This window comes from Kribbella sp. NPDC002412 (genome assembly GCF_053592935.1).
Genome location: NZ_JBSFBL010000008.1, coordinates 1 through 56761 on the forward strand (window position 1 = coordinate 1; position 56761 = coordinate 56761).

Consider the following 56761-nt stretch of genomic DNA (forward strand, 5'->3'; position numbering starts at 1 on the left):
GCTGGTGCCGATGCTGTTCCTGCGCATCCCGATCAAACCGACGCTACGCCGCGACGTCCGGGTCCGCGCCCGCCCAGGTGTCGTTGATCAGGTCCGCGCCCGCCTCGGCGACCCGGCGGGCGACGCCGCTGCGGTACGTGTCGACGCTGATCACGAGCCCAGGGTGCCGGGACCGGATCCCGGCGACGAAGTCCACGGTCCGGCGCAGCTCCTCGGCCTCGCTCACGGGTTCGCCGTACCCCGCCTTGACGCCGCCGATGTCGACCAGGTCGGCGCCGTCGGCGACCGCGTTGTCGATCGCCTCGTACGCCGCCTCGGTCGCGTACGTCGCGCCGCGGTCGAAGAACGAGTCCGGGGTCCGGTTGACGATCGCCATCAGGGCGAACTCGCCCTCCCCGAACGACCGGTCGCCCAGTCGCAGTACGCCGCGGTGCGTCATGGGAGCGACTGTATAGGGCGGACCGCCAGGCCATCACAATCACTGTCCGCCAGCGGGCCCGAGCGCGACTGCCGCCGCGGGAGCACAGTTGTGATGGCGTGGCGATCCGGCCCAGCACTGCCCAAGTCGCCACATATCCTATAGGATTCCTCGCGACAGTCCCGCCCACCGCAGCAGATCGGGTCCTCATGCCACGATTCACCGAGTTAGAGACGTACGACGTCCGCTTCCCCACGTCGCTGGACCTGGACGGCTCCGACGCGATGAACACCGACCCGGACTACTCCGCGGCGTACCTGATCCTGCGGACCGACGCCGAGGACGGGCTCGAGGGGCACGGGTTCGCGTTCACCATCGGCCGCGGCAACGACGTCCAGACCGCGGCGATCGAGGCGCTCCGCGACCACGTCATCGGGCTCGACCTGGACGCGACCCTGAAGGACCTCGGCGGGTTCTGGCGGTCGCTCGTGCACGACTCGCAACTGCGCTGGCTCGGCCCGGAGAAGGGCGTCATGCACATGGCGATCGGCGCGGTCGTCAACGCCGTGTGGGACCTCGCCGCCAAGCGGGCCGGCGTGCCGCTGTGGAAGCTGCTGTCCGACCTGACCCCCGAGCAGATCGTCGACCTGGTCGACTTCCGGTATCTCACCGACGCGCTCACGCCCGAGGAGGCGCTGGAGATCCTGCGCGCCGGCGAGTCCGGGCGGGCCGAGCGGGAGGCGTTGCTCCGCGAGCGCGGTTACCCGGCGTACACGACGACTCCCGGCTGGCTCGGGTACGACGACGCCAAGTTGGTCCGGCTCTGCCACGAGGCGGTGGCCGAGGGCTTCACCCAGATCAAGCTGAAGGTCGGCGCCAACCTGGACGACGACGTACGGCGGATGCGGCTGGCCCGCGAGGCGGTCGGACCGGACATCCGGATCGCCATCGACGCCAACCAGCGCTGGGACGTGGCCGACGCGATCACGTGGGTCAAGGCGCTGGCGCCGTACGACGTCTGGTGGGTCGAGGAGCCGACCAGCCCGGACGACATCCTCGGGCACGCGGCCATCGCGGCGGGGATCGCCCCGATCCGGGTCGCGACCGGCGAGCACGTGCAGAACCGGGTGGTCTTCAAGCAGATGCTGCAGGCCGGCTCACTGTCGGTGCTGCAGCTCGACTCGGCCCGGGTCGCCGGGGTGAACGAGAACATCGCGATCCTGCTGCTGGCGGCGAAGTTCGGGGTGCCGGTGTGCCCGCACGCCGGCGGGGTCGGGCTGTGCGAGCTGGTGCAGCACCTGTCGATGTTCGACTACGTGGCGGTGAGCGGTTCGGCGCAGGACCGCGTGATCGAGTACGTCGACCACCTGCACGAGCACTTCCTGGACCCGGTGGTGATCAAGGACGGGCACTACGTCGCGCCGCTGAAGCCCGGGTTCGGGGCCGAGATGGATGCTGAGACGCTCTGTGACTACCGGTACCCGAGTGGCAAGATCTGGACCGACCTGACCAAGGAGGGCAAGTGACCGACTTCGCCGGCCTGAAGGCCGTGGTGACCGGAGGCGCTTCGGGGATCGGCCTCGCGGCCGCCTCGCTGCTGGCCTCGCGAGGCGCGCAGGTGGTCGTGTTCGACCTCAAGCCTGACGTCTCCGAGCCGCTGACCGGGATCGCCGCGGACGTCAGCGACGACAGCTCGGTCCGGGACGCGGTCGCCGCGGCCGCGCTGCAGCTCGGCGGGATCGACATCGTGGTGAACAACGCCGGCATCGGCGCGCAGGGCACGGTCGCGGCCAACGACGACGAGGAGTGGCACCGCGTCCTCGACGTCAACGTGGTCGGCATCGCCCGGGTGACACGAGCCGCGCTGCCGTACCTGCGCAAGTCCGCGGCCGCCGCGATCGTCAACACCTGCTCGATCGCCGCCACCGCGGGGCTGCCGAACCGGGCGCTGTACTCGGCGTCGAAGGGCGCCGTACTCGCTCTGACCATGGCGATGGCCGCGGACCACGTGCGCGAAGGCATCCGGGTGAACTGCGTGAACCCTGGTACGGCGGACACGCCCTGGGTCGGCCGCCTCCTCGAGGTGGCCGCGGACCCAGCGGCGGAACGGGCCGCGCTCGAGGCCCGGCAACCGATGGGCCGGCTGGTCTCGGCCGACGAAGTGGCTGCCGCGATCGCCTATCTCGCCAGCCCGCTGTCGGGTTCCACGACCGGTACGGCGCTTGCCGTCGACGGTGGCATGCAGAACCTCCGGCTTCCGGCGGCGCGGTCATGAAACTGTTTCCAGCCGACCAGCGGGTCGGACTCGGCGGGGCGCCGATCGGCAACCTGCTCGGTGAGGTCAGCGAAGCCGACGCGGTCGCCACGGTGAACGCGGCCTGGGACGAAGGCTGGCGGTACTTCGACACCGCGCCGCACTACGGTCTCGGGCTGGCCGAGGAGCGGCTCGGCCGGGGCCTGGCCGGGAAGCCGCGGGACTCGTTCGTCCTGTCGAGCAAGGTCGGGCGGATCATCTACACGGCCTCCGACGCGGCCACGGACGACGAAGGTTTCGCGATCGACTCGAATCGCCGCCGGCGCTGGGACTTCTCGCGCGACGGCGTACTGCAGAGCATCGAGGACTCGCTGCGCCGGATCGGCACCGACCGGCTGGACGTGGTCTTCGTCCACGACCCCGACGACCACTACGACGAGGCCGTCGCCACCGCCTTCCCGACCCTGATCGAGCTTCGCGACCAAGGCGTGATCGGCGCGATCGGCTCCGGCATGAACCAGACCGCGATGCTCACCCGGTTCGTCCAGGAGATCGACATCGACGTGATCATGCTGGCCGGCCGCTACACGCTGATCGACCCCGACGGCCTGGACGACGTCCTCCCCGCCTGTCTCGCCGACGACGTCCAGGTCGTTGCCGTAGGCATCTTCAACTCCGGCCTCCTCGCCCAGCCCCGGCCGGCCGCCGACGCCACCTTCAACTACGCCCCGGCGGCCGCGTCTCTGCTCGACAAGGCCAACAAACTGGCCGACGTCTGCGAGTCCCACGGCGTCACGCTTCCCGCCGCGGCCCTCGCCTTCCCACTAGCCCACCCCGCTGTAGCCGGTCTGGCCGTAGGCTGCCGCACCCCCGCCGAAGTCCACACGAACGCCGAGTTGGCCCGCACCCAGATCCCACCCGGCCTCTGGACCGACCTGAAGTCCACCGGCCTCCTCCGCGAAGACGCCCCCACACCCAGCTGATTGGCCCACGCGTCAAGCAGGTGAGCTTCCGAGGTGGCGGGGTAGGAAGTTGTTGTCGAGGCCGATCCAGCGGATGGTGCGGTGGTCGCCTGGGTTGGCGTGGAGTGTCTTCTGCTGGGTGGCGAAGGCGTCGAACAAGGTGATGCCGGAGTGCCGGTCCACGTGTTCGTCGTCCCAGGGCAGCAGGAACTGGATCGGGACGGTGATTCGGCGGGCCGCCTCGAGTTGTTCGTCGTACACGAAGAATCCGCCGCCGAAGATGGCGGCGGAGATGCGGGAATCGGCCGCCGTGAGCGGTACGCCGATCGCGGTGCCCAGCGAGATGCCGCCGCCGTACCCGATCGGCGCCTCGACCCCGATCTCGGGCAGCTCCTGGAGCGCGTCCAGAGTTGCCTGCCATTCAGGTACGGCGCGCGCCGCAAGCGAGATGGCGAAGCGGATGCTGACGGACTTGAAACGTTCGTGGTCGCCGTCCGTCAGCGCCTGCCGGAGGTCGAGGCGGGACTGCTCGTCGTCGGCAGTGCGCGGGCGTTCGCCGTGTCCGGGCGCGTCGATGGCGGCCACGTTGTAGCCCCAGTTGGTGACGGCTTCGTGGGCGCGGGCCACCTGCGCCGGCGTCTTCTTGTGCATGCCGCCGCCGTGCCCCATCAGCACCAGCGGCGCGTGCACAGGACCGGATGCAGGCGACCAGAGTACGCCGGGGACGTCGCCCACCATGAAGTCGCGCTCGACGACACCGTTCGACGATGTCTCGTTGGTGAAACGCAAAGAATGCATAGGTTTTACTGCCTTTCGGGAGTGCCAAGTTGTCCGGCGCTCCCGGCGACCCCTACGTCAATCGCCGACCGTGGCGACGAGGGGGAGCACCCACGTACGTACAGCCTCCATGGGTCTCACCTCCTCGCATTCACACGGTCGCCGTCACGCTACCAATCCCCATGCCAGCCCGCGCGCCATTTTCCGGGGACGCACCTGCTGTCAGTCGCGGGCGGTTCGGCAGGCCAGGTGCAGGGCCAGGCGTTCGTCGGGGTTGGTCAGGTCCACGCCAAGGAGTTGCTGGATCTTGGTGATCCGGGCGGAGACGGTGTTGCGGTGGACGCCCAGGACGGCGGCGGTTTCGGCGAGCGAGGACTCGGTGTCGAGGTAGGTGGCGAGGGTGCCGACCAGGTCGCCTGGTTGGTGTTCGATCGGGGCGAGAAGGGCGCGGGCGGCCGGTTGGAACGTGTCCGTGCGGGTCCAGGCCAGCAGCAGTTGAGCGAGGCCGAGCCGGTCGACGTGGAGGAAGCGGCCGGTCTCCGGGCGACCGCGGGCGAGCCCGGCAGCGTCGCCGGCCTCAGCAAGCGAGGTGGCGATCCCGGTCGGCCCGGGTTGGACGCGACCAACGCCGACATACGCATCAACGGTCTGCACCAACCGACGTTGAACGCGCCGGATGGCGGCAGCCTGCTCCTGTACCTCAGTGGCGGTCGGCTCGCGCGCAGCGGTGATCCAAGCGGACCACCCGTCCCCCTGCTCCACCACCACCGCATGCAACCCCTCAGCGTCAAACGCCTCGACCACGTCAGTACGGCGACCAGCCAAATCCACCTGCCCGTCAGCACCGATACGGATGCCGGTGTGCCACCCGTCGAGCTGCCACCCCAGGTCGACCGCACGTCGCCGCGTCGCCTCCGACGGCTCGCCGTGCAGCAGCTCGCCCAGCAACGACGTCCGCTGCCGGGCGTCCCGCTCCAGCTCCAGCCGCCGCAACGCCAACCGCTGCCCCACCGCCGGAGCAAGCACAGTCAGCACCTCAGGTACGGCGGCCACCTCGGCCGCCACCATCCCCGGCAACCGGGCCACCAGCCAACACGCCGGCCCAGCGCCCAACACAGAGACCGCAATCAGCACCGCACCACTCGACAGATCCACCCGGTACGGCGCCGCCCACGCCACCGGCACCGCAGGCAACGCAGTAACCAACTCCGGTCGCTCAGAAGGCTCCAACGGCTCCCCCGCCAGCGTGCCACCGTCAGACCCAGCCAGCGTGACGGGCCGCTCCAGTACGTCGGACGCCACACGCAGTACCGACTCCAGCTCACCGTCGGACCGCCGCAACGCAGTCACCGCCCGCTGCACCAAGTCCGCGCGCACCAGCCCCGGCTCGGCCGTCACGCGGTTGAGGTAGTCGTGGGCCGCCAACGGATCCGGACTCCCGAGCACCGGCAACTGCAATCGCTCGGACAGCAGCTGAGCCCCACGGCCCAACGGCTCCACACCAGCCAGCAACACCGCAGCAGCACCCGCTGCGGATGCCCTGCTGATCAGCGCATCTATCCGCCAGTCGGTGTGGTCCGACGACAGCAGCACGACCAGCAGCTCACCGCCCATCGGCGGCGGATGCCCAGCGACATCCATCAGCACCCGCGAGCCCTTCAGCAACGGCCCAGGCTCGAGCTGCCCACCACCGAGTACGACGACGTCCCGCCATCCCGGCGACGTCAGCATCGCAGCCAACGCGGTCACGACGCCTCCAGCAACAGTGGGTCGCAGGTGAGACCGAAGGCCCGCGGGCCGACGTGGGTGAGCCGCTCGCCGTGTCGCCACCAGTCAGGCCCCGGCAACGCGAGCACCAGCACCTCGTCCCCGGAGCGGATCGCATCGACCGCGATCGGCTGCAGCGTCCGGCGGTCCAGCACGCACACCAGGTCCGGTGTGGTCACCACCGGAACGCCGTCGACCATCGCCAGCAGGTACTCGTTCTCCGTCTCGATCCGGACCACCGCCCGACTCGGCTCGTCGACGACACAGACAGTCCCTCGCCCGAACGCACTACCCGGGCCGTGCGACCGAACGCCGTACCGGGCAACCTCGTCGACCCGACCGTCACCCAGCAGTCGCCCACCGAGGGACTCGGCCACCTCGGAGGGCGCAGCCGAGACCGGCAGTCCGGCGTGGATGCGCCCGAGCTCGAGTGCGCGCGCCAGGCTGCCGTTGACCGCGTCGGAGGTCGCGGCCGCGGCCGGTGTCGGTGCCAGCGCCAGCACGGCCCAGCCGCCGGTGTGTACGACGAAGCTGCGTACGGCGCGCTCCAGCCCGGCCGGATCGATGTTGTCGACGACAACGACCTGTCCGCCCGGTTCACTCAACGCACAGGGCGTCAACGGCCGCCCGGCCACCGCCCACGAGAACTGGTCGAGTCGTGGCAGCGCCCGCCCCATCAGGTCGGCGTCGACGAACGGCAGGCCCATGTCGACCGCAGCGACCAGCGCACTGAGACCGTTCAGACCGCCGGCCTCCAGCGACATCAGCCCGTCCACCGGGTCCCCAGTCCACCGGCTGACCGCCTGTACCGCGGTGGCGAACTCACGCCCGCTCGGCAGCTTCTCGGTGAGCACACTGGTCGCTCCGACAACACCGACCGGGCTCAGGTTGCCCTCGAGACCCGCTGCCGCGTCGAGCAGCGAGAGATCACCGGTCCCCAGCCGGCGCTGCAGGATCCGTCCGAAGGCCCGGCTGTCGCCGCCACCGCCGGACCCCAGCAGCGTGACGCCGACGACCAACGCCCCCAGATCCTGCTCCCGGATGACCGTCGCCATGCGCCGATGATGTCACCGCGAGCACGGCTGCGGGTGGAACCCCGGCCCACCGCGGAGGGGGTGCAACGGTGGGCCGAGGGATCAGGGGGTGGTGGAGACGAGGTCGGTCCGCAGCTCGACGGGTGCGAACTCCACGTCCAGTCCGAAGCATGACGGACCGAACACGGCCAGTGCCTCGGGTGTCCGCATCAGGTCAGGGGTGGAGATCCCGACCACCGTGACGCGTTGCCCGTAGCGGAGGCCCTCCGTGGTGATCGGCTCGGCGGTGTCACCCTCCAGCACGCAGATCAGGTCCGGCACGGTGCAGACAACCGTCCCGTCGACCTCCGCGACCAGGTTCTCGTTCTGGAACCGCAGCTCGAGCGCCGACTCTCCGTCGTACGACGTGAACCGCGCCCGGCCACGCGCGAAGCCCTCGACGGTACGGCGCTCCACGTCGACCACCTTGCCCCGGAACAGCACCCGCAGGTGGTTGTACAGCGTCGGCGCCAACGCCGTACGGATCGCCTCGATCGGATCGCTGTGCGACTCACGCGCCTCCCGGACGGCCCGCCCGAGCGCCAACCCGAGGGACAGCGTCCGCGGTACGGCGGTGCGCTTCACGTCGGCGCCCGTCATCGAGTACTCCGCGATGTGCGCCACGCCGCCCAGCCGGATGGTGATCCCGCGGGCCAGCCACTCCATCTGTCGATTGTCGACACCCGTATTGATGACAACCGTCTCGTCATGCTCACCCGCGATGGCCATCGGAGACCCCGGTACGCCGTACACCGAGAAGGTCTCCATCTGGAGCTCGGGGAATGCCCGGCCCATCCCGTCGGCATCGACGACCGGCAGACCGGTCCGGGCCGCGACCAGGAGCGGGATCATCGAGTTGATCCCGCCACACTCGATCGGCATGGTCGCGTCGGCGGTGCGGCCGAGGTGGCGTTCGAGGGCCCGCAGCGCGCCGACCGGCTCGCTGCCGCGCGGGATCTTCTCCACGATCACCGTCGGCGCGCCCATCTGCGCGGTCGGGATGACGAACGCGTCGTCGTCGAGCTCGTCCGGGTCCAGCACCGTGACCGGCCCGTGCTCCCGGATCGCCTGCTCCACCAGCAACCGCCCGATCAACGGATCGCCGCCACCGCCGGTGCCGAGGATCGCCGCTCCCCGGGCCAGATCGCGGAGATGCTCGATGCCCAGTTCCCAGCTCATACCGTCTCCAGCGCGCGGATCGGGTCGAGGTCGTAGCCGAAGTACCGCGGTCCGACGAGCTCGATGCCGGCCGGTGAGTGCCAGCGTTCGTCGGACGGCGCGGCCAGCACGCTCACGCGTTGCCCGTAGCGCAGGGCCTCGGTGGTGATCGGCTCGCCGGACTCGGTGTCCAGCACGATGATCAGGTCCGGTGTGGTTGCGACCGCGGCGCCGTCGATCTCCGCGACCAGGTGCTCGTTCTGGAACCGCAGTACCAGCAACCGTCCGAGCGACGCGTCGAGCCCGTCGACCGCCGCGTCGCCCCGCGCGAAGCCCGTCGTCGTACGGCGCTGAACGTCGACAACCTTGCCGACATGCAGCAACCGCCCGCCGAGCCGGTCCACGACCGCGGCAACCGGGTCGCTGAGTTCACGCCGCGCGAGCTCGATGGCATGACCGATCGCGAGGCACTGGCTGAGCGTGCCCGGCACGAAAGACTCGCGGGCCTCGGCGCCGGTCATCGCGTACAACGACACGATCGCGGAACACCCCATGTCCACGGTCGCGGACCGCGCCAACCGCTCGGCCCAGGTGTTGGAGATCGTGTCGAAAACCCCGCGGTTTCCTTTTTCGTCGACAATCGACATCGGCGTCGCCTCGATCCCGGCGAGGGTCGGCAGCACCATCTGCAGTTCGGGAAACGCGCGTCCCATCCCGTCGCCGTCGACCAGCGGCAGACCGAGCTGCGCGGCCGCGATCACCGGCACGGTCGAGTTGACCCCGCCCGCCTCGATGCAGGCGATGTGAGTCGGCGTCTTCCCGACGTACTTCGCCAGCGTCTCGACCGCGATCGCGATCTGGTCCGCCGACGGCAGCTTCTCGACCATCACGGTCGGCGCCCCCATCATTGCCACCGGCAACACACATGCATCGTCCGGCAACTCGTCCACACCGACGATCTCGACCGAGCCGTGCGTCCGCAACGCCTGCTCGGCCAGCAGCCGCCCGATGTGCGGATCCCCGCCACCACCCGTCCCGAGTACGGCGGCGCCGCGCGCGAGCGCCTTCAGATCAGCCGCAGTCAACGTCGTCATGACTGCCCCAGTCGCAGGTCGCCGACCGCCTTGCAGCGGATCCGGGTGGCGTTGCCCGGCAGGTAGGGAATCGGTACTTCGTCGAAGTCGACGATCCGGACCGCCGCCGGGTCCGCACCGGCCGCGACTGCCCGGTCCACCGCCTCCTGACGCGCCTCGTCGACCACCGCGTCGCGCCGCCCCGGATCGATCGCGTACACCCGATCCACCTCGCCGCCGACCTGGGCGATCGCCGCTCCGATCGCGTTCGCGACCGCGAAGTGATCCGGCCGATGGACGGCGAGACTGCCCGGCAGGTCGTCCGGCAGCAGGATCGACCCACCACCGACCGCCACCACCGGCAGCGGTTCGGGCGACGTGCGCATCCGCTCGACCGCGTCCGCGATGTCCGCCGCGACCCGGGCGAGCGCCTCCTTCACCAGACGCGGATCGAGGTCGGCGACCAGGGCCGAGTCCCCGACCTCGGCCCGTCCGGCCGCAACCGCGACGTCGGTCGCGGTCACCGTCGTACCGCCGAAGACCAAGGCCTCCTCGGTCAACCGGTAGCCCACCGAACGAGGACCAACCGTCACCAGGTCGTTGTCCTCGGCCACCAAGCTGCCACCGCCGATGCCGATGCTCAGCACGTCCGGCATCCGGAAGTTCGTCCGGACGCCGGCCACGTCGACCTCGGTGGTCGCCTCCCGCGGGAAGCCGTGCGTGAGTACGCCGACGTCGCTCGTCGTACCGCCGACGTCCACGACCGCGCAGGTGTCCAGGCCGGACAGCAGGGCCGCGCCGCGCATCGAGTTCGTCGGGCCGGACGCGAAGGTCGCGACCGGGTAGCGGCGGGCGAAGTCGACGTCCATCAGGGTGCCGTCGTTCTGGCTCAGGTACAGCGGTGCGGAGATGCCGTGGCCGGCGACCGCGCCGGCGAGACCGTCGACGATACTCGCGGCGAGCTCCCGTAGCGCCGCGTTGATGATCGTCGCGTTCTCCCGCTCCAGCAGGCCGATCCGGCCGATCTCGTGCGACAGCGAGATCGCCACGTCGTCACCCAGCTCGGACCGCAGGATCTCCGCCGCCCGCAGCTCGAACTCGTTGCTGACCGGCGAGAACACCGACGAGATCGCCACCGACCGGACGCCGTGCGCAACCATGTCCGCGGCGTGCCGGCGCAGCTCGTCCTCGTCCAGCTCGGCGATGTGCCGGCCGTCGAACTCGTGCCCGCCATGCGCCAGATAGCTGCGGCCGCTGACCGCGTCGACCAGCCGCTGCGGCCAGTCGACCAGCGGCGGCAGCGAAGCAGTCGCAGGCAGACCGAGCCGCAGCGCGGCAGTCGGAGCCAGCCGCCGGGCCTCGACCAGCGCGTTGATGAAGTGCGTCGTGCCGATCATCACCGCCTGCACCTGGCCCGGGTCGAACGACCGCTCGGCCTGCAACCGGTCAAGGGTGTCGATGATGCCCGCGGTCACGTCCTCGCTCGTCGCCGACTTGTTCGCCGCGAGCACGGTGTTGCCCTCGAGCAGCACGGCGTCGGTGTTCGTGCCACCGACATCGATGCCGATACGCATTCGGATCCTCCTGGATTTCGGGTACGGCGGCCGACGCCGGGCCGGCCGCCGTACCGCGGTGACTAGCTGGTGGCCGGGACTGCGGTGACCTCGGTGTCCGCACTGTCCATGGTGCGGCTCGTCCCGACGCCGCGGATCAGGCCGAGCTTGCCGGCCACGACGTACGCGGCGAAGCCGACCACGAGCGAGTTGATGCTGGGCAGGCCCCACTCGACGTACTTGCCGATCAGGGCGGCGCCGATCCAGATGACGATCGTCGCCGGCACCCAGGTCGGCGCGGTCGCGGGCAGGGCGCCGTGCTCGCGGGACCGGTCGAGGTCGGGGCGCCAGCGCTTCACCACGAAGTACTCCGCGACCATGATCCCGGCGATCGGCGGGAACGCGACCCCGAGCAGGATCAGGAAGTCGGTGAACTTGTTCAGGATCCCGCCCGCCGCGAGCACGCTGCCGAGGACGCCGACCACGAGCGTGACCACGGCCCGGTTGACGTGCCGGCCGAAGACCGTGCCGATGAAGTTCACCACGCCGAGGCCGGAGCTGTAGAGGTTCCAGTCGTTGATCTTCAGGGTGCCGAGAATGATCACCAATGTGCCGACCCAGCCGACCGACGACGTGACGATGGTGATCACGTCCGCCGAGCCGACCGCGTGCGCCAGCAGGACACCGGACAGGCCGATCACGTACTCGCCGAGGGTGATGCCGACGAGGGTCTGCTTCACCACGTCGCCGACACCGCGGTTGAAGCGGGTCATGTCCGGGGTGATCACCGCCCCGACGATGAATCCGCCGGCGACGAGCGTCGTACCCTCGAGCAAGCTCAACTGCGGACCGGGCGGCGCCGAACTGGCCAGCGCGCCGAGGCTGTGGTCGGACAGCTCACTGATGATCGACCAGCCGACCAGGATCAAGAACGCCGGCACTGTCACGTACGCGACCCAGGCCATCGAGTGGAACCCGCGCAGTACGACGAGGGTCACGGCGAGACCGAACGCCAGCGACCAGCCCCAGGTGGGCAGTACGCCGATCAGCGAGCTCAGGCCGGCCGCGGACACCGCGGACTGGATGCCGAACCAGCCGATCAGGCTGATCCCGATCGCCAGCCCGATCAGCGACGACCCGGCCTGGCCGAACCCGGCCCAGCGGGCGATCACCGACGTCTGCAGCCCTTCGCGGGCGCCGATGATGCCGATCAGGATCGCGACCAGCTCGAGGATCACCGCGCCGAGCGTCAACGCCCAGAACGCGGTCCAGAAACTCATCCCGAACCCGAGCGTCGCCCCGAGCAGGAACTGACTGAGCGCGGAGATCTGCCCGAACCGCTGCGTCGCGACAGACCACCAGGAATAACGGGCACTCGCCGGGACACGGGCAAGCGCATAGTCGTCGGTACCGACCTGTGGACCGGCCATGGGAACCTCCAGGACTGGGGATTCCATCGAACGTACGGCGGGACGCGGCCCCGATCACCGTCCATTGTGCACACCCAGCCCCACCCAACTGTGCACCCAGCCCATGCCCAACCCCTTCCCACCCGCCTGTTCCTTCCCACGCGCCGCCACGCCGTGGACTTCTATCTGATCCCGGAGGGTGGGAGCAACGCTGACGCCGTACGGGGTTGTGCTGAGTTGCCGGCTGAATTGGATCCGTCGTTCGACGTGCTCTTCTGTGCAGTCGATACTGGAGGAACTCTCGCTGGAGTGGCTGCCGGTACACGACCGGAACAGTTGGTGATCGGAGTGAGCTGGACGAGTTCAGCGACGACTTCGAGGTGCGGCACGGTTTGCGGTTGGACTGGGTGTACGAGGCGAAAATGATGTACGCGCTGTTCGACCAGGTCGCTCGCAACGCGTTCCCGAGCGGTACGACGATCGTGGCCCTGATCAGCGGGTCCGGCGAGGTTCCGCGCAGTGCTGCGGGTGGCAGAAGTCGGTGGCTTGGACACCATCTGAGGTGGTTGGACACGTTATTTCCTGTTCAAGCTCGCCAGTTCCTGCCGCAGCCCACTACTTCTGGCCGGCGGCGGCGAGGCTCGCGGGGTGTGTGGGCACGGTTGATCTGTAGCCTTGGGGTCGATGGACGAACGGGTCGGCTTCCGCGGGGTGTGGTTGCTGCGTGCGGTTGGGGTGCTTGGGCTGCTGGTCGGGGTGTTCGCCATGCATGGGCTCACGGCTCACCACGATGCGGCGATGGCTGGTACCCCGCTGACGCAGCAGGCGGTGTCTGGGCAGCACGCCCCGACGGCGGGGCCAGCACCGACGCACCACGCACCAGCGGAGCAGCACGAGCGCGTGATGCCTGCGGACCGGCACAAGGACGCGGTGCCTGCGGAGCGGCACGAGCACGTGATGCCTGGGGAGCAGCACCAGGTCGTGTTGCCGCTTGTGCTTCTCGATGCGTTTGACCGGGTCGTGATCTCGGTCGCGGATGGGCGGCACGAGATGGTGTCCGTCTGTGTGGCTGTGTTGACCGGGCTGGTGTTGTTGCTGGCGTTGGCGCTGGCGGCGCGGAGTTTGCTCGCCTGGCGCCCAGTGCTGGGGACCGTGGCGGTGGTGCGGCTGGTGGGTGAGCGGGCGCCGCCTTGGCTTGTGCCGGAGTTGTCGAAGTTGGGTGTGTTGCGGATTTAGGCCGACCTGCGCCTTCCGCCGTACCCCAATCTCGACTTCGAAGGACGCATTGTGATGAAGCACGTTTTCGGTACGACCGTTTTGCTGTTGGCAGTGGCTGGTTGTGGTGAGGCCGCGGCGCCGGAGGCGGCGCCTACTACGACCGCCGCCGTGTTCAACGACGCGGATGTCAGGTTTGCGACGCAGATGATCCCGCACCACCAGCAAGCGGTGCAGATGGCGAGTATGGCCGGCTACCAGGCGACGACGCCTGAGGTGAAGCAGCTTGCGGTGGCCATCAAGGCTGCGCAGGATCCGGAGATCAAGGCGATGTCCGGATGGTTGACCGCCTGGGGTAAGCCGGTGCCCAGCCCGGAGCATGGCGGCCACGGCACGGCCGAGGAGATGCCGGGCATGATGGGCGAGGAGGAGATGTCCGAGCTCGGCAAGGCGAAAGGCGCCGAGTTCGACAGGTCCTGGATGCGGCTGATGATCAAGCACCACCAGGGCGCCGTCACCATGGCGACGGCCGAGCAGAAGGACGGCAAGGACCCGGCAGCCATCGCCCTGGCGAAGAAGATCCAAGCAAATCAGACCGCCGAGATCGCCACGATGCAAACCCTCCTCAAGAACAGCTGACACAAAACACTGCTGGGCTCCCCCGCGTGGGAGGGAGCCCAGCAGCAGTCAGCGCGCCAGATCGGCGGGGTTGAGGTTGAGGCGGCGGAGGAGCTGGGCGTTGAGGGCCACGACGATGGTCGAGACGGACATCAGGACGGCGCCGACAGCTGGGGAGACGACGACTCCGGCGAAGGCGAGTACGCCGGCCGCCAGCGGGACCGTGATGACGTTGTAGCCGGTGGCCCAGGCCAGGTTCTGCCACATCTTGCGGTAGCTGGCGCGGGAGAGCTCGATCACCGACAGGACGGCGCGCGGGTCGTCGGCGGCGAGGACGACGCCGGCGGACTCGATGGCGACGTCGGTGCCGGCTCCAATAGCGATGCCGACCTCGGCGCGGGCCAGGGCCGGCGCGTCGTTCACGCCGTCGCCGACCATCGCGACCTTCAGCCCACGGGCCTGGAGCTCCGCGACCTTGGCGTCCTTGTCCTGCGGCAGGACCTCGGCGAACACCTCGTCGATCCCGAGCTCCTTCGCCACCGCCTCGGCGACCTGGTGCGCGTCACCGGTGATCATCGCGACCTTCACGCCCCGTCGGTGCAAAGCGTCCACAGCTTGCTTGGACTCTTCCCGCACCTCGTCCTCCAACGCGACCGCGCCGAGCACCTGCCCGTCCCGGACCACGTGCAGCACCGCGGCGCCCCGCCCCTTCCAGGCGGCGACGTCTGCCTCCAGCTCGTCGGGCTCCGGTACGCCGTACTCCCGGAGCAGGGCCGGGCCGCCGACCGCAACCTCGTTGCCGTTGACAACAGCCTGTACGCCGCGGCCGGTCAGCGACCGGAAGTCCGAAGCGGTCACACTGGCCCGGCCGCCGGCCGGCACCCGCTCCGAGTGCGCCCGGACGATCGCCTTGGCCAGCGGGTGCTCGCTGTCCGCCTCGACCGCGGCCGCCAGCTCCAGCAGCTCGTCCTCGGTCACCGAGCCGGCCGCCGCGACGCCGGTGACGACCGGCTGGCCCTTCGTCAGCGTGCCGGTCTTGTCGAACAGGACGACGTCGATCGTCCGCATCCGCTCCAGCGCCAGCCGGTCCTTGACGAGTACGCCGGCCTTCGCGGCACGCTCGGTGGAGATCGCGATCACCAGCGGGATGGCGAGGCCGAGGGCGTGCGGGCAGGCGATCACCAGGACGGTCACGGTCCGGGTGACGGCCTCGTTGATCTCACCGAGCAACGTCCAGACCAGGAACGTGATCACGCCGGCGATCGACGCGAAGTAGAACAGGAACGCGGCGGCCCGATCGGCCAGCGCCTGGGCGCGGGACGACGATGCCTGTGCCTCCGCGACCAGTCGCTGGATCCCGGCCAGCGCGGTGTCCTCGCCGACTGCAGTGATCTCGATCCGCAAGGCGCTGTCGGTGGCGACGGTCCCGGCGACGACCGGGTCGCCGACGGCACGGGCGACCGGGCGGGACTCGCCGGTGATCATCGACTCGTCGACCTCGGCCTGTCCGTCGACCACCGTCCCGTCGGCCGGCACGCGACCACCCGAGCGGACCAGTACGACGTCGCCCGCCTGCAACTCGGACAGCGAGACCTCGACCACGCCGTCGGCGGTCACCTTCTCCGCCGAGTCGGGCAGCAACGCGGCCAGCGCGTCGAGGGCGCCGGACGCGGCGCCGAGCGCGCGCATCTCGAGCCAGTGCCCGAGCAGCATGATCACGATCAGCAGCGCGAGCTCCCACCAGAAGTCCAGGTCGAAGCCGCCGAGGCCGAGCGTGGTGACCCAGGACGCGACGAACGCGACCGTGATCGCCATCGAGATCAGCAGCATCATCCCGGGCCGGCGGGACTTCAGCTCGCTCCAGCCACCGGTCAGGAAGGGCCGGCCGCCGTACAGGAAGATCACCGTGCCGAGCACCGGCGCGATCAGGTTCGAACCGGGAAACTCCGGCGGCATGTACCCGAGCAGGTCGGCGAACATCTCGCTGAAGAACACCACCGGCACCGCCAGCGCCAGGCTGATCCAGAACCGGTCCTTGAACTGCGCCGCGTGATCGCCATGCCCCCCATGCCCCGCATGCCCACCGTGACCGCCGTCATGCCCCGCGTGCTCACTGTGCTCACTGTGCTCAACATGCTCATCCATGCCGAGGACCATACCCCCTAGGGGTATCTAATTTCAAGGGCACGGCAAAGCCCGCCACCCACCAGCGGGAGACGGGTCCGGTACTAGCCGAGGCGTCCGGCGGCGGGCACGAACGTGCTCGCCGGGAACGTCACGCCGCCCGGGTCGCCGATGACGGTGATCCGGATCGTGTAGGCGCCGGTGGAGCACGGCGCTCGAACGGAGGCACGATCACCGTTCCCCCCAGTTCGACAGCCCGGGCGGCCGTGGCATCGGCGTCGGCGCTCGCGAACGTCACACTCCAGTGCGGGGCGCGCCGTCCGCGAGCGGAACGATGCTTCCGACAACGTCCTCGAACCCGTCCGGTGCGCCGGCTGCCGCCATCCGCCGGCGCAGCCCCGGATGGTGCTCGCGCTCGAGCCAGTCGCCGTACCCCGGCAGTGTCCAGCCCTCCGCCCTGCCCCCGATGCCGGTCGGCGGCATCACGTCCTCGAACTGCAGCCGAACAGGCCACCGTAGAACTCCAGCGCCCGCTCAGGGTCGGGACGGCTCAGCTCCACCCAGCAGGGAACACCGGGAATGTATCCGTCGCGCTGGGGCCATCAGACTCTCCCTTCGAGGCGATGCTCCGCAGCCAAATCCCGCTACAGCGGCTCGATGTCGGTCAGCGTCTCGGGCGTCAGCTCTACCCAGCGCGTGATGCCGATCTCTCGCAGGAACGGCACGTCGTGGCTCGCGACGACCAGAGCCCCGTTGTACGACGCGAGCGCATCGCGCAACTGCGCGACGCTGGCCAGATCCAGGTTGTTCGTCGGCTCGTCCAGCATCAGCAACTGCGGCGGCGGCTCGGCCAGCAGCAACGCCGCCAACGTCGCCCGGAAGCGCTCACCACCCGACAGCGTGCTGACCAGTTGATCCGCGGACCGCCCCCGGAACAGGAAGCGGGCCAACCGCGACCGGCGCTCCTGGTTCTCCGTGCTCGGCGCCAGCAGGGCGAGATTGTCGACGATCGACAGGTCGTCCCGGAGCAGATCCAGCCGCTGCGGCAGGTACCGGAACGGCACCACCGGCAACTCCCCCGCCACGATCGACTGCAGCAGCGTCGTCTTGCCCGCGCCGTTCGGCCCGGTCAGCGCGATCCGCTCCGGCCCGCGGATCTCCAGCTCGACACGCGCGCCGGTCCGCAGCTCGTGATCCTCCAGCCGCAGCACGATCCGCCCAGCCGGTACGGCGGTCTTCGGCAGGTCGACGCGGATCGTGTCGTCGTCGTGGACCTTCGCCTCGGCGTCGGCCAGCGCCTCCTGCGCCGACTCGAGCCGCTCGCTCTGCATCCCGAGGTGCTTGCCCGCCGACACCTGCGCCCCGCGCTTCAGGTTGCCGGCGACGATCTTCGGGATCCCGCCCTGCTCGAAGGCCCGCTGCCCCCGCGCGCGGCGCTGGTCCATCTTCATCCGCGCCTCGATCAGGTCCCGCTTCTGCTTGCGTACGTCGGCCTCCGCCGCCCGCATCATCCGCTCGGCCGCCTCCTGCTCGACCGCCACCGCCTCCTCGTAGGCGGTCAGGTTGCCGCCGTACCAGGTGATGTCGCCCTTGCGCAGGTCGCCGATCTGGTCGACCCGGTCCAGCAACTCCCGGTCGTGGCTGACGATCAGCAACGCGCCGCGGAACTGGTCGACGGCGTCATACAGGTGCCGCCGGGCCCGCAGGTCGAGGTTGTTGGTCGGCTCGTCCAGCAGCAGTACGTCGGGACGCCGCAACAGCTCCGCGGCCAGGCCGAGCAGGATCGTCTCGCCGCCGGACAGCTCCCCGACGTTGCGGTCCAGCCCGATCGCGCCGAGGCCGAGCTTGCCCAGCATCGCCTCGGCCCGCTCCTCGACGTCCCACTCGTCGCCGACGGCGGCGAAGTTCTCCTCGGAGGCGTCACCGGACTCGATCGCCGTGATCGCCCGGCGGACGCCGTCGATGCCGAGCGCCTCGTCGACGCGCAGCGTGGTGTCGAGGGTCAGGTCCTGCGGCAGGTACCCGAGCTCGCCGCTGACCCGGATCGACCCACGTTGCGGCGTGAGCCGGCCGGCGATCAGCCGGAGCAGCGTCGACTTGCCGGCGCCGTTGCGGCCGACCAGCCCGGACCGCACCGGCCCGGCGACGAAGCTGAGCCCGTCGAACAGCACGTCGCCGTCCGGCCAGGCGAAGAAGAGGTCCGTACAGGACAGGGAATGACTCATGTGCGTGTGCTCCAGAAAGAGGTCTCGGACGAGACCGCGCACCGCGACGGGTGGCGATCACCGGCTGAAAGAAAGACCTCGGAGCTACAACGCAGACCCCTGACGTCGGGAATGGGACGTGACCCACCCTACGGGGTCGTGGTTCACCGCTTCAACCATTTATCCGGTGTTTGCGCCAGGCAACGATCACCAGGTCGACGGCGGCCACCACGGCGAGCAGGCCGAACGCGATCACCCAGCCCAGCGGCAGGTCCAGTACGGCGGACAGCACCGCCGCCGTGAGCCACATGGCCACGCCGAAGCACGCCAGGACCAGACGCAACGTCAGCGCACTGCGCGGTGGAGGCGGCTCGAACGCCATACCGGCCCAGTACCCACTGGACGGCGCTACGGCGCTTTGCGCAGCCAGGTCTCGACGCCGGCGATATGCGCGGTCATCCAGGCGCGCGCCGCCTCGGCGTCGCCGATCTCGATCGCGTCCAGGATCGCGTCGTGCTCCAGCAGCGTCCGCTCGACCGCACCGGCCTGGGTGACCCCACGCCAGATCCGGGCCCGCTGGGTCGCACCGGAGATCCCGTCCAGCAAGGAGCAGACGACCTGGTTCCCGGTCGCTTCGGCGATGCCGCGGTGGAAGCGCAGGTCGTTGGCGACCAGCTCCTCCACCTCGGCCTCCGGCGTCAGGTCGCTGCACAGCAACCGCAGCTCGGTCACCTGCTCCTTGCTGATCCGGGTGGCGGCCAGCGCGGCCACACCCGGCTCGAGCAGGCGCCGTACCTCGAAGAACTGCAGGATCGAGTCGTCGCGGTGCAGGTCGACCATGAAGTTCAGCGCGTCGAGCAGGTGCGCCGAGTCCAGGCTGGTCACGTACGTGCCGTCGCCGTGCCGGACGTCGAGCACGTTCACCAGCGTCAGCGCCTTGACCGCCTCCCGCAGCGAGTTCCGCGACAGGCCGAGCCGCGCCGCGAGATCCGCCTCCTTCGGCAGCCGGTCCCCTGGACCCAGTTCCCCCGAGGTGATCATCCCTTTGATCTTGACGATCGCCTCATCCGTCAACGCCATCTGGTCAGTATGCCGCTCCAACGTCGTACTGCGATGGCATCGACCTCGAAGCGCACTTCGGGGAGGGCCAGTCGGGTGACGCCGAGCAGGGTCGGGAGGCCGACCGCAGCGACACCCCGAAGTTCTCGAACGACAACTTCACCTGCTCGGCGAAGTCGCCGACCGGCACCAGGCCGTCCGGCCCGGACATAGCATGCGGTCATGACGACCACGCCGGGCTACTCGGGCAGGCCGCTCGCGGCCAAGCTGGGCATCAAGCCCGGCCAGGTCGTGCTGCTCGACAACGCGCCGGACGACTTCGCGATCGAGGGCCTGCCGGACGGTACGACGATCGCGCGCCGGGCCGGCCGCACGCCGTACGAGGTCGTGCTGGCGTTCTGCCCGGACCGGGACCGGCTGGCGAAACGGCTGCCGCTGCTGCTCCAGAAGGCGACCGCCGCCGGGATGGTCTGGATCGCCTGGCCGAAGCGGTCGTCCGGCGTGCCGACCGACCTGGACGAGAACGGGATCCGCGAGATCGCGCTTCCGCTCGGCGTCGTCGACGTCAAGGTGTGCGCGATCGACGCGACCTGGTCCGGGCTCAAGCTGGTCCGCCGACTGACCAACCGGTGAGCCCAGTCGCGGCGAACTGGACTGATCCAGAGCGTGAGCTTCACCACATTTCTGCGCAGTCCTGATCAGCACCCACCGCGAGTGGTCAGTTGCATACAGTGGCCAGCCACGCTCAGACGGTGCACCGAGAGTGACCGCCCGGACCGGCCGGAATCCCACCTCTGCAAGGCGTCCCGGACTCCGGCCCAGATTCCGTCCGGCCGCTCACATCGGCACCCGCGGCCGGTGAGCTGAAACACCTGCCAGCACAGTGTTCCAGGCCTCGATCGATCAAGTCGCCGGGGCCCGACCACCTGACGCACTGGTCCGGTGGTCCCGGGCTGTGGAAGTGGTCGGCGTGCTATTAGCCTTGCCCTGGGACACCACCCATAACATCAGCATTAACACCCGCGGTACCGGACCGATCGGAAGAGGCGAACTGCCAAGTGGCCACCGAGCCATCAGACACCAACCCACTAGCAGCCTTCGGTGCGAACGAATGGCTGGTCGACGAGTTGTACGAGAAGTACCTGCAGGACCCGAATTCGGTGGATCCGGCGTGGTTGGACTTCTTCAAGGACTACAAGCCAGGTGACGCGAAGCCGGTGACGACCACCCCGGCCGACGCTCCCAGGCCCGACGCGGTGTCGGACAACAAGACTCCTGAGGCGCCGAGCCGCGGCACGGCAGCATCCGCGCCCGCCTCGAGCCAACCTGCAGCGGCGGCCGCCGCTGCCGCTCCCCCAGCCGCCGCTCCGGCCCCGGCTGCCGCAACCCCGGCGGCCACTGCGCAGGCCGCCGTACCGCAGAACCAGCCCGCGGCACAGAGCCAACCCGCAGCGCAGAGCCAACCCGCAGCGCAGAGCCAACCAGCAGCCAAGGCAGCGCCTGCCCCCAGCAGCGCGGTCCCAACCGGAGGCACGGTGAACCAGCCGCCCAGCGCCCAGCCCAAGCCCGCGCCCGCGTCCAGCAGCGACGCCGAGCGGCAGATCCTGCGCGGCGCGCCCGCGCGGACGGCGCAGAACATGGAGACCAGCCTCACGGTCCCGACCGCGACCAGCGTCCGGCAGGTCCCGGTCAAGCTGCTGATCGACAACCGCATCGTCATCAACAACCACCTCAAGCGCGCCCGCGGCGGCAAGGTGTCCTTCACCCACCTGATCGGCTGGGCGCTGGTGAAGGCGCTCAAGACGCTGCCGGAGATGAACGCGTCGTACGCCGAGACCGACGGCAAGCCGACCCTGGTGCAGCCGGCCCACATCAACCTGGGCCTGGCCATCGACATGCAGAAGCCGGACGGCACCCGGCAGCTGCTGGTGCCGTCGATCAAGGCCGCCGAGGAGATGACGTTCGCCGAGTTCTGGATGGCCTACGAGGACATCGTCCGGCGGGCCCGGGACAACAAGCTCGCGCTGCCCGACTTCCAGGGCACCACGATCAGCCTGACCAACCCCGGCACCATCGGCACCCAGCACTCCGTGCCCCGGTTGATGACCAACCAGGGCTGCATCGTCGGCGTCGGCGCGATGGAGTACCCGCCGGAGTACCAGGGCGCGGCCGAAGAGACGATGGCCAAGCTCGCGGTCAGCAAGGTGATGACGCTGACCTCGACGTACGACCACCGGATCATCCAGGGCGCCCAGTCGGGTGAGTTCCTGCGCCGGCTGCACCAGTTGCTGCTCGGCCAGGAGGGCTTCTACGACGAGATCTTCCAGTCGCTGCGGATCCCCTACGAGCCGATCCGCTGGGCCGCCGACCTCCCGCACAGCCACGAGGAGGACATCAGCAAGCAGGCCCGGATCCTGGAGCTGATCCACGCCTTCCGGGTGCGAGGCCACATCATGGCCGACACCGACCCGCTGGAGTACAAGCAGCGCAGCCACCCCGACCTGGACGTGGCCACCCACGGCCTGACCCTGTGGGACCTGGACCGCGAGTTCGCCACCGGCTCGTTCGGCGGCGCGGACCGCAAGTTCATGAAGCTGCGCGAGATCCTCGGCATCCTGCGCGACTCGTACTGCCGGACCACCGGTATCGAGTACATGCACATCCAGGACCCCGAGCAGCGCAAGTGGATCCAGGAGCGGGTCGAGCGGCCGCACACCAAGCCGCCGCGCGAGGAGCAGCTGCGGATCCTGGCCAAGCTGAACGAGGCCGAGGCGTTCGAGACCTTCCTGCAGACCAAGTACGTCGGCCAGAAGCGGTTCTCGCTGGAGGGTGGCGAGACCACCATCCCGCTACTCGACGAGCTTTGCGAGGAGGCGGCCGGGGCCGGCCTGGACGAGGTCGTCATCGGGATGGCGCACCGCGGCCGGCTGAACGTGCTGGCCAACATCGTCGGCAAGTCCTACGGCCAGATCTTCCGCGAGTTCGACGGCAACATCGACCCGCGGACCGTGCAGGGCTCCGGTGACGTCAAGTACCACCTGGGCGCCGAGGGCGAGTTCGTCTCCGAGTTCGGCGACAAGATCAAGGTCTCGGTGGCCGCGAACCCGTCCCACCTGGAGACCGTCGACCCGGTGCTCGAGGGCATCGTCCGGGCCAAGCAGGACATCCTGGACCGCGGTTCCGCGTTCCCGGTGCTGCCGGTGCTCGTGCACGGCGACGCGGCCTTCGCCGGCCAGGGCGTGGTGGCGGAGACGCTGAACCTGTCCCAGCTGCGCGGCTACCGCACCGGCGGCACGATCCACGTGATCGTGAACAACCAGGTCGGCTTCACCACCTCCCCGGCCTCGTCCCGGTCGTCGATGTACAGCACCGACGTGGCCCGGATGGTGCAGGCGCCGATCTTCCACGTGAACGGCGACGACCCCGAGGCCTGCGTCCGGGTCGCCGACCTGGCCTTCGAGTACCGCCAGGCGTTCAACAAGGACGTCGTCATCGACCTGGTCTGCTACCGCCGCCGCGGTCACAACGAGGGCGACGACCCGAGCTTCACCCAGCCGCTGATGTACGACCTGATCGAGCAGAAGCGGTCCGTCCGCAAGCTCTACACCGAGGCCCTGATCGGCCGTGGCGACATCACGGTCGAAGAGGCCGAGCAGGCGATGCGGGACTTCCAGCAGCGGCTGGAGCGGGTCTTCACCGAGGTCCGCGAGGCGAAGAGCCAGCCGGACACCCCGGCGCCGTACGTCACCGTCCCGGTGTACCCGGACAAGCCGGAGGGCCCGGACGCGACCGCGACCACGCCCGAGGTGCTGAAGAAGATCGCCGACGCGTACACCACGCTGCCGGAGGGCTTCACCGTGCACCCGAAGGTGCTGCCGCAGCTGCAGCGCCGGGCGTCCGCGATCACCCAGGGCCCGATCGACTGGGCCAGCGCGGAGATCACCGCGTTCGGCACGCTGCTGCTGGCCAACCGGCCGGTCCGGCTCGCGGGCCAGGACAGCCGGCGCGGCACCTTCGTGCAGCGGTTCGCCGCGATCATCGACCGGGTCAACGGCCAGGACTGGGTGCCGCTGCAGCACCTGGACGAGGGCCAGGCGAACTTCCACGTCTACGACTCGCTGCTGAGCGAGTACGCCGCGCTCGGCTTCGAGTACGGCTACTCGGTGGCCCGGCCGGACGCGCTGGTGCTGTGGGAGGCGCAGTTCGGCGACTTCGTCAACGGCGCCCAGTCGATCATCGACGAGTACATCTCGTCCGGTGAGGCGAAGTGGGGCCAGAAGTCGGGTGTCGTGCTGCTGCTGCCGCACGGGTACGAGGGCCAGGGCCCGGACCACTCCTCGGCCCGGATCGAGCGGTTCCTGCAGCTCTGCGCCGAGAACGCGATGACCGTGGCGCAGCCGTCGACGCCGGCGTCGTACTTCCACCTGCTCCGCCGGCACACGCTCGGCGAGGAGCACAACCCGATGATCGTCTTCACGCCGAAGCAGCTGCTGCGGCGCAAGGAGGCGGTGTCGCACCCGGAGGAGCTGACCCACGGCACCTTCAAGCCGGTGATCGGCGACGCCGAGGCCGAGGCGGCCGCGGGCGGCATCGAGCGCGTCATCCTGGCGTCGGGGCGGATCGTGTACGACCTGCTGGCCGAGCGGAAGAAGGCGGAGCCGGACAAGCTCAGCACGGCGGTCCTCCGGGTCGAGCAGCTCTACCCGCTGCCGGCCGAGGAGATCGTCGCCGAGCTGGCCAAGTACCCGAACGCGAGCGAGATCCGCTGGGTCCAGGACGAGCCCGCGAACCAGGGCCCGTGGCCGTTCATGGCGCTGAACCTGACCGAGCACCTCGGCGGCAAGCCGTTCTACCGGGTCTCCCGCCCGGCCATGTCGGCGCCGTCGGTCGGCTCGCACGGTGTGCACCAGTCCGAGCAGGCCACGCTGCTGAAGCAGGCGTTCAGCTGACGTGTACTTCACCGATCGAGGGATCGAGGAGCTCGAGGGCCGGCGTGGCGAGGAAGACGTCACGCTGGCCTGGGTAGCCGAACGGCTGCGCGAGTTCGTCGACCTGAACCCCGACTTCGAAACCCCCATCGAACGCTTCGCCACCTGGCTCGCCCGCCTCGACGACGAAGACGACTGACCCTCCGGCTGTTCCAAGCCAGACCGAAATGCCCTCCGCCGACGGCGGAGGGCATTCGTGTCTCTAGTCCGTGTGGGGTGGGCGGGGCCGGCGGGGTGGGTCGGGGGCCAGGGTGCCGTCGGGGGCGATGTGTTCGAAGATCTGGTCGACCAGGTTGAGGACGTGGGGGTCGTCGACGGTGTAGATGTGCCGCCGGCCCTCGCGCCGGGCCGTGATGATGCCGGCCAGCCGGAGCTTGCCCAGGTGCTGGCTGGCGGTGGCGATGCTGACGCCGGCCCGGTCGGCCAGCGTGCCGACGTCGTACTCGCCCTGGGCCGCCAGTGAGACCAGATGCAGCCGCACCGGGGCGGACAGCATCGCGAAGGTGCCGGCGGCGGATTCCAGCTGGGCCTTCGTGGGTTCGGGGAACGGTGTCGTCATCGCGCAGTCATTGTGACCGCTGGAGCGGCCAGGCAGGAGCGCGGCAGGCCGTCGTGACGACGGTCTCACACTTTCGCAATTGCGAAAGTATCAAAACGATGTCAGGCTGGAGGCATGCTTCGAGCCCTCCGCCCTGTGCTGATGCTGCTGCTGGTGACGATCCCCGCGGTCGCGCTCCGGCTCACCGGCACGCACCCGCCGGCCCTGGCCTCGATGCTCGTCTTCGGCGTGGCCGTGGTCGCCGCGTCGTTCGTGCTGGCCTGGGCGGCGGAGGCGGCGGAGGTGGACATCTCCGGCGGCCTGGCGATCGCGCTGCTCGCGGTGATCGCGGTCCTCCCGGAGTACGCGGTGGACCTCTACTTCGCGCACACGGCCGGCACCAACCCCGACTACGTGCAGTACGCCGCGGCCAACATGACCGGGTCGAACCGGCTGCTCCTCGGCCTCGGCTGGTCGAGCGTCGTGCTGATCAGCCTGTACGTCGCCTCGCGACGCAGCGGCCGCACTGTCAAGGCCCTCGTCCTCGACTCCGGCTACCGCCGCGAGCTCGGCTTCCTCGCGGTCGCCGCCGTGGTCGCCTTCGTGATCCCGGTGACCGGCGAGATCCACCTGGTGCTGGGCATCCTGCTGCTCGCGTTCTTCGCCTACTACCTCTACCGTGCCGCGGTCTCCGGACACGACGACGAGCCGGACCTGATCGGCCCGGCCGCGACGATCGGCGCGCTGCCGACCGTCAAACGCCGGATCACCGTGATCGGGATGTTCCTGGCCTCGGCGGGCGTGATCCTGGCCGCCGCCGAGCCGTTCGCGGACTCGCTGGTCGAGAGCGGGCACGCGCTCGGGATCGACCAGTTCCTGCTGGTGCAATGGCTGGCTCCGCTGGCCTCGGAGGCGCCGGAGTTCATCGTGGCGCTGTTGTTCGCCTGGCGTGGGAAGGGAGCAGCCGCCCTGGGCCTGCTCATCTCGGCCAAGGTGAACCAGTGGACCCTGCTGATCGGCAGCCTCCCGATCGCCTACGGGATCGGCGGCGGGTCGACGGCTCTGCACCTGGACGGGCGGCAGGTCGAGGAGTTCCTGCTCACCGCGACGCAGACGTTGCTGGGCCTCGCCGTCCTGCTGAGCCTTCGCTTCCCGCGGTGGGCGGCCTGGACGCTGCTCGGGTTGTTCGCGGTCCAGTTCGCCGTACCGGGTCAGACCGGGCGGTACGTGCTGAGCGGGATCTACCTGGTGCTGGCGATCGTGGCCTTCGCGCGGAACCGGCGCGAGCTGCTGCCGACGCTGACCTCCCCGTTCCGCCGCACGGAAAAGCCCGCCGACGCGGAGCGCGCCGACGAGCTTGTCGGAGTCTGAGTCTCAGCTGGCCTGCTGCTCCTCGACGATCGTGGGGCGGCGGCGCTCCTGAGGGCCCGGGCGGCCGCGGCGGCGGCCGTAGAGGAACTTCTCGCCGGCTGCGGTGCCGGTGAACTTGGTGCGGCGGGCCCACTCGCGGCACTCGTCGATCACCGGGCACGAGGTCAGGCACACGGCCTGGGCCTTGCGCTGCTCCCACTGGGTGGCGGTCTCGTCGTACGACGGGGCCTGGCCGACGCACGCAGCCTTGGTCATCCAGCGGTCTGCGGGGTCGGCGATCACCGTCAAGGTCGGCCTCATGGGCACTCCTGCTCCTCATCGATCAGGCGGATCGAAACGTGCTGCGGTAGGAACAGAGTGAGCCAGTCGCGTTGCCCCGGTGCGACGCGAATGTTTCCGGCGTGAAACGGTGTCCGGCACAAAAGTGCCGGTGGCACTCAGCTACGCACCATCCGGATCTCCGGCACCCCGAGGAACGGTTCGTCGACGCGGGTGCCGTCCTCGCGGAACCCGTGCCGCCGGTAGAAGGCCAGCGCCCGCTCGTTGCGCTCCAGCACCCACAGGGTGGCCGGCTCCTTGCCGATGGCAACCTCCAGCAGCCGGGCGCCCAGGCCGGTGCTCCACCAGGCCTTCCGGGCGTAGATCGCGAACAGCTCGAGCGGCGTCGGCGCGTCGTCGTCGCGGGCCGGGCCGGCCGACGAGAAGCCGATCACCCGGTCCTCGACCCCGGCGGCCGGGTCCGGATGGATCGCCAGCCACCGGATCCAGCCCTCGCCGAGCGCATGCGACCAGCGTTCGATCCGGCGGTCGAGGTCGCTGGTCCGCTCCGCGAGTACGGCGGGGTCCACCAGGCCGTCGTACGCCTCGCGCCAGCAGAGCAGGTGACACCAGGCCGCGGCCTCGGCGTCGTCCGTCGTCGCGCGGCGAATCTCCGGTTGCACTCAGACAGTAAAGACGATCTTCCCGAACACGTCGCCCTCGTTCATCTTGGCGAAGCCCTTGCGGGCGTCGGCCAGCGGGAGGACCGAGTCGATGTGCGGCGAGATCCCGGCGTTGGCCATGAACTGGACGAGCTCGGCCAGCTCCGTCCGGGTGCCCATCGTCGAGCCCTGGACGCGCAACTGGAGGAAGAAGATCCGGTTCAGCTCGGCCGACTTCGGCGCCTGGCCGCTGGTCGCGCCGGAGATCACCACGGTGCCGCCCTGCTTCAGCGACTTCAGCGAGTGCGACCAGGTCGCCTGGCCGACGGTCTCCATCACCGCGTCGACCCGTTCCGGCAGCCGGGCCCCGGACTCGAACACGTCGTGCGCGCCGATCTCCAGCGCCTTCGCGCGCTTCGCGTCGTCCCGGCTGGTCGCCCAGACCCTGATCCCGGCCGCGCGTGCCAGCGCGATCAGCGCGGTGGCCACGCCACCGCCGGCGCCCTGCACCAGCACGGTGTCACCCGGCTTCAGCCCCGACTGCGTGAACAGCATCCGGTACGCCGTCAGCCACGCGGTCGGCAGGCACGCCGCCTGCTCGAAGCTCAGCCCGGCCGGCTTCGGCACGACGTTCCCCGCGGGTACGGCGACCTTCTCGGCCAGCGTCCCCTGGTAGCGCTCACTGAGCAGCGATCGCTTCGGGTCGAGCGTCTCGTCACCCTTCCAGGCCGGGTCCGAGATCACCGCGTGCACGACGACCTCGTTGCCGTCCGGGTCGATCCCGGCCGCGTCGCAGCCGAGGATCATCGGCAGGCTCTTCTCGGCCAGCCCCACCCCCTTCAGCGACCACAGGTCGTGGTGGTTGAGGGCGGTCGCCCGGACGTCGATCGTCACCCATCCCTCGGGCACGGTCGGGTCGGGCCGCTCCCCCACCTCCAGCGCAGCGATCGGGTCGTCGGCGTCGAACTTGGCGGCATAGGCAGCAAGCATGCGTACCAACCTACGCGGTGGTCTACGCCGAGTCAGTTACCGAATTCACCACGGGTTTCGCCAGTACGCCGTCCAGCAGCTCCCGGGACTCCTCCAACGCCCGGATGGACGCGGTGATCCGCTCGCGCTCGTGCTGCAGCTTGTCGATCAGCAGTGCCGGAGTTTAGCCCGCCGAAATCCAGGCAATAACGGACCTGACCGAAATTATCGAGGAGGACCGATGTTCCGTCTCCTGGTGACTGCCGGCCTGAGCGGCGCCCTGCTGGCCGGACAGGCGGTGCCGGCCGCGGCCACACAAGTCACCGGCGCCTACCTGCAGATCACCGCCGACGGCGTCGCCACCGGCCGGGGTCTCGAAGGCGCCTCACACGCGCACGCGGCGGTGGCCGCGATGTACGACGTGACCGGCGATCCGCAGCAGCGACAGACCGCGGACGAACTGCTCGACTACATCCTGCAGCGGCGGCCGGCGCAGATGAGCACCGACCTTGCCCTCCAGGTGCTCCGCAGCCCTTATCTGCAAGCCGATCCGCGGTTGCGCACCAACCTCGAGACCTACGTGACCATCCTCCTCGACCTGTACGCCGCGCAGCCCGGCACCGTGCTGAGCTCCGGCGACATCCGTACCCTGACCGGTCGGGCCGAGTTGCTGGTCAACTACGCCGAGCACCTCGAGCAGCGGTCCGGCGACCCGGCCCGGATCGAGTCGGCCGACACCGCGGCCCGCGCCATGCTGGACCGGGTGGCGGCCCTGCAGTACACCCGCCAGGAGGCCGTCACGGCCTTCCACAACGACCGCTACGTCGGCGCCTTCCCGCACTTCGTTGCCGGTGACGACGGCAACATGGGCAGCTGGGACGTCGAGCACTGGGCGCCCGCGATGCTGTCACTCGACCAGTACGCCGCCGTCCGCGCACTCGCCACCGGCTACGGCCGCTTCCGCACCGCCGCCTACAACAACGCCGCCGCGTCCGGGACCCGGCACCTGCTCGGCACCACCGAGATCGACCCGGACCTGATCTACGCCGGCGCACCGGCCGGGTTCCCGCTCGACGGGGCGACGTACGAGATCGGCGAGGAGACCGGCGAGCATCCGTACCTGATCACCTACGGCTGGTCCCCGAACGCGATCGCCCAGCTGGGTACGGCGTTGAAGGCGGTCCGCGACAACCAGGTCAAGGTGCCGCACTCGCCCGCCTGGCTGGCGTCGTACTGGCGCGGCACTCCCCCACGCAAGGTCCTCGCACCCGGACTGTTCTGGCACGGTCTGGACGCGAAGGTCGCGTACACGCACCGGTTCATCGAGCAGACCCAGCTTGCGGTCCCGGCCGAGTTCCCCTGGCTCGACCTGGACCGCACCACGTTCCCCGGAACCGGAGACGACGCCGTCCGCCGCGGCGGTTGGTACGACGGCTCCGGCCGGGGCGCGATGTCCGCCGTCTACTCCCGGCTGGCGATGACCGGGTACGTCGAATCCGGCGGGCACGACCTCACCATGCTGACGCGAGCCGGCTCGTGGTGGGAGCGGATGGTGGTCCGCGCCTGACGGCTCACGCGCGGGCGACCCCGTCGGCCGCTGCTGCCGCGGCAACCGCAGCCGCCACGGCCGGGGCGACGCGGGGGTCGAAGGGGGACGGGATGATGTAGTCGGGGCGGAGGTCGTCCTCGGCGATGAGGTTGGCGAGGGCGTCGGCGGCGGCCAGCTTCATGCCCTCGGTGATCCGGGAGGCGTTCGCGTCGAAGGCGCCGCGGAAGATGCCGGGGAACGCGAGCACGTTGTTGATCTGGTTCGGGAAGTCGGACCGGCCGGTCGCGACCACGGCGGCGTGCCGGTGCGCGATGTCCGGGTGCACCTCCGGGTTCGGGTTCGCCAGCGCGAAGATCATCGACCCGTCGGCCATCCGGGCGATCGCCTCCTCGGGCACCGTCCCGCCGGACACCCCGAGGAACACGTCCGCGCCGTCCAGCGCATCGACGAGCCGGCCGGAGCGCCCGCCGGTGTTGGTGTCCCGGGCCAGCGACAGCTTCACCGGGTTCAGGTCCGGGCGGTCCTCGTGCAGCACACCCTTGCTGTCGACAACGGCCAGGTCGCCGACGCCGGCCTGCAGCAGGATCCGCGCGCACGCGACCCCGGCCGCACCGGCTCCGGAGATGACGACCCGGATGTCCCCGATGGACTTCCCGGTGACCCGGAGCGCGTTCCGCAGTGCGGCCAGTACGACGACCGCCGTACCGTGCTGGTCGTCGTGGAACACCGGGATGTCGAGCCGCTCCTTCAGCCGGCGCTCGATCTCGAAGCAGCGCGGCGCCGAGATGTCCTCCAGGTTGATCCCGCCGAACGTCGGGGCCAGCCGGACCACCGTCTCGACGAACTCGTCCACGTCGGTGCAGTCGAGCGCGATCGGCACCGAGTCGACGCCGCCGAACTCCTTGAACAGCAGGGCTTTGCCCTCCATCACCGGCAGCGACGCGGCCGGTCCGATGTCACCCAGCCCGAGTACGGCGGTGCCGTCGGTGACGACCGCGACCACGTTGGACTTCCAGGTGTAGCGCCGGACCAGCGACGGGTCCTCGGCGATCGCCGTGCAGACCCGGGCGACCCCCGGCGTGTAGGCCTTGGACAGGTCGGCGGCGTCGCGGACGTGGACCGACGAGGTGACCTCGATCTTGCCGCCGCGGTGCAGCTCGAAGACTGCGTCACCGGCGTACCGGTCGGACTCGGGAAGCGGCGTGGAAACGGACGGATGCGGCTGGGCGACCATGCGGGGGACCCTTCGGTAACAGCGAGATGGCGGTCGATTACAGTGAGTGGGCGGTTCGATCAGTGGGTGCGTCGAACAACGCCGTGGCCAGGGGGTCACCCGTCGCACCGAGTAAACCACACACCGCACTGGTCTGCTCTGTGAGGGTCCCCACAGGGTTCCGAACAGCCGCAACAGGGTGACGATGAGGTATCGGCCGGAGTCTGCTGCCGCCACCCGGCTGGTTGCTGTGTCAGGATGCGGCATCCGGCCCGGTTACCGTGCGGGACGGAATACAAGTTCCAGTGTCGAGGAGTAACCGCGATGAACATCGTCTCCACCCTCCGCAAGAGTCGCGCCCGCGCCACCGTCGCCGCGGCCGCAGTGCTCGCGCTCACGCTGACAGCCTGCGGCAGTGACGACTCGGGCAGCAGCGGTGGAACCGAGGACAAGGCCGCCGCGGCCGGCATCACCTTGGTGAAGCCCGGCAAGCTGATGGTCTGCACCCACCTGCCGTACAAGCCGTTCCAGTACAAGGACGGCGCCGACGTCGTCGGCTTCGACGTGGATCTCCTCGACCTGGTCGCCAAGGACCTCGGCCTGGAGCAGGAGGTCGTCAACATCGAGTGGGCCCAGGTCACCTCCGGCGCCGCCTTCGCGGCGAAGAAGTGCGACATGGGCATGGGCGCGATGACGATCACGCCGGAGCGGCAGGCCGCGATCAGCATCACCGACCCGTACATGGACGCCACCCAGGTGCTGATGGTCAAGAAGGACTCCGGCATCAAGAGCCTGGCGGACCTGCGGGGCAAGAAGATCGGCGCCCAGGCGGACACCACCGGCAAGAAGTACGCCGACGACAACGCCGCGGCGAACGGCTACACGGTGATCCCGTTCAACGACCTGGCGCTGCAGACCAACAACGTGAAGTCCGGCCGGGTCGACGCCGCCATCAACGACAACGGCGTGCTGTACGACTTCGTCAAGGCGAACCCGGACATGACGATCGCGACCGAGTTCAACACCGGTGAGCAGTACGGCTTCGCCGCCCTCAAGGACGGCAGCGGCCCGAAGCTGGTGGCCAAGTTCAACGAACTGCTGGCCAAGGCCAAGTCGGACGGCCAGTACAACGAGATCTACAAGAAGTGGTTCGGGGTTGAGCCGAAGAAGTGAGCACCTCGACCGAAACCGTTGAGCGGAAGGGGCTGAGCCCGCGGCAGCGGGCTCGGCGCTCGCGGGGGATCCAGTACGCGATCCTGATCGGCCTGGTCGGGGTCGCGGTGTTCACCGCCGACTGGGCCCAGATCGCCGACGTCTTCTTCAAGCCGGAGTACATCAAGGCAGCGTTCGAGGACGGCCTGCTCAACGCCCTGGTCAAGACGCTGGAGTACACCGCCGGCGCCTTCGTCATCGGCCTGGTCGGCGGCACCATCCTGGCGCTGATGCGGCTGAGCAGCGTCGGCCCGTACCGGTGGCTCGCGACGGCCTACATCGAGTTCTTCCGCGGCCTGCCGGCGATCGTGGTGTTCATCGCCTTCAGCCTGCTGCCGCTGGCGTTCGAGGGCCTGACGATCCCCTGGGATCCGTACGGCGTCGTCTGGCTGGCGCTCGGCATCGTCGCGTCGGCGTACATGGCCGAGGTGATCCGGGCCGGCATCCAGGCGGTGCCGAAGGGGCAGGTCGAGGCGGCCCGATCGCTCGGTATGCCGGCCGGGCTGGCGACCCGGAAGATCGTGTTGCCGCAGGCGTTCCGGATCGTGCTGCCACCGCTGACGAACGACCTGATCCTGCTGGTGAAGGACTCCTCGCTGGTCTTCATCATCGGCGTCTCGGCGGAAGGGTACGAGCTGACCGGCTTCGGCCGGGACCTGGCGAACACGTACTCGAACCTGACCCCGCTCGTCACCGCGGGCTTCTGCTACCTGATCATCACGCTGCCGCTGGGCATCCTGGTCCGCCGGCTCGAGGCGCGCGCTGCGAGGAGCCGCTGATGGCACTGGTCGAGATCAAGAACCTGCACAAGTCCTTCGGCAGCAACCACGTCCTGCGCGGCATCGACTTCACCGTCGAGCAGGGCGAGGTGGTCTGCGTCATCGGCCCGTCCGGCTCTGGTAAGTCGACGCTGCTGCGCTGCGTCAACCTGCTCGAGCAGCCGCAGGAAGGGCAGGTGTTCGTCCGCGGTGACGACATCACCGACCCGGACTGCCACCTGGACGCCGCCCGGCAGCAGATCGGGATGGTGTTCCAGCAGTTCAACCTGTTCCCGCACCTGTCGGTGCTGCAGAACTGCACGATCGCGCAGACGACCGTGCTGAAGCGCAAAGCGGCCGAGGCAGAACGGATCGCCCGGGCCAACCTGGATCGGGTCGGCCTGAACGAGAAGGTGACCGCCTACCCGGCCCAGCTCTCCGGCGGTCAGCAGCAGCGGGTCGCGATCGCCCGGGCGCTGTCGATGGACCCGGCCCTGATGCTGTTCGACGAGCCGACGTCGGCGCTCGACCCCGAACTCGTCGGCGAGGTGCTGACCGTGATGCGCAAGCTGGCGCTGGACGGGATGACGATGCTCGTGGTCACCCACGAGATGGCGTTCGCCCGCGAGGTCGCCGACCGGGTCGTGTTCATGGACGGCGGCGTCATCGTCGAGCAGGGCCCGCCGGCCGACCTGATCGGCAACCCCGCGCACGAGCGCACCCGCACGTTCCTGCGCCGGGTCCTGGACCCGACCCACGTCGAGCCCACCGGCTGACGTTCGGCTGCCGCGAAGGCCCGGTCTTGTCCACAAGGCCGGGCCTTCGCCGTGCATTGCGGGCTTTCAGAGTGGAAGATGTACGGCGTGGTGGGACGATCGCCCGCCGGACCCGAGGAGGCAGCGTGGGCAGCAGGGGACGATCCGCCGAGGTCCGTCTGAGTATTCCGGCGGACAGTGCGTACATCGCCGTACCGCGGTCGGTGGTGGGTAACCTCGCGGCCCGCAACGACTTCACCGTGGACGCGATCGACGACCTGCGGATCGCTGTCGACGAGGCGTGCGCGCTGCTGCTGCCACAGGCCTCCGACGGCGTGCTGGACTGCGTGTTCGAGATCGACCCGCCGCAGCTGACAGTGCGGACCAGCGCCGTGGTGCCGAACGGCTGGCGCCCGGACACCTCGTCGTTCGGCTGGACCGTGCTGACCGCGCTGGTCGAGTCCGCGGCCGCGGAGACGATCGACGGCCGGCTCACCATCACCGTGACGGCTACCGCCACCGCCACGGAGACCGCGTGACCGAGGACAAGACCCTGGCTACGACCCAGGACTCCCCCGATCTACGGACCCGGACGGCCGACCTGTTCCGGGCGATGGCGGCCGCCGACGGGCCGGGTGACCGGGCTTACGGCGTCGCCCGGGACGGCCTGGTCGCGCTGCACATGCCGCTGGTGGAGCACCTGGCCCGCCGCTTCCGCAACCGCGGCGAGCCGTACGACGACCTGGTCCAGGTGGCCACCATCGGCCTGATCAAGGCGATCGACCGGTTCGACTCCGATCGCGGCGTCGAGTTCTCGACGTACGCGACGCCGACGATCCTGGGCGAGATCAAGCGGTACTTCCGGGACAAGGGCTGGGCCATCCGGGTGCCGCGGCGGCTGCAGGAGCTCCGGCTCTCGCTGACCGCCGCGACCGCCGAGCTGACCCAGGAGCTGGGCCGGGCCCCGACGGTCGCCGAGCTGTCCGACCGGCTGGGCCTGTCCCCGGACCTGGTGATCGAGGGACTGGAGTCCGCAAACGCCTACAACACGCTGTCCCTGGACGCCCCGGACCAGAACGAGACCGACGCCACAACGGTCCTGGACGGGCTCGGCGGCGAGGACGAGGCGCTGGAGAGCGTCGAGTACCGGGAGTCCCTGAAACCGCTGCTGGCCCAGCTGGACACCCGGGAGAAGCGGATCCTGACGCTGCGGTTCTTCCGCGGGATGACGCAGTCCCAGATCGCCGAGGAGATCGGCATCTCCCAGATGCACGTCTCCCGCCTGCTCGCCCGCACCCTCACCGAGCTGCGGACGGGCCTGCTGAAGGAGTAGCTACAGGACCGGGCGGTCCTTGGTCGGGTCGTCCGCGAGGGCTTCGGTGGAAGCCCTTCGGAAGATCGCGAGCAGCACGAAGAGGGCCGCCAGGGCCAGTGCGACCGCGACCGGCTTGGTGCCGCCGCCCCAGAAGCTGTACGCGACCAGGATCTGGATCAGCTGCGCGAACACGGCCGGCCCGCGGCTCCAGGTGGACGCGCGCGACAGGCCGCGGGCGACCAGCCCGAGGCCCACGCCGTACAGGATGAAGAACGCGGTCGTGGTCAGCCCCATGAAGAGCCGGGATCCTTGGATCGTTAATGCTTCGGCAAATCCGAGAACGACGAGCACGAGCCCTTCCGCAGCCACCACAGCCGCGGCTAGCTTGAGCGGTCTCGGTACGGCGGCAGCTGGGGGGTCGGTCGGCACTTCGCCAGCTTAGTGCCCCGTGCCGTTCGGCAGTTCGGGCGCAAGGGACGACCACCCCCTCTTCCTGCGAGCCCACGGTTCGCAGGAACCCCAGCCCCACAGGGATCTGAGGTCATGCGTAACCAAAAGGCCGTTGGATCGGTTACTTGCAGTGAACGGGTGAGTGCAAGAACGATGTTCCGTCCGGTTACCGGACGGGGTGAACGGCTGCGCACCGGTTCGTAGTGTTAAGGAAGTGTTGTGATCTGATCGACAACTCCAGAACCCTTGTTTCGCTCAGCCGAGATTGGGAACATGGTCTCGTTCGTGAAAACGTTCACAACACGTTCCTGGATCGAACACCTCGCACCTCGAACCCCCTGTGCGAGCTGAACCACGAGTAAAAGCCGCGCTGACTGGGCACAGACCAGGCTCACAGCGTACGACAACTACTGAGAGAGATGGGATCCGCCATGGATTGGCGCCACCGGGCCGTTTGCCTCGATGAGGACCCGGAACTGTTCTTCCCCATCGGCAACACCGGGCCCGCGATCATGCAGATCGAGGAGGCCAAGCAGGTGTGCCGTCGCTGCGACGTGCGTGAGCAGTGCCTCGCATGGGCGCTGGAAGCCGGCCAGGATCACGGAGTCTGGGGTGGGCTGAGTGAGGACGAGCGCCGCGCTCTGAAGCGCCGCAACGCCCGCGCCCGCATCCGCACCGCCTGAGCAAGAACTTCGAGGCCCCGCGGACCATCCCGCGGGGCCTTTCGCTTTCCCCTACTCCTTGACCGGCAGGTCCAAGGTGACCTGGGCGCCGGACCGTCCGTCGTGGCGAGGGCCGAAGTCCAGGGTCCCGTCCAGCTCGCCGATCACCAGGGTGCGGACGATGGACAGGCCGAGGTTTCCGGACAGCTCCGAGTCGAAGTCGGCCGGTAGCCCGTGCCCGTCGTCGATCACGGTGACGCGCAGGCGGCCGACCGAACGCTCGGCCCACAGCTCGATGGTGCCGCTGGCCTCATCGCCGTCGCGCGACCGGAAAGCGTGCTCCACCGAGTTCTGCATCAGCTCCGTCAGCACCATCGCCAGCGGGGTCGCGATCTCGGAATCCAGCACGCCGAAGCTCCCGGACCGCTTGGTCTCGACCGAGGTGGCGACCGTGGACACGTCGGCCACCATCGCGCTGACCCGGTCGGCGACGTCGTCGAAGTCCACGTGCTCGTCGAACGACTCCGACAGTGTCTCGTGCACGATGGCGATCGACCCGACCCGGCGGACCGCCTCGGCCAGCGCGGCCTGGGCCTCCGGCACGGTGATCCGCCGGCCCTGCATCCGGAGTAACGCGGCGACGGTCTGCAAGTTGTTCTTGACGCGATGATGAATTTCCCGGATGGTCGCCTCCTTGGTGACCAGCTCCCGCTCCCGGCTGCGCAGCTCCGTCACGTCCCGGAGCAGGATCAGCGCCCCCACGTGCTGCCCCTCGGCGCGCAGCGGGATCGCGCGCAGGAACAGCGTCGCCTCCGGGTTCTCGATCTCGAGCTCCTTGGCCGCGCGCCCGGTCAGCACCGACGCCAGCACGTCGTCGACCTTGTGCCCGCTGTGCAGCAGTTCGCCGGTGATGTCCTTCAGCCGGCTGCCGACCAGGTCGGTGACCAGGCCCATCCGCCGGTACGCCGACAACGCGTTCGGGCTCGCGAACGTCACCATCCCGTGCCGATCGACCCGGATGCACCCGTCGCCGACGCGTGGCGTGGTGGACAGCAGCCGCTCCCCGCCGTACGGGAAGACACCGTCGGTGATCATCCGGGCCAGGTCGGTGGCGCTCTGCAGGTAGGCGATCTCCAGCCGGGACGGGGTCCGGACGCCGAGCAGGTTGGTGTTCCGGGCGATCACCGCGATCACCCGGGCGCCGCGCCGGACCGGGATCGTCTCGACCCGGACCGGGACGTCGTCGCGCCACTCCGGGTCGCCCTCGCGGCAGATCCGGCCACCGTCGTACGCCTGGTCCAGCAGGTGCCGGCGGCCGCGCGGGATGAAGCTGCCGACGATGTCGTCCAGGTACGCCGTCGGGCCGGTGGTGGGCCGCATCTGCGCCCCGGCCCAGAAGCCGAGGCCCTCGGTGTCGGGCAGCCAGAGCACGAGGTCGGCGAACGACAGGTCGGCCAGCATCTGCCAGTCGGAGACGAGCAGTTGCAGACGGTCCAGGTCGGCCTGGTCCAGGGTGGTGTGGTTACGGGCCACATCGGTCAGAGACGGCACGGTTCGATGCTACCGACGGCTTATACCAGTACCCGCGGTGGTCCACTCGACAAGTAGGTGTATCTAGGTGTTGATTGATCAGGCACGGATGAAAGGATGCTCGGGTGGAGTCGACGTACTGGCAGGACGTGATGGCCGCGGACTACGCGGTACCGCGCGACCGTGGTCTGACCGACCTCACCGAAGAGCTCGTCCGCGGCCTCGCCAGCACCAACCCGCAGATCCGGGACGCGCTCGCGTACCCGACGCTGGCCACCTGGCTGGAGCGCGGGGTGTACGACGACCTGCTGCCGGGCTTCGGTGACGGACTGTGTGCCGGGCTGGCGTACGGACTGGGTGAGGACGGCACGGACACCGTCTTCCGCCGGTCGTTCACCGCGCTGACCTTGGCGGAGGTGATCCACCGCGACAACGCCGAGTTCCTGGTGCACGACGAGGTGGTGATGCGCTGGGGCGACCGGCTGGCCACCTGGCTGCTGCGGGAGCGCGACCTGCGCGGCTACGTGCCGGACTGTGGCTGGGCGCACGCCGTTGCCCATGGTGCGGATGCGATCGGCGCGCTGGCCCGGTCACGGCACTGCGACACCGGAGTGCTCCGGGCGCTGCTCGACGTACTCGCCGACCGGATCGTGAAGGACACGCAGTACCGCTGGGTGCATGAGGAGCACGACCGCGTCGCGCATGCCGTGATGACGATCCTGCACCGGAACATGCTGACCAGCGACGAACTGGAGCGCTGGCTGAAGCCAGTGGCGGCGACTGCGGCCCAGCAGCCGTTGATGCACGAGACGTTGCCGGAGTGGCCCACTCCCCAGGTCTTCAACGCCCGCGGCGTTCTGCACGTTCTGCTGAGCCAGCTGGCGATCGGTGTGAAGGGCTTCCCGATCCCGGGTGACGACGAGCTGTTCGGCCGGCCGATCGAGGCCCGGGCGGACATGCTGCTGATGCTCACCGAAGCCGTGCAGGCCTCGCAGCCGTACATCTACCGCCCGGCGTCTACCCAGTCCTAGGTACGGCGACAGTCGCCACCACAGCCCGGTGATCGCTGCCCTCGATCGCGTACGTCGTGAAGCGAACCGGCTCGAGTTGCCGGGTGATCAGCACGTGGTCGATCTGCGTCCGCGTGACTGCCGGCCGGTCCGACGGCCAGGTCCCGACGAGTCCCGCGCCGGTCAGCGACGCGACGCTGCGGCAGTTCGAGCCGAGCGCGTGCCGGAAGTCCGCGTGATCCGTGGTGGCGTTGAAGTCGCCGGCCACGATCGTCGGCGGATTCTGCGCGCACCACTGCCGGAGGACGCCGAGGTCCTGCTTCCACGTGATCACCTCGTCCGGCAACGGCGGGAAGCCGTGGTACGCGATCAGCCGTAGCTCGCCGAGGTTCCCGCCGGTCACGATGATGTGGCCGAAGGTCGTGGCCAGCTGGTCGGCCTGGAAACGCACAGCACCCAGTGACGACGACACCAGCACGCTCGTCGCGCTCTCGACCGCCTTGCTCGGCTGCAGCGTGTAACCGTTGTACGCAAGGCCTTGCAGGTGCGCGCGGATGTCCTCCCGGACGTCGGCATGTGCCTCCGGCAACGAAACCAGGTCGGGCCGCCGTTCCTGGATCACCTTGGCCACCGCGCCGGCGTCGGCGCCGCCGCCGAGCACGTTGGCGACCATGATCGTCAGCACCCGCGACCCTTCCGGCGGCGGATCCGCGTCCGAGAACTGCCGCGGAGCTGTCAGCACGGCGCCGGTCAACGCCAGGCCCAGAACGAGTACGGCGGCGATGCGCCATCCCCGCCGTACCAGCATGAGCAGGCCGAGCAGGAGCAGAACGGCCAGCCCCTGTGGGCGAAACGCCACAAGTTGCGCGAACGGGGTGACCTCGTCCAGTCCGTACAGCTCCGGATACAGCGGGACGGCAACGATCAGCAGAAAGAGAACGGACAGCACGAGCCGCCGGACGAACCATGCTCGTTCGTTATCCATGAACCACCTTGAAGATCTGGTCCCGTGTCGGGTCGAACGGTAGCGTGCTCCGTTGCGCCTGTGTCCCGAGGAGGTTTGCAGTGTCCCGATTGTCCGCGGTCAAACCCGCGTACTGGATCTCCGGCGTCCTGCTGGCGATCGCGGTCGTGGTGCCGCTCCTGGTGTCGACCTACGCCAGGGACGAACCCCGCTTGTGGGGTTTCCCGTTCTTCTACTGGTACCAGTTCCTGTGGGTCTTCCTCTCCGCCGCCCTGGTCAGCATCTGCTACCGGCTGGTGATCACCGAGGAGCGCAAGCGACGGGCGGCGCAGGGCCTTGGTGACCCTGACAAGCCGGCCACGGCGAAGGAGGGCGACCAGTGAACCACACCGTCGACTGGGTGCAGCTGACCATCGTCGTCGTCATCTTCGGCGCCGTCACCGCGATGGGCTTCATGGCCGCCCGCTGGCGCAGCACCGGCAGCCTGGACAACCTGGACGAGTGGGGTCTGGGCGGCCGCGGTTTCGGCACCTTCATCACCTGGTTCCTGCTGGGTGGCGACCTCTACACCGCGTACACGTTCATCGCCGTACCCGCCGCGATGTACGCCACCGGTGCGATCAGCGGCTTCTTCGCGGTGCCGTACACGATCGTGGTCTACCCGATCATCTTCATCTTCATGTCCCGGCTGTGGTCGGTCTCGCACCGCAACGGCTACGTGACCCCGGCCGACTTCGTGCACGGCCGCTACGGCAGCAAGTCGCTGTCGCTGGCGGTCGCGGTGACCGGCATCCTCGCCACGATGCCGTACATCGCCTTGCAGCTGGTCGGTATGCAGGCCGTGTTCGAGACGATGGGCCTGGGCGGCGACAACCTGCTCGCCAAGGACCTGCCGCTGCTGATCGCGTTCGCGGTGCTGGCGGCGTACACGTACTCCTCCGGTCTGCGGGCGCCCGCGATGATCGCGTTCGTCAAGGACGGCCTGATCTACCTGGTGATCGCGGTCGCGATCTTCTACCTGCCGCACGTGCTCGGCGGCTGGGGCTCGATCTTCGACGCCGCCGAGGCCAAGCTCACCTCGACGAACCCGAACACCGGCAAGCCGGTCGGCGCGTTCATCCCGGGTGAGACGGGCTACTCGGCGTACTGGACCTTGGCCCTGGGTTCGGCGATGGCGCTGTTCATGTACCCGCACTCGGTGACCGCGGTGCTGTCGACCAAGAACCGCAACATCGTCCGGCGGAACGCCGCGATCCTGCCGGCGTACTCGCTGCTGCTCGGCCTGCTCGCGCTGCTCGGCTTCATGGCGATCAAGGCCAACGTGGACGTGAAGGGCCTGGACGGGATCGCGAACCCGCAGCTGGCCATCCCGCGGCTGTTCGACCAGGAGTTCCCGTCCTGGTTCGCCGGGATCGCGTTCGCGGCGATCGCGGTCGGCGCGCTGGTGCCGGCGGCGATCATGTCGATCGCGGCGGCGAACCTGTTCACCCGCAACATCTACCGCGACTTCCTGAAACCGAACGCGTCGCCGGCCCAGGAGGCGAAGGTCTCCAAGCTGGCGTCGCTGGTGGTGAAGCTGGGTGCGCTGGCGTTCGTGCTGACGCTGGACAAGACCCTCGCGCTGAACTTCCAGCTGCTGGGTGGAATCTGGATCCTGCAGACCTTCCCCGCGATCGTGGTCGGCCTGTACACCAGATGGTTCCACCGCTGGGCGTTGCTGGCCGGTTGGGCGGTGGCGATGGTGTACGGCACCCTCGAGGCCTACAACGTGGTCAACCCGGCGACCGGGAAGCACTTCGGCGGCTCGGTGACGAACATCCCGTTCACCGACACCCAGGCCTACATCGCGTTGACCGCCTTCGGGCTCAACCTGATCGTGGTCGTCGTGCTGACGCTGGTCTTCCGGGCGGTGAAGGTGCCGGACGGCGTGGACAGCACGCACGCCTCGGACTACCGCGCCGACCAGGGCGATCCGGGTGTGAAGGACCTGCCGGAACTGCTCGACGAGGGCGGCGCGGCCTCGGCCAAGTCCTGACCCGAACGATGGCGGTCCCTTCTGCGGAAGGGGCCGCCATCACTCTTTGCTGTTATGTCGACACGCTGCGGGATCAGCTTGCCCGGGATTCCGGGCCCGGCGCGGCAGAATCGCGAGGGTGTTGCTGGTCCTCCTCGTCATGGTGCTCGCCGCGGGTGCGGCCTGGGCGACCGGTGGACGCCTCACCAGCCTGGCCGACAACTCGCTGACCGGCGTGCACTGGCTGGCCGCGGCCGCGATCGGACAGTTCCTCGGCGCGATCATCGGCAGTACGGCGTACCCGGTCGGGCTGATCGGCTCCGCGGTCTGCATCGCGGTCTTCCTCCGCCAGAACCTGCGGCACCCCGGCGTCGGACTGCTTGCCCTGGGCTTCTTCTGCAACGCCTTGGTGGTCGCCCTGAACGGCGCGATGCCGGTCGCCGCCGACGCCCTGGTCCGCGCCGGCGTCGGTCCCTTCACCGGCTCACCGCGCCACGAGTTGTCCGATGCGGCGACCAGGCTGCCGTGGCTCGGCGACGTCGTACCCGTGGCCCTTCCCGGGCTCGGTCAGGCGGTCAGCCCAGGGGATGTCCTGATCGCCGCCGGCGCGGGCCTTCTCCTGTACGCCGGAATGGGCGGGTCGCACCGCATCCCGGCCCACGAAGCACCGGTCTGGGACGACCTGAAGCCCTGCGAGGGAACGCCTGCGCTGCTGCGCCTAAAAGCGGAAGCCCCGGCCGATCACCCTCCTGAGTGACTCGACCACCACCGGGTCGTACTCCGCCCCGATCCCCAACCCGATCGACTCCATAGCCTTCCCCGGCGACTGCCCGGTCCCCTCCCCCACCAACTGCTCATACGCCAACGCCACATTGACAATCCCACTCTCCAGGGGGATGTCGGCGTTGTTGGCCCGCCCCTGCCGGTACGGATCGTTGGAGTGCCGGACGATCTCGGCGACGTGATCCAGCACGCCGGAGCGCTCGATCACCGCGGCCCCGATCTCCGCCGCCCGCTGCCGCTCCTCCCTTGTCCGCAGCAACGAAGCTCCACCAGGACTGGGATCCGACAACGCCAGCTGGCCGACGCCCGACAGCAACGCCGCGTACTCCAGGGCCTCCATCCGCGACGGCGTCAGCCCCAGGTCGTGGCCCAGAGCAACCGCCAGCTGAGCTGTCCGCGCGTTCTGCCCAGGGCTGCTGAAACCAGCGATCTCGGTACTGCGGGCCATCGAGCGAACCGTGGTCCGGTATGTCCGCTGCGCGGAGGCGAACCGGCGAAAAGCGAACTGGGTCAGCAACAACGGCACCACCACGAGCGGAGGCGCCCACAGGCCCAGCAACGCCGTACCGCTGGCGAGCAGGATGCCGCTGATCCCCATCGCCAGCCCGATTCTGCCCATCACCGCGAGCTCGTCGCGCAGCGCCGCCGGGAACGGCCTGTTGTGGCGTTCGGTTGCCTGGCCCGCGCCGATCAGCGCATCGCTGATCCCCGCACTCAGGATGCCGAGGAGCATCGCGCCGGCCAGCCAGAGCGCGTCCTGCCAACGCCCGGTCCAAGCGAGGTCGTCGGGCGTCAGCGCTGCGAAGACCGCGGCGGCGCACGCCACCGAGATACCCCGCCGGCAGGACACGACGATGTCCCAGCCCAGTCCGGCGATTGCTCTCGGCAAGAGTCCCGCCAGGGTGGCGACCGCGGTCACCGCGATCACCTGCGCGACGTCCGGTGGCACGCCGACCTCGGGCCCGCGCAGCATGGCGTAGCCGAGCGCCGCGCTGGTGGCGATCGGAGCCCGGTTCCGGATCCGGTCGACCCGGAACTGCACCATCTCGCCGATCGCGATCAGCGCTCCGAAGGTCAAGGCGTACGACCATTCGGTCATCCCGTTCCGGGCCGTCAGCACGATCGCGATCAGGGCCAGGGCCGCGCCGCCGACCAGGATGACGACCCCACTGCCCATCCGGCGCAGCTCGAGGCCTTCCGTCACACTCCCGTTCGCCATCACTCCGGTCCTGCCGCGCTGCCGGTCGCGCCGCCGCCACTGCCGAGGCTGAGGTCGTCGTGGTCGATCGCCACCACCACGGAGCCGTCCGGAGCCGGCTGGTCCACGGTCTTCCAGCCGTGCTTCCTGATGACCGCGACGAAAGCGTCCACCAGGCGGGGATCGAAGTGCGTGTACCGGTCCTGGATCAGGATCTCCAACGTCTCCTCCACCCCACGGGCGGGCCGGTAGGACCGGGTCGAGGTCAGGCAGTCGAACGCGTCCACGATGCCGATGATGCGGGCGAAGTACGGGATGTTCTCACCGCTCAGGCCGGCCGGGTAGCCGCTGCCGTCGTACTTCTCGTGATGGTGCAGGACCGCGGACTTGACCTCCTCCAGAAAGGGGATGTTGCCGATCAGCTCCACCCCGCGGGCCGGATGGAGCCGGATCGCGTCCATCTCCGAGTCGTCCAGCCGGCCGGGCTTGCGGATGATGCTGGTCGGCACCCCGACCTTGCCGACGTCGTGCAGCAGCCCGGCATGCTCGAGCGCGCTCTGCCGGTCGGAGCTCAGCCCGAGCTGGCGGCCGAGCATCCCGACTCCCTCGCTGACCCGTTCGGAATGACCCCGGGTGTAGAGGTCCTTGGCCTCGATGACCTGGATGAACGCCCGCATGGTCGCCGCCTGCGCTCGCCGCTCGGCCTCGTACTGCGACAGGGCCCAGCGACTGACGTACAGCGGCACGAAGATGAGCAGGATGGACAGGAAACCCAGGCCGGACAGCCAGGCGACCGCGAGCAGCAGGCCGAGCAGACCGTAGCCGAGCAGGGACGGAGAGGTCGGCAACGCCACCTTGCGGAGGAAGGTGGCCGGCGTCGGATCACCCGGTTCGAGCGACAGCACCACGCACAGCAGCAGGGCGTTGACCACGAGCCAGGTCGCGTTGGCCGCGGTAGTAGTCCAGATCGCGTCCCACGGATGCGACAGCACCTCGTCGCCGATCGGGCCACCGGCGAAGTGGAACACCAGCCCGCCGGCCGCGGCGCAGATCACCGACTGGGCGCCGTTGAAGACTTTCTTGACCAACGGATGGCGACGATCCTGTGACAGGGCGCCAACGGCGACGACCAGGATCGCGGACCCCACGCCGGACAACAGATAGAGCGCAATGACGAGTACGTAGTCGAGGGACGTCCGGTAGACCTGTCCGACCCTGGGCCGGAGCACGGTTCCGGCCAGCATCAGCAGGCCCAGGCAGATGGTGGGCGCGTCAATCGTCGCGTGTGCTGCGGCAAGTCCGAGAATGGCAACAGCGAGGGTGGTCGTGGTGACAACCACCAGCCGAAGCAGCACCCGCCGGTTCACGCGCGCAACGCTACCTGGGTGGACGCCTCGGGACTACCAGTCCCAACCGTCTGCGAGCATGTCGCACCTCCTGTTCAGCGGTCGCAGTCTTGCGCCCCGCCAGAGGCGGCAGGGCGCAGGGGGGCAGACAGCACTTCGCTGACTGATCAAGATTTTGCTCATATCGGCTGCGCCGAAACACTGTAAGCCAGACCGTGACCCGCCGCACGAACTGAAGCGCCCCCCATGATATGAGAGACTGTGACTCTTTGCAGTTGTAACAAGGAGGCTTAGGAATGGGCAAGACCGGCCGCAAGCGCCGCGCACGCAAGAAGAAGGGCGCTAACCACGGTAAGCGCCCGAACGCCTGACCAAAGGCGGCTACAGACAGCGAGGACCCCGGCCAAAACCGGGGTCTTTGCAATTTGGTTACGAGCGGGTTCAGACCACCATTCCCTGTGGTTCTGCATTCGGAGCGTCCGCGCCCGAATACCCAACGCGATGTTCAAACGATCGTTTTGCGTTTGACCGCTGTGATCTGTGACACGGCGGCGATCGCTGCCAAACCGGTCCAGTCGGCGCTGCGAATATCACCAGCGCGTGATCGGTGGAGCCTCCTAGAGTTAGCTCCGGGATCCGGTACCGACCGTGCCGGACGGAGCGCGATGCGTGAGGGAGGTGGCGGGCGGTGGAGGAGGCGTCCGCGGACAGCCTGAGCGACCTGCTGCGCAGGTACCGGGCCCGGTCCGGCCTCACCCAGGCCGCCCTCGCCGAGAAGGCCGGCCTCAGCGAGCAGGCCATCAGCGTCCTCGAGCGCGGCACCCGGAGCCGCCCCCGCGTCGACACCGTCCGGGTACTGACCGCGGCCCTGGAGCTGAGCGCGGAGGAGACCGCGGAGTTCATGGCCGTCGCGCGCAGCAAACGCCGGAAGGCTCAGGCGCCGATCCAGGCGCCGGCCCCGGACGTCGACGTCCCGGCGGCGGACTCGTTGCCGATGCCCTGGCAGCTGCCGCCGGCCATTTCGGACTTCACCGGCCGGGCCGCGCAGGTCGAGGCCGTTCTGGCAGCCCTGCGCGATCCCGGCCGCAGCGGCTCGGTCGGCTTGGTCGCGATCACCGGAATGGGTGGGATCGGCAAGACAGCGCTGGCGGTCCAGGCCGCCCACAAGATGGTGGACACCTACCCCGACGGCCACCTGTACCTCAACCTCCGTGGGTACGGTCCCGGCGAGCCGATGACCACCTCCGACGCGCTGCGCCAGTTGCTGCGTTCCCTCGGGCTGGACCTGCAACTGATTCCCGAGGATGTCGAGGAGGCGACCGCGCTGCTGCGGTCACAGCTGACCGGCCGGCGTGTGCTCGTGCTCCTCGACAACGCGACCGACGTGCGCCAGGTTGTCCCGCTGCTCCCCGGCAGCCCCGGGTCGGCCGTGATCATCACCAGCCGAGGGTCGATGGCGACGCTGCCCGGTGCGCGACAGGTCCGGCTGGACGCGCTGTCGGAGACGGAGTCGGTCGAGCTGCTGGCGGGCGTCGTCGGCGCGGACCGGATCGCGGCCGAGCCGCAGGCAGCCGAGGCCCTCTCGCTGCTGACCGGCCGGCTGCCGTTGGCGGTGCGCCTGATCGGCGCCCGGTTGGCCGCCCGCCCGGCCTGGCCGATCCAGCACCTCGTCGACCTCCTGCACGACGAGGGCCGGCGGCTCGACGGCCTGGGCTCGGACGAGACCGGCGTACGGGCGAGCATCGCCAGCTCGGTGCAGTTCCTGGAGACCAGCGACCGCGTGCTCGATCGGGAAGCCGCCCGGGCGTTGCCGCTGCTGAGCGTCCTCGACGGTTCGGATCTGCTCACCGTCGTCGCCGCCCGGTTGCTCGACGTACCGGCCCGGCAGGCCGACGCCGTCCTGGAGCGCCTCGCCGATCTCAACCTGCTGGAGTCCGTGGCGCCTGAGCGCTACCGGTTCCACGACCTCATCCGCACCTTCGGCCGCGAGCTCGCCGACCAGTCGCTGACCCCGGCGGCGCGGGACGCGGGGCTGGAGCGCGTTCTGCGCTTCTACACGGGTATCGCCTGGGCGTGCCAACGGCTGACGCACGCCGCGAGTCCGCGGCTGTCCCTGGCCGTGACCTCGATCGGTTCCCTGCCTGCGCTCGGCCGGCTGGCGACCGCGGTGCGCTGGCTCGACGCCGAGCAGCGCAATCTGATGGACAGGTTCCATCAGGCCGCGGCGTCGTCGCTGGCCGGTTCCGCGCTGTTCCCGGAGCTGGCGCTCGCGATGTTCGGCTACAACGAGTACCGCTCGCGCTGGATGGAGATGCGCGACCTGTGCCGGATCGGCGCCCCGGTCGCGCGGCAGCTCGACTTGCGGTTGATGGCCGCCTGGCTCGAGCACGACAACGCCATCCCCGCAGTGGAGAACGGCAACCTCGAGCGCGGCGCGGAGCATCTCTTCACGGCGCTGCGGATGTTTCGCGAGCTGTCGGACGGCCCGGGCCAGGCTCGCTGCTGTTCCTCACTCACCCACGTCCTCGGCCGGCTCGGCCGGGTCGACGAGGCGCTGGAGCTCGGCAACGAGGCACTGCGGCTCAGCCGGCAGCTCGGCTACCGGACCGTGGAGGGCGTCTCCTACATCGCCATCGGCGGTCTCTACGACCGCAAGGGCGACACCGAGCGCGCCGATCAGGCGTTCGAGCGCGGGGTCGAGCTGGCGCGCGAGCAGGGTGACGGCCGCTCGCTGTGCAAGCGGTTCATCAACATCGGTTTCTCACACCTGCTGGTCGGCCGGCTGGAGGAGGCGAAGCCGCCGCTCTACGAAGGGATGAAGGTCGCCGAAGAAGTCGGGAACGACGATCTCGTCACCCAGGTCCTGCATTGCCTGGCCGCGGTCTTCGCCAGCCAAGGCGAGCACAAGAGAGCCCAGGAATATCTGGAAAGAGCGCTGGCGCTGTCCCGCCAGCTGGGCAACAGACTCCGCGAAGGGTGCTTTCTTCTCGAGCTCGGCAAGGTCAGCGCCGCGACCGGTGACACGGCTGCCGCGAAAGACCATCTGAACGCCGCGATCGCGATCCTGCACGGCCAGCAACCGCACTTCGAGACCACCGCACGCGAACTCCTCGCCCTCCTCGGCCGAGGCGACAGCTACACGTATGACTTCGATGATTCCGACGTGGTGTGACGGGAATTCACACGGCGTTCAGTCGGTGGTGGTGATGGTGGTTTCGACCTGGATTTGGGTGAGGCGGAGGAGGATTTTCTGGCGCAGCGCGTCGGGGGCGTGGTCGGAGCCGCAGGAACGGTGCACGAGTTTCTTCACGCAGCGCTCCAGGTCGTACTCGTCCAGGCACGGCGCGCACTCTTCCAGGTGCTGCCGGATCTCGTCGGCGCTGGCGTCCTGGAGCTCGTTGTCGATGAAAAGGTACGCGCGCTGCAGGATCTCGCTGCAGTCGACGTCGTGGTGCTCGCCGCAGCTCACGACTCCTCCTCGGTTCCGGTCTCGTCGGACGGGATCAGGCCCCGGTCGCGCGCGTAGTCGCCCAGCAGGTCACGCAGCTGGCGCCGGCCACGGTGCAACCGCGACATCACGGTGCCGACCGGCGTACCCATGATGTCGGCGATCTCCTTGTACGCAAAGCCCTCGACGTCGGCCAGGTAGACGGCCAGCCGGAAGTCCTCCGGGATCGCCTGCAGGGCTTCCTTGACGTCGGAGTCGGGCAGGTGCTCCAGTGCGACCGCCTCGGCCGACTTCAGGCCGCCGGGAGTGTGCGACTCGGCGGCGGTCAGCTGCCAGTCCTCGATCTCCTCGGTCGGCGACTGCGTCGGCTGGCGCTGGCGCTTGCGGTAGCCGTTGATGAACGTGTTGGTCAGGATCCGGTACAGCCACGCCTTCAGGTTGGTGCCGGGCGTGAACTGGTGGAACGAGCTGTACGCCTTCGCGAAGGTGTCCTGGACCAGGTCCTCGGCGTCCGACGGATTACGGGTCATCCGCATCGCCGCGGCGTACATCTGGTCGAGGAAGGGCAGCGCCTCGCGCTCGAAGCGCGCGGTCCGCTGCTCGGGTGTCTCGGTCGTGGTGGGAGTCGGCATCGGGATCGAGAATACCGGGGTCTTCCCGCCGGTCCTCGCCGGAGCCTCTCTCGTCGCCATCATGCACGGCACAACACGCCCGGGCGCGGGGGCATTCCCCGTGCGGCGGCGGTGGTCAGCCGGTGACCACTATCCGGACACCTCGCGGCTGACCCACTCGAACACGGCTTCGACCAGCAGCTGGTGGGCCTCCTGCTGGGTGAGCTCGGCGCGCTTCGGCACCTTGAACGAGTGGTCGGCATCCGGGACAACAGCCATCTCGGTGAGTGGCGGGAACTCCTCGGGCGTCCCGAACGGGTCCCGCTCCCCCTGCACCACCAACGTCGGCAGCCCGGCGCCCTGCAACTCGTCCACCCGGGACTTCTCCGGCTTCCCGGGCGCGTGCAGCGGAAACGCCAGAGCCAGTACGCCGGACGCCCCCAGACTGCTCGCGGTCCGGCAGGCCACCCGAGCGCCGGCGCTGCGGCCGCCGATCACCAGCGGCGTCCGGATCCGGAGCTGGCCGACGATCGCGATCCAGGCCTCATCGAGGATCTTCGGGCCGGGGGCAATCTTCTTCCCGGCGTGCCGCCAGGGCTGCTCGATCAGGAACACGTTGATGTCCTGCTTCGGCAGCCGGGACGCCAGCGCGGCCAGGTCGGCCGACTCGATCCCGCCCCCGGCGCCATGACCGAGGGCCAGCGTCGCCACCGGCCGCCGGGCCCGGTGCGCCACGATCCGGGCGTCCCCGTGCGGCGTCCGCACAATCCGTTCGTCGGTCACCGCCCCATCCTGTCATCACTTCGCGACCGATCGGCGGTGCCGGCGCGGTGCGTCAGAACAGCGGTGGTTCCTTCGGCTCCTCGGGTTTGTCGAGCGGGTCGACGCCGTCGGGTGGCAGCGGGTCGACCAGGTGCGGTCCGTTGTTCTTCACCGAGCTGACCGCCTTGGAGACGGCGTACGCCTCGAGGCGGCCGGGCGCGGCCGGGACCAGCAGGTCGAGCAGGTCGTCCTTGTCGGAGTTGAGGGGGTTGAGCCAGGCGTCGTACCGGTCGCGCTCGACGAGCAGCGGCATCCGGTCGTGGATGCGGCCGAGGTCGTCGGTGGACGAAGTGGTCAGCACGGTGCAGGTCCACAGCCAGGCCTCGTCGGACTCCGGGTCCTCGACCGTCTTGTCCCGCCAGATCTCGTACAGCCCGGCCATCGCCAGGATGCCGCCGTCGGCCGGGCGGATGAAGTACGGCTGCTTGACCGGCTTGCCGTTCACCTTCTGCTCGGACTTGTACCACTCGTAGTACCCGTCGGCGGGCAGGATGCAGCGCCGGGTCGCGAACGCCTTCTTGAAGGCCGGCTTGTCCGCGACCGTCTCCATCCGGGCGTTGATCAGCCGGTTCCCGATCGAGGTGTCCTTCGCCCAGGACGGCACCAGCCCCCACTTGACCGTGGTCAGCTTGCGCACCGTCTCCTCCGGCGCCTCGCGGTTCTTCCGCTCGACCACCGCGATCACCTGGCTGGTCGGCGCGACGTTGTAGTTCTCCCCCACCTCCTGCACGGACTCGCGCACGTTCCCGGCCTCGATCTCGAACTCGGCCACGAGGTCGGACGGATCCCGGCTGGACGCATACCTTCCGCACATACCGACAGCCTAGTCAGCCGCACCGACAGTGGAAGCGGACAAGCGGCGACGGATCGCCCACCCCGTGTCGGGCGATCCGCCGCCGGCCTGATGCGTCCGGGCGCCCCCCTGTAGGCGTCCGGACGCAGGTCCTAGGGTCTGGTGAGCTCGTCGAGCACTCTCCCGGCCATCGCGTCGGTTCCGGGCAGTCCCTCGATCCAGATCCGGGCCAGCTGGGGCACGTCGGTGTCCAGCCGCCACTGGGTGATCAGGGCTCGTACCGTCGCGACCTGCTCCGGCAGGTTCGGCTCGCGGCCGACGAGCGCCGCCGCACGGCGTGAGCCGACGCGGCCCAGTACGTCACCGCCGCAGAAGACGATCCGCAGGCACTCCGCCACGTCGACGAGCCGGAGTTCGCGGTCGAACGGCGTCGTCCCCGGGGGATTGAGCGGCTCGACAACCACCAGTGCGTGGGTCTGCGGTACGGAAGTTCCACGGTATTCGGCCTCTCGGTAGAGCTCGCCGAGCCGGGACCGCAGGTGCGCCAGGCTGGACAGCCCGGTCAGCGGGTCCTCGCAGGACAGCGAGTGGAGGTAGACCAGCGAGGCCTCGGCCCAGCTGGAACTGAGTGCGCGTACCGCGGCGAAAGCCGGCTCGCCCCCGGCGATCGAGCGGTACAGCGCACTCAGCCCATCAAGTGCCTCGAGCAACGAGACTCCGTCGGCCGCCAACTGCCGGCCGACCTCGTCGCTCGCAGGCACGACATCGGCTCCGTCCCGCAGCGCCTCGGCGATCGCGAGGTAGGCGCTGTGGTCGGTGCCAGCTGTGCCGTGCGAGTCCCTCCACTCGCACGGTCGATCGTCTGGAGACGACGCCTCCGGCCGGGTCCGGGCGGGCGACCCCGCCAGGTTCAGGGACTTGGCCGGACGCAGGTCGAACCGTCTGCGGATGTCCGCGAACAGCGACATGGCCCTCCTCGAACAGCCCCGTCAGTCTCCCGACCGGGCGGCCGGAAGCGTCGTTCCGGAGGTGAGACAGCGGGGCCGCGGGTTCATGACGCGGATTCGCCGAGCTTTTTTCCGCGTAACTTCCCGGCTCCCGATCTCGTCAGGAAAGGAGCACGGTTCCGCGTCAGGAATGGTGCGCCGCCGCGTCTCACGTGGGAACCTTGTTCCCGGCAACGACGTGACGGACGGTGACGTCGTCCTACGGACAGTCGTCGTGACACCCACGGGGAGACAGATGGAGACGCCGGAAGGACCGAGCGACGCCGAGTTGATCGCGCGTGTCCGCAACGGCGATCTGGAGGCGTACGGCGAGCTGTTCGGCCGGCACCACCACGCGGCCGAGCGGATGGCCCGCCAGCTGGTTCCGGCCAACGACGCCGACGACCTGGCCAGTGACGCGTTCGCCAAGGTGCTGGACGCGCTGCGCTCCGGTGGCGGCCCGGACATCTCCTTCCGCGCGTACCTGCTGACGACGGTACGGCGGGTGCACGTCGACCGGATCCGGTCCGGCCGGAAGGTCCAGGCGACCGACGACATCGCGTCGTACGAGCGGGAGCCGGAGACCTTCGACGACCCGACCGTGACCGGGTTCGAGAGCGGCGCGGCGGCCAAGGCGTTCGCGAGCCTGCCCGAGCGGTGGCAGGCCGTGCTGTGGCACACCGAGGTCGAGGGCGAGAAGCCCGCGGCCATCGCTCCCCTGCTCGGCCTGACCGCGAACGGCGTCTCCGCGCTCGCCTACCGCGCCCGCGAGGGTCTGCGGCAGGCGTACCTCCAGCAGCACCTGGCCGACGTGGCCGGCGACCGCTGCCGGTGGACTACCGAGCGCCTCGGTGCCTATGTCCGCGGCGGCCTGACCAAGCGGGAGAACCGCAACGTCCGCGAGCACCTGGACGACTGCGCGAAGTGCACCGCGGTCTACCTCGAGCTGGTCGAGGTCAACAGCGCGCTGCCGGCGCTGCTCGCCCCGGCCCTGCTGGGCACCGCCGGCCTCGGGTACCTGGCGGCCGCGTCCGGCGCGAAGGTCGGCCTGGTCGGCTTCTTCGTCACCGGGTGGAAGAAGGCCACGGAGAACAGCACGCGGACGGCGGTCGGCGCCGGAGCGGTCGTGGTCGTCGCGGTGGCCGCCGTACTCGCGGCCATCGCGCTCACTGGCAACGACACTCCCCCGGCGGCGATCAGCAACCCGCCGGCGCAGCAGCCGACCCAGCCACCAGGCACGCAGCCGACGGTCCCGCCGGTGAAGCCGCCGCCCACGAAGCCGCCGGCGACCCAGCCGACCACGGCTCCGACGACCGCACCGACGACTGCGCCGACCACCGAGCCGTCGGAGCCCGAGCCGACGCCGACCCCGACGCCGCCCGCGCCGACGACCACGTCCCCGTCGGCCACGCCGCCGGAGCCGACCACGCCGATCCTGGACGAGGGCCTGCTGACGATCAGCATGCCGCCAGGCGGTCGCGGGCCTGCCGTCGGCGCCGACGAGGCACAGGCTGAGGACGTCCGGTTCGTGATCACCATCAAGGCGCCGGCGCAGAACACCGATCCCGTTGTCATCGGCATCAAGTACGGCAAGGGCCTGACCTGGCCGTTGAGCGGCACCCCGCGCGGCTGGTCCTGCATCCCGTCGACCGGCACGTGCACGGCGAACAACTCGGCCGCGCCCGAGCCGCTGCCGGTCACCTTCGACGCCCCGACCGGTGGATCGCAGGCCGACCGGACCTTCACCGTCTCGGCCAAGACCGGCCGGCTGTACGACGACGACTCCGAGACCCTGACCGCCCCGCCGCGGACCGACGAGAGCCTGCTCAGGATCGTCGCCGGCAAGGCCGACCCGGACGTCCACCACCGCGTGCTGACCGTTGCCCCCGGCACGGATCGCCCGAGCGTGACGCTGAAGATCACGTACGGCGCCGCCCTCGAGTGGCCGATCGCGAAGAGCCCGGCCGGCTGGACGTGCAACGCCAGGACCCAGACGTGTACGGCGGCCAACCCGGCGAAACCGGCTCCGCTGCCGGCCAGCTTCGACGTCCCGGAGGACGGCTCGGCCGCGGCCCGGACGTTCACCGTGGCCGCGACGGCCGGACTGGTCAGCGACACCGACTCCGAGACGCTGGCCGGGATCCGGGCGGACGAGTCGCTGCTGCAGATCCTCACGCCGACGCCGGGAACCGACCCGAACCCGTTCGTCTACAACCGGTTCCTGAAGGTGAACGGGGTCGCGAACCGCCGGGTGACCCTGGACATCTCGTGGGGCCGCAACCTGTCCTTCCTGTCCGCGCTCGACAAGGGCTGGACCTGCTCGCGGTCGAGCGACGTACGGCGCGCCACCTGCTGGACCGAGAACTACGTCAAGCCGTTCAACTCCGAGTGGACCGCGTGGCTGCCGGGGACGGGATCGGCGAACCAGATCACCGTGCACGCCCTGGTCGGCGGCCGCGAGGACACCGACACCGTCCAGATCCCGCCGTCGACGACCCGGCGCTGAAATCGGGTTGCCGGCTGGCCTATTCTGGATGCGTTCGCGCTGACGGAACCAAGTAGCGCCGTACGCCAGGTCCGAGAGAGTCGCCGGCTGCTGTGAGGCGATACCTGGAGCGGTGACGAAGACACTCCTGAGCGACTGCACGGCAAGAGGCCGGGTCGACCCGATCCGGTGAAGGTGTGGTGGCACCGCGAGTTCCCCTTCGCCCACACCTCCGGGGTTCGAGAACAGACCTGGAGGTGACAACAGCGATGCGCATTCTCAGCCATGAGATCCCCTCAGCAGTGGGCCAGTCCGTCACGGTGGCCGGCTGGGTGCACCGAAGACGACGGCTTGCCGCCGTCAGTTTCCTGATCCTGCGCGACCGGTCCGGTTTGGCGCAGATCGTGATCAAGGAGCAGGCGGCACAGGCCCAGCTGGACGAGCTCGGTGAGGAGACCGTCGTCCAGGTGACCGGCACGGTCGCCGCCAACCCGCAGGCGCCGGGCGGCGCCGAACTGGTCGACGCGGTGATCGAGCCGCTGACCGAGCCGGCGCAGACACCGCCGATCGAGCTGTGGCGTCCGGCGGTCGGCGCCGGGCTTCCCGTCGTACTGGACAACGCACCGGTCGCGCTGCGGCACCCCGCCGTACGGGCCGGGTGGGAGATCGCCGCGGCGGCGTTGCTCGGGTTCCGTACGGCGCTGGACGGTCAGGGCTTCACCGAGATCCAGACACCGAAGATCGTCGGTACGGCGACCGAGTCCGGGGCCAACGTGTTCGCGCTGGACTACTTCGGCGGGCCGGCGTACCTGGCGCAGTCGCCGCAGTTCTACAAGCAGACGATGGTCGGGGTGTTCGAGCGGGTCTTCGAGGTCGGCCCGGTGTTCCGGGCCGAGCCGCACGACACGGTGCGGCACCTGGCCGAGTACGTGTCGCTGGACGCGGAGTTCGGGTTCATCACGGACCATCGCGACGTGCTCGTGATGCTGCGGTCGGCGATCGCGGGGATGCTGGCCGCGGTGGGCGAGCGGGCGGCGCCGGCGCTGGAACGGCTCGGAGTCGCGCTGCCGGAGATCCCGGTCGACGTCCCGGTGGTGCACTTCAGCGAGGCGCTGAAGATCGCCGGCGCGGACCCGGAGGAGCCGGACCTGGCACCGGCCGACGAGCGCGCGATCGGCGAGTGGGCACTGCGCGAGCACGGCAGCGAGTTCGTCGCGGTCGAGGGCTACCCGATGGTGAAGCGGCCGTTCTACACCCATCCGCAGCCCTCGGACCCGCGCTGGTCCAACTCCTTCGACCTCCTCTTCCGCGGCATGGAGCTGGTGACGGGCGGCCAACGCCTGCACCGCTACTCCGACTACGCAGCCGCCCTGGAGTCCCGAGGCGAGTCCCCGGACGCCCCGGCGTACAGCTCCTACCTCCAGGCCTTCAAACACGGCATGCCCCCGCACGGCGGCTTCGCCATCGGCCTGGAACGCTTCGTAGCCCGCCTGACCGGCGCGGAGAACATCCGTGAGGTGACCCTCTTCCCCCGCGACCTCCACCGCCTGACGCCGTGACGCGTTGCCTCCGCGGGGACAGCTGGTCCCCGCGGAGGCGCCTCCATGCATGATGTGCGCATGCTGAGTGAGCGTGCGGGGCAGGTGCTGGCGGCGATTGACGACGTTCGGATTGTCGACGATCTGCGGGAGTTGGTGCGGATCCCGAGCGTTGACGGGACGGCGGCGGAGAGCGACGTTCAGGCGTGGTGTGCAGGGCGGCTGGGGGAGCTCGGGCTGGCGGTGGATCACTGGCGGATCGACCTGCCGGCGGTGACCGCGGACCCGGAGTTTCCGGGAATGGAGGTCGAGCGGGAGCAGGCGTGGGGTTGTGTCGGGGTGCTCGGTGGGTCGGGGACGCCGGGGCTGATTCTCAACGGTCACGTCGATGTGGTCCCGCCTGGTTTGTGGCCGGACGGCGACCCGTTCTCAGGTCGCGTGGCGGACGGGGTGATGTGGGGCCGGGGGACGTGTGACATGAAAGGCGGGGTCGCGGCGATCTTCGGGGCGGTGGCGGCGATCGTTGCCTCGGGCATCCAGCTGCGGAAGCCGCTGGCGGTGCACACCGTGGTCGGCGAGGAGGACGGCGGCCTCGGGGCGTTCGCGACGCTGCGCCGCGGGCACACCGGCGAGGCGTGCCTGATCGCGGAACCGACCGCGGGCTGCGTGATCCCGGCCAACTCCGGGTCGCTGACCTTCCGGCTGGAGATCCCCGGCCTCGCGACGCACGGCTCGACCCGGACCCGCGGGGTCAGCGCGATCGAGAAGTTCGTCGTCATCCAGGCCGCGCTGCAGGCGCTGGAGGCCGAGCGCAACCGCGATCCGCACCCGATGCTCGCCCACCTCGAACTGGCGAACCCGCTGTCCGT

At 69.5% G+C, this 56761-nt stretch carries 53 protein-coding genes (1 of these 53 cut by a window edge); 25 read left to right on the top strand and 28 right to left on the bottom strand.

Annotated elements, in window-relative coordinates:
- Positions 1 to 43 precede the first annotated feature (43 nt).
- Positions 44 to 439 carry a dihydropteroate synthase gene (locus ACWCOV_RS08710; RefSeq protein WP_449828628.1) on the bottom strand — a complete coding sequence of 132 codons (396 nt, stop codon included), beginning with the start codon at positions 437 to 439 and terminating at the stop codon, positions 44 to 46.
- Positions 440 to 627: 188 nt separating this feature from the next.
- Between ACWCOV_RS08710 and ACWCOV_RS08715 the strand changes: the two genes are divergently transcribed.
- Genes ACWCOV_RS08715 through ACWCOV_RS08725 form a run of 3 tightly spaced genes read left to right on the top strand, consistent with a single transcriptional unit; the run spans position 628 to position 3655 of the window.
- Entirely contained in the window at positions 628 to 1944 is a 1317-nt protein-coding gene (locus ACWCOV_RS08715) for an L-fuconate dehydratase (RefSeq protein ID WP_449828629.1), read from the top strand.
- A complete protein-coding gene (locus tag ACWCOV_RS08720) occupies positions 1941 to 2693 on the top strand; it encodes an SDR family NAD(P)-dependent oxidoreductase (RefSeq protein ID WP_449828630.1) in 753 nt (250 codons plus the stop codon). The genes ACWCOV_RS08715 and ACWCOV_RS08720 overlap by 4 nt, the downstream gene beginning before the upstream one ends.
- Positions 2690 to 3655: an aldo/keto reductase gene (locus tag ACWCOV_RS08725; RefSeq protein ID WP_449828631.1), complete on the top strand. Its 966-nt coding sequence runs from the start codon at positions 2690 to 2692 to the stop codon at positions 3653 to 3655. Before ACWCOV_RS08720 ends, ACWCOV_RS08725 begins: the two co-directional genes overlap by 4 nt.
- A gap of 12 nt (positions 3656 to 3667) precedes the next feature.
- Here ACWCOV_RS08725 and ACWCOV_RS08730 read toward each other — a convergent pair whose 3' ends face one another.
- The 7 genes from ACWCOV_RS08730 to ACWCOV_RS08760 form a co-directional block, all read right to left on the bottom strand.
- A complete protein-coding gene (locus ACWCOV_RS08730) occupies positions 3668 to 4432 on the bottom strand; it encodes an alpha/beta hydrolase (protein ID WP_449828632.1) in 765 nt (254 codons plus the stop codon).
- Positions 4433 to 4633: 201 nt separating this feature from the next.
- Positions 4634 to 6160: a PucR family transcriptional regulator gene (locus ACWCOV_RS08735; protein ID WP_449828633.1), complete on the bottom strand. Its 1527-nt coding sequence runs from the start codon at positions 6158 to 6160 to the stop codon at positions 4634 to 4636.
- A complete protein-coding gene (locus ACWCOV_RS08740; protein ID WP_449828634.1) occupies positions 6157 to 7233 on the bottom strand; it encodes a DUF917 domain-containing protein in 1077 nt (358 codons plus the stop codon). The genes ACWCOV_RS08735 and ACWCOV_RS08740 overlap by 4 nt, the downstream gene beginning before the upstream one ends.
- A gap of 81 nt (positions 7234 to 7314) precedes the next feature.
- Positions 7315 to 8430 carry a DUF917 domain-containing protein gene (locus ACWCOV_RS08745; RefSeq protein ID WP_449828635.1) on the bottom strand — a complete coding sequence of 372 codons (1116 nt, stop codon included), beginning with the start codon at positions 8428 to 8430 and terminating at the stop codon, positions 7315 to 7317.
- On the bottom strand, positions 8427 to 9503 hold the full coding sequence (locus tag ACWCOV_RS08750; RefSeq protein ID WP_449828636.1) for a DUF917 domain-containing protein: 1077 nt from the start codon (positions 9501 to 9503) through the stop codon (positions 8427 to 8429). The genes ACWCOV_RS08745 and ACWCOV_RS08750 overlap by 4 nt, the downstream gene beginning before the upstream one ends.
- Positions 9500 to 11056 carry a hydantoinase/oxoprolinase N-terminal domain-containing protein gene (locus ACWCOV_RS08755; RefSeq protein WP_449828637.1) on the bottom strand — a complete coding sequence of 519 codons (1557 nt, stop codon included), beginning with the start codon at positions 11054 to 11056 and terminating at the stop codon, positions 9500 to 9502. The genes ACWCOV_RS08750 and ACWCOV_RS08755 overlap by 4 nt, the downstream gene beginning before the upstream one ends.
- Positions 11057 to 11118: 62 nt before the next feature.
- Positions 11119 to 12465, bottom strand: a complete 1347-nt coding sequence (locus tag ACWCOV_RS08760; RefSeq protein WP_449828638.1) for a purine-cytosine permease family protein — start codon at positions 12463 to 12465, stop codon at positions 11119 to 11121.
- 663 nt (positions 12466 to 13128) lie between these two features.
- Here ACWCOV_RS08760 and ACWCOV_RS08765 point away from each other — a divergent pair.
- Both ACWCOV_RS08765 and ACWCOV_RS08770 read left to right on the top strand, forming a co-directional pair.
- On the top strand, positions 13129 to 13680 hold the full coding sequence (locus ACWCOV_RS08765; protein ID WP_449828639.1) for a hypothetical protein: 552 nt from the start codon (positions 13129 to 13131) through the stop codon (positions 13678 to 13680).
- Between the two features lie 54 nt (positions 13681 to 13734).
- Entirely contained in the window at positions 13735 to 14298 is a 564-nt protein-coding gene (locus tag ACWCOV_RS08770; protein WP_449828640.1) for a DUF305 domain-containing protein, read from the top strand.
- A gap of 48 nt (positions 14299 to 14346) precedes the next feature.
- Here the strand turns inward: ACWCOV_RS08770 and ACWCOV_RS08775 are convergent, their stop codons facing one another.
- From ACWCOV_RS08775 to ACWCOV_RS08795, 5 genes are all read right to left on the bottom strand, one after another.
- A complete protein-coding gene (locus tag ACWCOV_RS08775) occupies positions 14347 to 16422 on the bottom strand; it encodes a copper-translocating P-type ATPase (RefSeq protein WP_449828641.1) in 2076 nt (691 codons plus the stop codon).
- A gap of 273 nt (positions 16423 to 16695) precedes the next feature.
- The gene (locus ACWCOV_RS08780; RefSeq protein ID WP_449828642.1) at positions 16696 to 16887 is read right to left on the bottom strand and encodes a hypothetical protein; all 192 of its coding nucleotides are present in this window, start codon (positions 16885 to 16887) and stop codon (positions 16696 to 16698) included.
- Positions 16888 to 17045: 158 nt separating this feature from the next.
- Positions 17046 to 18626, bottom strand: coding sequence for an ABC-F family ATP-binding cassette domain-containing protein (locus ACWCOV_RS08785; protein ID WP_449828643.1), 1581 nt, complete (start codon positions 18624 to 18626; stop codon positions 17046 to 17048).
- A 151-nt stretch (positions 18627 to 18777) separates the two neighbouring features.
- Positions 18778 to 18987: a DUF6343 family protein gene (locus tag ACWCOV_RS08790; RefSeq protein ID WP_449828644.1), complete on the bottom strand. Its 210-nt coding sequence runs from the start codon at positions 18985 to 18987 to the stop codon at positions 18778 to 18780.
- Between the two features lie 26 nt (positions 18988 to 19013).
- Positions 19014 to 19685: a FadR/GntR family transcriptional regulator gene (locus ACWCOV_RS08795; RefSeq protein WP_449828645.1), complete on the bottom strand. Its 672-nt coding sequence runs from the start codon at positions 19683 to 19685 to the stop codon at positions 19014 to 19016.
- Between the two features lie 201 nt (positions 19686 to 19886).
- Between ACWCOV_RS08795 and ACWCOV_RS08800 the strand changes: the two genes are divergently transcribed.
- The 3 genes from ACWCOV_RS08800 to ACWCOV_RS08810 all read left to right on the top strand — a co-directional run bounded on the left by ACWCOV_RS08800 (position 19887) and on the right by ACWCOV_RS08810 (position 24791).
- The gene (locus ACWCOV_RS08800) at positions 19887 to 20297 is read left to right on the top strand and encodes a DUF3052 domain-containing protein (RefSeq protein WP_449828646.1); all 411 of its coding nucleotides are present in this window, start codon (positions 19887 to 19889) and stop codon (positions 20295 to 20297) included.
- A 425-nt stretch (positions 20298 to 20722) separates the two neighbouring features.
- Positions 20723 to 24613 (top strand): multifunctional oxoglutarate decarboxylase/oxoglutarate dehydrogenase thiamine pyrophosphate-binding subunit/dihydrolipoyllysine-residue succinyltransferase subunit, encoded by a 3891-nt coding sequence (locus tag ACWCOV_RS08805; RefSeq protein ID WP_449828647.1) that lies wholly within the window; start codon positions 20723 to 20725, stop codon positions 24611 to 24613.
- Position 24614: 1 nt separating this feature from the next.
- Entirely contained in the window at positions 24615 to 24791 is a 177-nt protein-coding gene (locus ACWCOV_RS08810; RefSeq protein ID WP_360365326.1) for a DUF6104 family protein, read from the top strand.
- A 63-nt stretch (positions 24792 to 24854) separates the two neighbouring features.
- Here ACWCOV_RS08810 and ACWCOV_RS08815 read toward each other — a convergent pair whose 3' ends face one another.
- On the bottom strand, positions 24855 to 25211 hold the full coding sequence (locus tag ACWCOV_RS08815) for an ArsR/SmtB family transcription factor (protein WP_449828648.1): 357 nt from the start codon (positions 25209 to 25211) through the stop codon (positions 24855 to 24857).
- Positions 25212 to 25325: 114 nt separating this feature from the next.
- Between ACWCOV_RS08815 and ACWCOV_RS08820 the strand changes: the two genes are divergently transcribed.
- The gene (locus ACWCOV_RS08820; protein ID WP_449828649.1) at positions 25326 to 26561 is read left to right on the top strand and encodes a sodium:proton exchanger; all 1236 of its coding nucleotides are present in this window, start codon (positions 25326 to 25328) and stop codon (positions 26559 to 26561) included.
- A gap of 3 nt (positions 26562 to 26564) precedes the next feature.
- Here ACWCOV_RS08820 and ACWCOV_RS08825 read toward each other — a convergent pair whose 3' ends face one another.
- From ACWCOV_RS08825 to ACWCOV_RS08835, 3 genes are all read right to left on the bottom strand, one after another.
- Positions 26565 to 26861 (bottom strand): WhiB family transcriptional regulator, encoded by a 297-nt coding sequence (locus tag ACWCOV_RS08825; RefSeq protein ID WP_449828650.1) that lies wholly within the window; start codon positions 26859 to 26861, stop codon positions 26565 to 26567.
- Between the two features lie 137 nt (positions 26862 to 26998).
- Positions 26999 to 27502, bottom strand: a complete 504-nt coding sequence (locus ACWCOV_RS08830; RefSeq protein ID WP_449828651.1) for an N-acetyltransferase family protein — start codon at positions 27500 to 27502, stop codon at positions 26999 to 27001.
- Positions 27503 to 28471: a zinc-binding dehydrogenase gene (locus tag ACWCOV_RS08835; protein WP_449828652.1), complete on the bottom strand. Its 969-nt coding sequence runs from the start codon at positions 28469 to 28471 to the stop codon at positions 27503 to 27505.
- 220 nt (positions 28472 to 28691) lie between these two features.
- Here ACWCOV_RS08835 and ACWCOV_RS08840 point away from each other — a divergent pair, with 220 nt between their 5' ends.
- Positions 28692 to 30017 carry a hypothetical protein gene (locus ACWCOV_RS08840; protein WP_449828653.1) on the top strand — a complete coding sequence of 442 codons (1326 nt, stop codon included), beginning with the start codon at positions 28692 to 28694 and terminating at the stop codon, positions 30015 to 30017.
- A 4-nt stretch (positions 30018 to 30021) separates the two neighbouring features.
- On the opposite strand, the gene ACWCOV_RS08845 is transcribed toward ACWCOV_RS08840, so the two are convergent.
- Positions 30022 to 31233: an NAD(P)-dependent malic enzyme gene (locus ACWCOV_RS08845; RefSeq protein WP_449828654.1), complete on the bottom strand. Its 1212-nt coding sequence runs from the start codon at positions 31231 to 31233 to the stop codon at positions 30022 to 30024.
- Between the two features lie 303 nt (positions 31234 to 31536).
- Between ACWCOV_RS08845 and ACWCOV_RS08850 the strand changes: the two genes are divergently transcribed.
- From ACWCOV_RS08850 to ACWCOV_RS08870, 5 genes are all read left to right on the top strand, one after another.
- Positions 31537 to 32385 carry a transporter substrate-binding domain-containing protein gene (locus tag ACWCOV_RS08850; RefSeq protein ID WP_449828655.1) on the top strand — a complete coding sequence of 283 codons (849 nt, stop codon included), beginning with the start codon at positions 31537 to 31539 and terminating at the stop codon, positions 32383 to 32385.
- Positions 32382 to 33203 carry an amino acid ABC transporter permease gene (locus ACWCOV_RS08855; protein ID WP_449828656.1) on the top strand — a complete coding sequence of 274 codons (822 nt, stop codon included), beginning with the start codon at positions 32382 to 32384 and terminating at the stop codon, positions 33201 to 33203. The genes ACWCOV_RS08850 and ACWCOV_RS08855 overlap by 4 nt, the downstream gene beginning before the upstream one ends.
- A complete protein-coding gene (locus ACWCOV_RS08860) occupies positions 33203 to 33958 on the top strand; it encodes an amino acid ABC transporter ATP-binding protein (protein ID WP_449828657.1) in 756 nt (251 codons plus the stop codon). Before ACWCOV_RS08855 ends, ACWCOV_RS08860 begins: the two co-directional genes overlap by 1 nt.
- A gap of 125 nt (positions 33959 to 34083) precedes the next feature.
- On the top strand, positions 34084 to 34476 hold the full coding sequence (locus tag ACWCOV_RS08865; protein ID WP_449828658.1) for an ATP-binding protein: 393 nt from the start codon (positions 34084 to 34086) through the stop codon (positions 34474 to 34476).
- Positions 34473 to 35270, top strand: coding sequence for an RNA polymerase sigma factor SigF (locus ACWCOV_RS08870; protein WP_449828659.1), 798 nt, complete (start codon positions 34473 to 34475; stop codon positions 35268 to 35270). The genes ACWCOV_RS08865 and ACWCOV_RS08870 overlap by 4 nt, the downstream gene beginning before the upstream one ends.
- Here ACWCOV_RS08870 and ACWCOV_RS08875 read toward each other — a convergent pair whose 3' ends face one another.
- Positions 35271 to 35546, bottom strand: coding sequence for a hypothetical protein (locus ACWCOV_RS08875; protein ID WP_449828660.1), 276 nt, complete (start codon positions 35544 to 35546; stop codon positions 35271 to 35273). It lies immediately after the preceding gene.
- A 587-nt stretch (positions 35547 to 36133) separates the two neighbouring features.
- On the opposite strand from ACWCOV_RS08875, the gene ACWCOV_RS08880 reads away from it, so the two are divergent.
- Positions 36134 to 36385: a WhiB family transcriptional regulator gene (locus ACWCOV_RS08880; protein WP_012922773.1), complete on the top strand. Its 252-nt coding sequence runs from the start codon at positions 36134 to 36136 to the stop codon at positions 36383 to 36385.
- Between the two features lie 51 nt (positions 36386 to 36436).
- Here the strand turns inward: ACWCOV_RS08880 and ACWCOV_RS08885 are convergent, their stop codons facing one another.
- The gene (locus ACWCOV_RS08885) at positions 36437 to 37915 is read right to left on the bottom strand and encodes a sensor histidine kinase (RefSeq protein WP_449828661.1); all 1479 of its coding nucleotides are present in this window, start codon (positions 37913 to 37915) and stop codon (positions 36437 to 36439) included.
- Between the two features lie 104 nt (positions 37916 to 38019).
- Here ACWCOV_RS08885 and ACWCOV_RS08890 point away from each other — a divergent pair, with 104 nt between their 5' ends.
- A complete protein-coding gene (locus ACWCOV_RS08890) occupies positions 38020 to 38925 on the top strand; it encodes a DUF2785 domain-containing protein (RefSeq protein ID WP_449828662.1) in 906 nt (301 codons plus the stop codon).
- Here the strand turns inward: ACWCOV_RS08890 and ACWCOV_RS08895 are convergent.
- A complete protein-coding gene (locus ACWCOV_RS08895; protein ID WP_449828663.1) occupies positions 38912 to 39889 on the bottom strand; it encodes an endonuclease/exonuclease/phosphatase family protein in 978 nt (325 codons plus the stop codon). The two genes, ACWCOV_RS08890 and ACWCOV_RS08895, sit on opposite strands and share 14 nt — an antisense overlap.
- Positions 39890 to 39969: 80 nt before the next feature.
- On the opposite strand from ACWCOV_RS08895, the gene ACWCOV_RS08900 reads away from it, so the two are divergent.
- From ACWCOV_RS08900 to ACWCOV_RS08910, 3 genes are all read left to right on the top strand, one after another.
- Entirely contained in the window at positions 39970 to 40251 is a 282-nt protein-coding gene (locus tag ACWCOV_RS08900; protein ID WP_449828664.1) for a DUF3311 domain-containing protein, read from the top strand.
- Positions 40248 to 41903 carry a monocarboxylate uptake permease MctP gene (mctP, locus tag ACWCOV_RS08905; protein ID WP_449828665.1) on the top strand — a complete coding sequence of 552 codons (1656 nt, stop codon included), beginning with the start codon at positions 40248 to 40250 and terminating at the stop codon, positions 41901 to 41903. Before ACWCOV_RS08900 ends, mctP begins: the two co-directional genes overlap by 4 nt.
- Positions 41904 to 42021: 118 nt before the next feature.
- Entirely contained in the window at positions 42022 to 42639 is a 618-nt protein-coding gene (locus ACWCOV_RS08910) for a DUF5317 domain-containing protein (protein ID WP_449828666.1), read from the top strand.
- Here ACWCOV_RS08910 and ACWCOV_RS08915 read toward each other — a convergent pair.
- Positions 42601 to 43884, bottom strand: a complete 1284-nt coding sequence (locus ACWCOV_RS08915; RefSeq protein ID WP_449828667.1) for an HD-GYP domain-containing protein — start codon at positions 43882 to 43884, stop codon at positions 42601 to 42603. The genes ACWCOV_RS08910 and ACWCOV_RS08915 overlap by 39 nt on opposite strands.
- On the bottom strand, positions 43884 to 45230 hold the full coding sequence (locus tag ACWCOV_RS08920) for an HD-GYP domain-containing protein (RefSeq protein WP_449828668.1): 1347 nt from the start codon (positions 45228 to 45230) through the stop codon (positions 43884 to 43886). The genes ACWCOV_RS08915 and ACWCOV_RS08920 overlap by 1 nt, the downstream gene beginning before the upstream one ends.
- Before the next feature lie 275 nt (positions 45231 to 45505).
- Between ACWCOV_RS08920 and ACWCOV_RS08925 the strand changes: the two genes are divergently transcribed.
- A complete protein-coding gene (locus tag ACWCOV_RS08925; RefSeq protein ID WP_369759046.1) occupies positions 45506 to 45580 on the top strand; it encodes a 50S ribosomal protein bL37 in 75 nt (24 codons plus the stop codon).
- Positions 45581 to 45897: 317 nt separating this feature from the next.
- Positions 45898 to 48381 carry an ATP-binding protein gene (locus ACWCOV_RS08930; protein WP_449828669.1) on the top strand — a complete coding sequence of 828 codons (2484 nt, stop codon included), beginning with the start codon at positions 45898 to 45900 and terminating at the stop codon, positions 48379 to 48381.
- A gap of 18 nt (positions 48382 to 48399) precedes the next feature.
- On the opposite strand, the gene rsrA is transcribed toward ACWCOV_RS08930, so the two are convergent.
- The 5 genes from rsrA to ACWCOV_RS08955 form a co-directional block, all read right to left on the bottom strand.
- The gene (gene rsrA, locus ACWCOV_RS08935) at positions 48400 to 48678 is read right to left on the bottom strand and encodes a mycothiol system anti-sigma-R factor (protein WP_449828670.1); all 279 of its coding nucleotides are present in this window, start codon (positions 48676 to 48678) and stop codon (positions 48400 to 48402) included.
- On the bottom strand, positions 48675 to 49289 hold the full coding sequence (locus ACWCOV_RS08940; protein ID WP_132207908.1) for a sigma-70 family RNA polymerase sigma factor: 615 nt from the start codon (positions 49287 to 49289) through the stop codon (positions 48675 to 48677). The genes rsrA and ACWCOV_RS08940 overlap by 4 nt, the downstream gene beginning before the upstream one ends.
- A gap of 129 nt (positions 49290 to 49418) precedes the next feature.
- Complete coding sequence (locus tag ACWCOV_RS08945; RefSeq protein WP_449828671.1) at positions 49419 to 50051, bottom strand: alpha/beta hydrolase family protein; 633 nt, start codon at positions 50049 to 50051, stop codon at positions 49419 to 49421.
- A 52-nt stretch (positions 50052 to 50103) separates the two neighbouring features.
- The gene (locus tag ACWCOV_RS08950; protein WP_449828672.1) at positions 50104 to 50904 is read right to left on the bottom strand and encodes an SOS response-associated peptidase; all 801 of its coding nucleotides are present in this window, start codon (positions 50902 to 50904) and stop codon (positions 50104 to 50106) included.
- Positions 50905 to 51035: 131 nt separating this feature from the next.
- Positions 51036 to 51851, bottom strand: a complete 816-nt coding sequence (locus ACWCOV_RS08955; protein ID WP_449828673.1) for a hypothetical protein — start codon at positions 51849 to 51851, stop codon at positions 51036 to 51038.
- A gap of 274 nt (positions 51852 to 52125) precedes the next feature.
- Here ACWCOV_RS08955 and ACWCOV_RS08960 point away from each other — a divergent pair, with 274 nt between their 5' ends.
- From ACWCOV_RS08960 to ACWCOV_RS08970, 3 genes are all read left to right on the top strand, one after another.
- Positions 52126 to 54375: a sigma-70 family RNA polymerase sigma factor gene (locus ACWCOV_RS08960; protein ID WP_449828674.1), complete on the top strand. Its 2250-nt coding sequence runs from the start codon at positions 52126 to 52128 to the stop codon at positions 54373 to 54375.
- 248 nt (positions 54376 to 54623) lie between these two features.
- Entirely contained in the window at positions 54624 to 55913 is a 1290-nt protein-coding gene (aspS, locus tag ACWCOV_RS08965) for an aspartate--tRNA(Asn) ligase (protein ID WP_449828675.1), read from the top strand.
- Between the two features lie 60 nt (positions 55914 to 55973).
- A protein-coding gene (locus ACWCOV_RS08970) for an ArgE/DapE family deacylase (protein ID WP_449828676.1) crosses the window boundary here: on the top strand, positions 55974 to 56761 show its 5' portion. The gene runs 451 nt beyond the window's last position; only the first 788 of its 1239 coding nucleotides appear in the window; its start codon is at positions 55974 to 55976; its stop codon lies beyond the right edge, outside the window.

Coding starts and splice junctions, on each gene's coding strand:
- ACWCOV_RS08710 (WP_449828628.1), bottom strand. CDS start 439: ATGACGCACCGCGGCGTACTGCGACTGGGCGACCGGTCGTTCGGGGAG.
- ACWCOV_RS08715 (WP_449828629.1), top strand. CDS start 628: ATGCCACGATTCACCGAGTTAGAGACGTACGACGTCCGCTTCCCCACG.
- ACWCOV_RS08725 (WP_449828631.1), top strand. CDS start 2,690: ATGAAACTGTTTCCAGCCGACCAGCGGGTCGGACTCGGCGGGGCGCCG.
- ACWCOV_RS08730 (WP_449828632.1), bottom strand. CDS start 4,432: ATGCATTCTTTGCGTTTCACCAACGAGACATCGTCGAACGGTGTCGTC.
- ACWCOV_RS08740 (WP_449828634.1), bottom strand. CDS start 7,233: ATGGCGACGGTCATCCGGGAGCAGGATCTGGGGGCGTTGGTCGTCGGC.
- ACWCOV_RS08745 (WP_449828635.1), bottom strand. CDS start 8,430: ATGAGCTGGGAACTGGGCATCGAGCATCTCCGCGATCTGGCCCGGGGA.
- ACWCOV_RS08750 (WP_449828636.1), bottom strand. CDS start 9,503: ATGACGACGTTGACTGCGGCTGATCTGAAGGCGCTCGCGCGCGGCGCC.
- ACWCOV_RS08755 (WP_449828637.1), bottom strand. CDS start 11,056: ATGCGTATCGGCATCGATGTCGGTGGCACGAACACCGACGCCGTGCTG.
- ACWCOV_RS08760 (WP_449828638.1), bottom strand. CDS start 12,465: ATGGCCGGTCCACAGGTCGGTACCGACGACTATGCGCTTGCCCGTGTC.
- ACWCOV_RS08765 (WP_449828639.1), top strand. CDS start 13,129: ATGGACGAACGGGTCGGCTTCCGCGGGGTGTGGTTGCTGCGTGCGGTT.
- ACWCOV_RS08770 (WP_449828640.1), top strand. CDS start 13,735: ATGAAGCACGTTTTCGGTACGACCGTTTTGCTGTTGGCAGTGGCTGGT.
- ACWCOV_RS08775 (WP_449828641.1), bottom strand. CDS start 16,422: ATGGATGAGCATGTTGAGCACAGTGAGCACAGTGAGCACGCGGGGCAT.
- ACWCOV_RS08785 (WP_449828643.1), bottom strand. CDS start 18,626: ATGAGTCATTCCCTGTCCTGTACGGACCTCTTCTTCGCCTGGCCGGAC.
- ACWCOV_RS08790 (WP_449828644.1), bottom strand. CDS start 18,987: ATGGCGTTCGAGCCGCCTCCACCGCGCAGTGCGCTGACGTTGCGTCTG.
- ACWCOV_RS08795 (WP_449828645.1), bottom strand. CDS start 19,685: ATGGCGTTGACGGATGAGGCGATCGTCAAGATCAAAGGGATGATCACC.
- ACWCOV_RS08800 (WP_449828646.1), top strand. CDS start 19,887: ATGACGACCACGCCGGGCTACTCGGGCAGGCCGCTCGCGGCCAAGCTG.
- ACWCOV_RS08815 (WP_449828648.1), bottom strand. CDS start 25,211: ATGACGACACCGTTCCCCGAACCCACGAAGGCCCAGCTGGAATCCGCC.
- ACWCOV_RS08820 (WP_449828649.1), top strand. CDS start 25,326: ATGCTTCGAGCCCTCCGCCCTGTGCTGATGCTGCTGCTGGTGACGATC.
- ACWCOV_RS08825 (WP_449828650.1), bottom strand. CDS start 26,861: ATGAGGCCGACCTTGACGGTGATCGCCGACCCCGCAGACCGCTGGATG.
- ACWCOV_RS08835 (WP_449828652.1), bottom strand. CDS start 28,471: ATGCTTGCTGCCTATGCCGCCAAGTTCGACGCCGACGACCCGATCGCT.
- ACWCOV_RS08840 (WP_449828653.1), top strand. CDS start 28,692: ATGTTCCGTCTCCTGGTGACTGCCGGCCTGAGCGGCGCCCTGCTGGCC.
- ACWCOV_RS08845 (WP_449828654.1), bottom strand. CDS start 31,233: ATGGTCGCCCAGCCGCATCCGTCCGTTTCCACGCCGCTTCCCGAGTCC.
- ACWCOV_RS08850 (WP_449828655.1), top strand. CDS start 31,537: ATGAACATCGTCTCCACCCTCCGCAAGAGTCGCGCCCGCGCCACCGTC.
- ACWCOV_RS08860 (WP_449828657.1), top strand. CDS start 33,203: ATGGCACTGGTCGAGATCAAGAACCTGCACAAGTCCTTCGGCAGCAAC.
- ACWCOV_RS08875 (WP_449828660.1), bottom strand. CDS start 35,546: ATGGGGCTGACCACGACCGCGTTCTTCATCCTGTACGGCGTGGGCCTC.
- ACWCOV_RS08880 (WP_012922773.1), top strand. CDS start 36,134: ATGGATTGGCGCCACCGGGCCGTTTGCCTCGATGAGGACCCGGAACTG.
- ACWCOV_RS08895 (WP_449828663.1), bottom strand. CDS start 39,889: ATGGATAACGAACGAGCATGGTTCGTCCGGCGGCTCGTGCTGTCCGTT.
- ACWCOV_RS08915 (WP_449828667.1), bottom strand. CDS start 43,884: ATGGCGAACGGGAGTGTGACGGAAGGCCTCGAGCTGCGCCGGATGGGC.
- ACWCOV_RS08940 (WP_132207908.1), bottom strand. CDS start 49,289: ATGCCGACTCCCACCACGACCGAGACACCCGAGCAGCGGACCGCGCGC.
- ACWCOV_RS08950 (WP_449828672.1), bottom strand. CDS start 50,904: ATGTGCGGAAGGTATGCGTCCAGCCGGGATCCGTCCGACCTCGTGGCC.
- ACWCOV_RS08955 (WP_449828673.1), bottom strand. CDS start 51,851: ATGTCGCTGTTCGCGGACATCCGCAGACGGTTCGACCTGCGTCCGGCC.
- ACWCOV_RS08960 (WP_449828674.1), top strand. CDS start 52,126: ATGGAGACGCCGGAAGGACCGAGCGACGCCGAGTTGATCGCGCGTGTC.
- aspS (WP_449828675.1), top strand. CDS start 54,624: ATGCGCATTCTCAGCCATGAGATCCCCTCAGCAGTGGGCCAGTCCGTC.